Origin of the sequence: Sulfitobacter marinus (genome assembly GCF_900116285.1) — a bacterium.
GTDB lineage: Bacteria > Pseudomonadota > Alphaproteobacteria > Rhodobacterales > Rhodobacteraceae > Sulfitobacter > Sulfitobacter marinus.
This window is the reverse complement of record NZ_FPAJ01000003.1, coordinates 341,310-398,980: the sequence shown is the minus strand read 5'-3', so window position 1 is coordinate 398,980 and position 57,671 is coordinate 341,310. Positions and strand designations below refer to the sequence as shown.

Below are 57,671 nucleotides of genomic sequence, written 5' to 3'. Positions count from 1 at the left end.
ACGGGACACAAACGCATCGCGTCTTCCAAATGGCCTTAAATCCATAGTCCCTGTCGACCAAGAACAGCGCTAGTTGTCGATCGCACGTATCAGCTTGCGCTCGAGTACACGCAAAACCGCGCCTAGCTCCTGCCCGCGGCGCAATACCTGCCCGTTAGGCCCCAGCACGGAATACATTCCCTGCTTTAGCCGCAGCTTGGGCCGCTTTTCGATACGATACAGCGGCATTTCCGCCGTCCGGCGAAACACGGAAAATATTGCGACATCCTGCAGGCAGGAAATGCCGTAATCACGCCATTCACCCGCCGCAACCATACGGCCGTAGAGTGATAATATCGGGGATAGCTCGGTTCGGTGAAACGCAACTTGCTCGGGCGTGCGGTCATTTTTGATGTTTGAGTGGTGTAAGTGCAACGTCATACTTTGACAGTTGCGTCGATCACCGCTCAAATCAAGCATTATGTCAGATGAAATACCTTGAAAGCGTTACAGTATTTATGCAACGAATACTTTTATGAAACACGAAGGCGACAAAGCATGACACCCCAAGCCCGCGCCGAGAAATCAGCAGCCGCCATGTGGGCCACGGATAAGGCCAGCCAAGATCTTGGCATGCGGATCGATCGTATCGCGCCCGGCATCGCCCATCTGTCGATGGCAGTGACGGATAACATGTTGAATGGGCACGGTATTTGTCATGGAGGCTATATCTTTACACTTGCCGACAGCGCCTTTGCATTTGCCTGCAACAGCTACAACCAGCTTGTCGTCGCCCAGCAAAACCAAATCACATATCTTGCCCCGGCCAAGTCAGGCGAGCGTCTGACGGCCAAGGCAATCGAGCAATCAAAGACCGGGCGATCCGGTGTATATGACGTGACCGTTACGGGGGAGGATGGCCGCGTAATCGCGCTATTCCGTGGCTTGTCACGCAGTATAAAAGGCCAGCATTTCGAGGAGGAAATGACCAATGAAAGACCTCACCCCCGCCCGTGAGACCCTTGATCCCATCGAGATCGCCAGCCGGGATGAGATAAGCGCATTGCAGTTGGATCGTCTCAAATGGTCGCTGCGGCATGCCTATGACAACGTTCCGTTCTACCGCAAAAGCTTTGATGATGCGGGGGTGCATCCTGACGATTTGCATGACCTCAGCGATCTGGCGAAATTTCCCTTTACGGTCAAAACCGATCTGCGCGACAATTATCCCTTTGGCATGTTTGCCGTACCCCGTGAACAGCTGGCCCGCATCCACGCGTCCTCTGGCACCACAGGCCAGCCGACAGTCGTCGGATATACAAAAACCGATCTTGAAAACTGGGGCAGCGTGGTTGCACGATCCCTGCGCGCCGCCGGTTTGAAACCGGGTGACATGCTGCATAATGCCTATGGGTACGGGCTTTTCACCGGCGGTTTGGGCATTCATCTGGGCGCTGACAAGCTGGGTATCAGCACGGTGCCAATCTCGGGCGGGATGACCCCGCGCCAAGTGCGCCTGATCGAAGATTTCAAGCCCAATGGCATCACGGTCACGCCGTCCTATGCCCTATCGATTTTGGATGAATACGCCCGCCAAGGCATCAATCCGCGTCAATCTTCGCTCGACGTGGGTATATTTGGGGCCGAACCCTGGACCAACGCCATGCGCACCGAGATCGAGCAAGCCTTTGGTATGCATGCCGTTGATATCTATGGGCTCTCCGAGATTATGGGGCCAGGTGTTTCGAGCGAATGCGTCGAGACGAAAGACGGTCTGCATATCTGGGAGGACCATTTCTATCCCGAAGTTATCAACCCCGAGACTGGCCAACCTGTTGCCGATGGAGAAACAGGGGAGCTGGTTTTCACCTCTCTTACCAAAGAAGCGTTTCCGATTATCCGCTACCGCACCCGCGATCTGACCCGCCTTTTGGCCGGCTCCGCCCGCAGCATGCGCAGGATGGAAAAGGTAACAGGGCGCAGCGACGATATGATTATTCTGCGCGGGGTGAATGTATTTCCGACACAGATCGAAGAGGCGTTAATGACCATCCCCGATCTTGCCCCGCATTTCCAAATCGAGCTGTCCAAACCCGGCCGGATGGACAAGATGCGCGTGCTCTGTGAATGCGCCCACCTTGATATCAATGCAAACGCCCGCAGCGCCGCCGCCGCCGCTTTAGCCGGTCAGATCAAACAAACCATCGGCATCAGCGTCCAAATTGACGTAAGCGATGTGGGCGGCATCCCCCGCTCAGAAGGCAAAGCGGTACGCATTATTGACAAGCGCAACGACCCCTAGTCGACGATCCGTCTCTCGGGTGTTTTTGGCGTGGAAATCACGCTTGCCACAAAAGAGCGCGAAGTTTAGAATAATTCTAAACAAACTTATGGATAGGTCATGCTTTTCTCTCTTAACCGCAAAAGATTTAAGGACCTGTCCGAACAGGAAATCATCGCCCTTGCGATCTCGTCCGAGGAAGACGACGCGCGGATCTATCGCGGTTACGCCGAAAACCTGCGCGACGAATTCCCCGACAGTGCTGCAATTTTCGAAGGCATGGCCGCCGAGGAAGACGGCCACCGGCAACGCCTGATCAATCTGCACACCAAACGTTTTGGCCCCACGATCCCGCTGATCCGCCGCGAACATGTATCAGGATACTATGCGCGCACGCCCGTCTGGCTAATCCAGAACCTTGGCCTTGACCGTATCCGCGCCGAAGCGGCTGCAATGGAAAAATCGGCCGAGAATTTCTATCTGCAGGCCGCCGCCCGTACCACCGATGCCGCTACCCGCAAACTGCTGGGCGATCTGGCCGCCGCCGAGGCAGGCCACCAGCACACGGCGGATGACTTGGCCGCAACCCACCTAAACGAGGATACCATCAGCAAGGAAAACAGCGAAGCACACCGCCAGTTTGTGCTGACCTGGGTGCAACCTGGGTTGGCCGGTTTGATGGACGGCTCCGTCTCGACCCTCGCCCCGATCTTTGCCACGGCATTCGCGACACAAGACACATGGACGACTTTCCTCGTGGGTTTTGCCGCATCGCTGGGGGCAGGCATCTCGATGGGCTTCACCGAAGCGGCCTCAGACGATGGTCAGATTTCGGGCCGCGGCTCCCCGATCAAGCGAGGGCTGTCCGCTGGCATCATGACAACGCTTGGCGGGCTAGGGCACGCGCTACCCTATCTGATCACCGATTTCTGGACGGCAACCATCATCGCTTTCGTCGTTGTTTTTATCGAACTTTGGGCCATTGCTTGGATCCAGAACCGCTATATGAACACGCCGTTTTTCCGGGCGGCCTTTCAGGTCGTCTTGGGCGGGGCGCTGGTTTTCGCGGTCGGCGTCATCATCGGATCAGGTTAGGGCCAACATGCAGTTGCACCTGCTCCGCTAGGCCGCTACGACTTTCATATGCTGGCGATCTTCCTCAAAACACTGCCGTTTTTCGCGCTGATTGGTCTGGGTTACTGGGCAGGCCGCACACGTTTCTTCACGGCCGAAGCAACCGCCTACCTGACCAAATTCGTCTTCTACTTCGCCCTCTCGGCAATGCTCTTTCATTTCTCGGCAAACCTGTCCTTGGCCGAAGTCTGGGACAGCCGCCTTGTCGCGGCATATCTTTGGGGCACGGCTTTTGTCTATGGCATCGCTACCATCGTCGGATTCCTGCGCAATCTCGACGTCGCCAACACCGCGATGGAGGCGCAATGCGCCGTGATCGGCAACACCGGGTTCTTGGGCGTGCCCATGCTCACCCTTCTTTTGGGCCCCCAAGCAATCGGTCCCGTCGTACTGGCCCTGGCCGTCGACCTAATTGTCTTCTCCAGCCTGATCGTCATTCTCATCACAGGCAGCCGCGATGGCCAGATGAGCCTGCGCATTCTCCGCACCATCGGGATCGGCCTTGTGAAAAACCCGATGATCGTCGCGATGTCCATGGGCTTCATCTGGTCCGGCCTGCACATCCCGATCCCTGGCCCCATGAACGACTTCCTTGTTATATTGGGCGGTGCCGCGACCCCCGGTGCGCTCTTTGCGATCGGTGCATCGCTTGCCTCGAAATCAGCAGAAAAACTCCAAGTAGCCGGATGGCTGACCTTTTGTAAACTTGTGCTCCATCCGGCCTTTGTCGCAATGGCCGCATTGTGGTTCTTCAAGGTAGACCCCTACAAAGCCGGTGTGATTATCGCGGCAGCATCCCTGCCCGTTGCAGGCAATGTCTATATGCTGGCACAACACTACAACGTCGCCCCCGCCCGCGTCTCCGCAGCCATTTTGGTATCGACCGCGCTTAGTATCGCAACCGTAAGCGCCGTCATCGCTTGGGTGACCACGTTCTGATCTTCACCCTTTTTCAAATACTCACGGCGCGACGCCCGCCCCTTGCCGCAACAGGCAATGCAAGTTAGCCATAACCCAACAGCGCATCACAGGAGAAGCCCGATGAAAACGATTTCAGAGAACGCCAGCTTCCAAGGTAAACAGGGCGTCTATTCCCACGCCTCCACGTCCTGTCACTGCGATATGACCTTCGCACTATTCCTCCCGGAAGAAGCTGAACGAGGTCCCGTGCCGCTGCTTTGGTTTCTGTCGGGGCTGACCTGCACCCATGAAAACGCCATGACAAAGGCTGGCGCACAGGCTTGGGCCGCCGAACACGGCATCGCCGTTGTGTTCCCCGATACCTCGCCCAGAGGCGAAGATGTCGCAAATGACGAAGCCTACGATTTGGGCCAAGGTGCCGGGTTTTATGTGAACGCAACCCAAGATCCATGGCAGCCAAACTTCCAGATGTGGAGCTATATCGCCGATGAATTGCCCGCCTTGCTGGCCGAAAACTTCGCGCTCGATATGGACCGTCAAGCCATCTGCGGGCATTCCATGGGCGGACACGGCGCGCTTACCTTGGCGATGAACCTGGATGGGCGTTTTAAATCTGTGTCGGCTTTTGCGCCTATCGCCAACCCTTCTGACAGCGATTGGGGCCGCAAACAGCTTACCGCCTATCTTGGTGCAGATACGGCAACTTGGGCCAAACATGATGCAACGCTGCTGATGGCAGACAAAGGCTTTGACGGGCCGGTTTTGATTGACCAAGGCGCAGATGACCAGTTTCTTGACCTGCTCAAACCCGAAGCCTTGGCCGCCGCGATTGCCAAGCGCCGGCAAAATGCGATCTTCAGAATGCACCCGGGCTATGATCACAGCTATTTCTTCATCTCCACCTTTATGGAAGACCATATCGCCTTTCATGCTGATGCGCTCTACGCGGACTAAGGCCTTATATGACAGCCCTCTATATTGATGCAGACGCCTGCCCGGTAAAAGCCGAGGCCGAACGCGTGGCGACCCGCCACAAAATACGGATGTTCGTCGTCTCCAATGGTGGCTTGCGCCCCTCGCAAAACCCCTTGGTGGAAAACATCATTGTGCCCGATGGCCCCGACGTCGCTGATATCTGGATCGCTGATCGCTGCGGGGCGGGCGACGTGGTTGTCACAGGCGATATTCCCCTTGCCGCGCGCTGCGTCGAAGCAGGCGCGCGCGTGCTAAAACATAACGGCGAGGCGCTGACGGCAGCTAATATCGGGAACGTCCTTGCGACCCGCGATCTGATGGCCGATCTACGCGCCGCCGATCCGTTTCGCCAAGGTGGGGGTAAGGGCTTTACAAAATCCGACCGCTCCCGTTTTCTGGATGCATTGGAACGTGAAATTCGAGCGGTTCAGCGGTAGCTTGAGCCGTTTTCTATCAAAGAAAACGTACCGGAATTTTTGAAAAATTCCACCTTCAACTTCAAGGGAAAGCGCATGCAACCAACGGCCGTCGTGTTTGATATCGGGAATGTACTGATCGAATGGCAACCCGAACGGTTTTTCGATTCCGTCATTGGCGAAACCCGCCGCAAAGAGATGTTCGCCGCCGTTGACCTGCACGCGATGAACGACCTCGTCGACAGTGGTGAACACTTCACCGACACGATCTATTCCACCGCCGATGCGAACCCCGCCTGGCGCGACGAAATTCGGCTTTGGCACGACCGCTGGATTGAAATGGCGTCCCCCATCATCCCCCACTCCCTGCGGTTGATGAAAGCGCTCCAAGCCAATGGTATTCCGGTATTCTCGCTGACCAATTTCGGCATTCAATCCTATGATCTCGCGGCCAATCACTATCCATTTCTACGCGAATTCGACCGCGACTTTATCTCGGGTCATATGGGCATGATCAAACCCGATCCGAACATCTATGCCACACTTGAGGCGAAAAGCGGCGTGGCCCCAGAGAACCTGATCTTTGCCGACGACAGGCCAGATAACATCGCCGCAGCGGCGGCCCGTGGGTGGCACACACATCTGTTCACCGATCCTGCAGGCTGGGCCGCACGTCTGGTATCAGAAGGGTTGCTGAGCCAAGAAGAAGCTGCATGACACAGATCGACATCATCCCCTTTGCTGAAGGCGAGGCCGCGCTAGACTGGATCGGCCTGACCGACGCATTGGCGGCCGGTCACAAGCTGCCCATGGCTGAAATTGCCGACACCTTTCTGTATCGCGGCGATGACACGCTTCTGAACCGTGCCGCGTGGGTCGACGGGTTGGGCCTCGCCGTTAAATCGGCCACCATTTTTCCCAGCAACCCGGCAAAGGGTGATCCGATGGTGAACGGCGGTGTATCGCTCTACTCAGACAGCAACGGTATGCTCGAGGCGCTGATCGATTTCCATCTGGTGACTAAATGGAAAACCGCTGGCGATAGCCTGCTTGCAGCGCGCAGGTTGGCGCGCCCTGACAGCCGCAACATCCTGATCGTCGGCGCAGGCACTCAAGGGCGGGGCCTACATTCCGCCTACTCCGCAGCCTTTCCCAATGCTGAATTCACCGTCTGGAACCGTACCGGTGAAAACGCCAAAGCGATGGCCGCCGAGATACCGAACCTGAAAATTGCAGAAGACCTTGAGCAGGCGATACGCCACGCCGACATCATCACCTCTGCCACCATGTCCACCGACCCGTTTATCAAAGGGGAATGGCTACAACCCGGCCAGCATGTTGATTTGATTGGCGCATACCGCCCCGACATGCGCGAGGCAGATGATACCGCCCTGTCCCGCGCACGCATTTTTGTCGATAGCCTGGACACAACTGTCGATCATATCGGAGAGCTGAAAATCCCCCTCGCCGCGGGCGTCATTTCCCGTAGCACGATCATTGCTGACTATTACGATATGGAAAATTTCACCCGAAGTTCGGATGATGAAATCACCCTGTTCAAGAATGGCGGTGGCGCGCATCTGGATCTGATGACAAGCCGCTATATCTTGGATCGCTGGCGCGCGCGCTGTTGATCAAGAGGCCCTCACCCCGGGGGCCAGCTAAGCCGTCACCAACCCATCGAGCCGCTTTTCACGGATCGGCAAATGCACAAGCGCGCTGAAGGCACCCACTGCAACACCGATCCACCAAACCGCAGTGTACCCTCCATATGCATCATAGAGCCGCCCGCCGAGCCACACGCCCATAAAACTGCCTAGTTGGTGGCTGAAAAACACGATGCCATACAGCGTCCCCATATAGCGTAGCCCGTAAATATGGGCCACCAACCCGCTGGTCAGCGGCACGGTTGCCAGCCAAAGAGACCCCATCGCAATCGAGAATAAGATCACCGTCAAAGGCGTTATGGGCATAAGAATAAAGGCAGCCGAAACCACAGTGCGCGCCGTATAAATCCCAGCCAAAAGATACTTTTTCGAGAACCGCTTGCCCGCCCAACCGGCCAGCAACACGCCAATGATATTGGCCAAGCCTATCAATGAAATTGCGATGGCACCCAGGGCCGATGTGGTCGTGATGCCAACGTTATGCAAAATCCCTCCGACCATGATCGGGCCGCAAAGCTCGGTCACAAAGGCCGGGAAATGCGCCGTAATGAAAGCCAACTGATATCCACAAGAGAAAAAACCAACAAAGATCAACGTGAAAGACGGATCTTTAAATGCCTTCACCAAAATCTGACCCAAGCTTTCTTCAAGCTCGGCCTTGCTGGCCATCTCTGGTGCGCGCATAAGTGGTAGCGTCAGGATCATTGCCAAAATCGCGGCCGCAAACACCATAAACGTGGTTTGCCACGTCAAAAACCCAAGCATCCATTCGGCAACAGGGGCACCAAACACTTGCCCTGCACTGCCTGCAGCCGTTGCAATCGCCAGTGACATGGACCGGTTTTCAGCCGTGGATGCACGCCCGACAACCGCGAGGATCACACCAAACCCCGTGCCCGCGATGCCAAATCCGACCAGCCATGCGTAGGCCTGATGTTCGATAGGGGACACGGAATTTGCCGATAGAACCAGCCCGACGGCGTAAACGACAGAACCGATGACAATGGCGCGGCGATCGCCGATTTTTTCCGCCATCGCGCCAAAAATCGGCTGGCCGACACCCCAAGCGAGGTTCTGAATTGCAATCGCAAGTGAAAATTCGCTGCGAAGCCAGCCGAACTCGGCCGCAATCGGAATCTGGAACACGCCAAAGGATGCACGCACCGCAAAGCTGACCATGATGATCAAGCATCCGACAATCAAAACCGGGGTGAATATCGACGGGTTCTTTTCCAAGGGCTCAATCCTTTCGTACTTGAAAGCACCCTAGCTTTGCCGGGGCGGGCGTCAATTCCAATTGGGTGGTCGCCCGATTGCACCGGCGTTCTTTTCAAACGCTTGGACAGCATGTAAGCCTCTGCCATGACAGATTTACGTGCTCTTTATGATCAGCGTGTCGCAGACGGGACCCTGACGCCCGACCCCGCCCAAGAAGCGGTGTTGCCCGAGTTCGACCGCATCCGAAATGCGCTTCTTAACCCCGGAAAAAAGGCGTTCTTCAAGCGCGCGCCCGAACCGCCAAAGGGCCTGTATCTTTGGGGCGGCGTTGGGCGCGGGAAATCAATGCTCATGGACATGTTCGCGGAAAACATGGGCGGCATACCTGCCCGGCGCGTCCATTTTCATGCATTTATGCAGGAAATTCATAGCGCCATGCACGAGGCGCGCAAAACCGGTGTGGATGACGCGATTGCCCCTGTCGCGGCTGATGTTGCCGCTTCAGTCAAAGTGTTGGCTTTTGACGAAATGCAAATCACCGACATTACCGATGCCATGATCGTGGGGCGGCTGTTTCAGGCCCTATTTTCTGCAGGTGTTGTTGTCGTAACCACATCTAATCGCATACCAGACGATCTGTACAAAGATGGGCTGAACCGCCAAATCTTCCTGCCCTTCATTGAGCTTATTAAGGAAAAGATGGTTGTTTGGGAACTGACCAGCCCTCGCGATTATCGCCAAGACAGGCTTGCTGGATCGCAGTCCTATTTCACGCCGGTTAACGCCGAAAGCCGTGCGGCAATGGATGCTGTCTGGAATGACCTGACGGGAGGAGACGGCGAAGAGCTGACCCTGCGCGTCAAAGGCCGCGACGTCATTATTCCCCAGTTTCGAAATGGCATTGGCCGCGCGGGCTTTCATGCCTTATGCGGCCAACCGCTGGGTGCCGCTGACTATCTCAGTCTGGCCGAAGCGTGCCGTGTTTTGCTACTGGACAATATTCCGTCCTTGGGCCGCGCCAACTTTAACGAAGCCAAACGCTTCGTCACGTTGATCGACGCCCTGTACGAGGCCAAAGTACGTTTGATTTGCTCTGCTGCCGCCAGCCCTGAAATGTTGTACCTTGAAGGAGAGGGTACCTTTGAATTTGAACGGACCGCCTCGCGCCTCAGGGAAATGCAGGCAGAGGGCTGGGGAAGCTAAAGCCCCGGTATTTCAATGATCTGGCCGACCTGTGCTTCGGCAATTTGGTTGAATTTTTCGCCTGCTTCCTCGTGCCTTGCAGCAACCAGAACAGACCGAAGCAAGCTTGGCGTGTCCAGACGCCCCGATAAGGTGACGAGCGGTTTCGGAACTTCGAAATGCCCCTTGGACGCGGCGCTGTTTAGCAGGGCATCAATATATTTATCTGATTTTCCGGCCGTAACTGCCCAAACCAGATAGGATTCCAGCGCCTGCCCTGATCGCGTATCATCGAATGACTGCGCAACCGTGCTAATTAACCCGACCACATCCGTTTCTGTTTCGGCATGCATCTGATGCAAGACCGCTGCCGGGCGCGAAACCGCCAGTGGATGCCGCGTTTGCACCGGATCGGGCAACGCCGTTTCAATGACCGCTTCGGCAAATGGGATTGCCGCCAAGCTGAGAGAGGATCGATCGTGATCAGTCATCAACACACCGCCAGAAAGCACCAACATCAAGCAGAACAACGCAGAAAAAATCAGCCGTAGCGCATTATGTTTTTCTTGAAAAATCACCATCACATCGACCCCTAGGACAAACACACCGTCTGTGTTTCCTAAAGCTTCAAGCGCAATAAACTGTAAACAGCGCAAGTTTTAGTGATGAAAATTCTATCCGTTTTCGCGCAATACGCTGCCCGCGAGGTAGAGTGATCCGCAGATCAGAACCCGCGCAGAAGGGTCAGCGGCAAGAATATCAACAAGGGCCTGATGTACCGATGATGCCTCTGCGACATTCATCCCAACGGCGCGGGCAGCCTGTGCTGTTTCATGTGCGGGCAACGTTGCGGTCTCCCCCGGAATTGACACCGCCACCAGTTTTTCTGCCTGCGCGGCAAGGGGGCGTAGATAGCCTGCAATGTCCTTGGTATTAAGCATACCGCAGATCAGATAGGTCGGGCGTTTCAGCATTGATCCCAGCAGATTCGCAATCGCCGTACCAGCGGCAGGGTTGTGCCCACCATCCAGCCAAAGCTCAGCGTTTTCAGCGGCTTCAACCAATGGGCCGGTCTTGAGGCGCTGCATGCGTGCGGGCCATTGCGCGCCTGTCACAGCGGCCTCGCAATGCGCATCCGCGATACCCAGCTGCCGCAACGCTGCGAGAGCTGCGCCAGCATTATTTATCTGATGGCCCCCCAGCAAATTTGGCGTTGGCAGATCAAGCAGACCTTTTTCATCCTGATAGACCATACGTCCAGCTTCGGGTCCGACATGCCACTGCTGGCCATAGGCCAATAACGGCGCATGGTGGCGCGACGCCTCGGCTTCGATCACATCCATTGCTTCGTCTTGCTGAGGGCCAACAACGCAGGGCACGAGACGTTTGATAATACCCGCTTTTTCACCAGCGATCTGCCCCAGGGTATCCCCAAGGAACTGCTGATGGTCTATCGAAACCGGCGTAATGACGGTTAAGGCGGGCGTATCAACCACGTTGGTGGCATCCAGACGGCCGCCCAGCCCGACCTCAAGCAAGGTGTAATCCGCAGGGCTACGCGAAAACGCAAGCAAGGCCGCGCAGGTTGTGATCTCAAAATAGGTGATATTACCGCCGTCATTCGCCTCGTAGCATTCATCAAGCACAGCTGTAAGATCGGCCTCGGTAATCAAATCACCCGCGACCCTGATCCGTTCATGAAACCGCGCCAGATGCGGCGAGGTATAGGCATGCACCCGATGACCTGCCGATTCCAAGCCGGCGCGGATCATTGCTTGGGTCGATCCCTTGCCATTGGTGCCAGCGATGTGAATCACGGGCGGCAAGTTATTTTGCGGATTGCCCAAGGCATCCAGCAGTCGCCACATCCGATCAAGGGTCAGATCGATGATCTTGGGGTGCAGCGCCATCATTCGCGCCAGCACATCATCAGATGTCTGTTGCGTCATTTTTTGGACGTTTCTGCCTTGTCTTCCGATGTCAAAGCATGGGGCACATCGCCCCCCTCGGCGGGTGCGGGCAGATCACCGCGCACCGCAGGCGGCAGCCCCAGCAACATGCGGGTGATATTGATCAGCTCGTCCCGCATCTGCGGGCGCGGCGTCACGCGATCCAACATACCATGATCCAGCAAATATTCGGCGCGCTGGAACCCTTCGGGCAGCTTTTCACCAATGGTCTGTTCAATCACGCGCGCACCTGCAAAGCCGATCAAGGCATTGGGTTCAGCGATGTGAACGTCGCCCAGCATCGCATAGCTCGCCGTTACACCGCCCGTCGTCGGATGGGTCAGCACCACGATATAGGGCAGCCCCGCCTCTTTCAGCATCTGCACGGCAATGGTGGTGCGCGGCATCTGCATCAGACCCAGAATGCCCTCTTGCATGCGCGCGCCGCCAGCAGCTGAGAACAGGATCAGTGGGCGCTTGAGCTTAACCGCTTCTTCGGCAGCAGCGATGATCGCGTTGCCGACATACATGCCCATGGATCCCGCCATAAAGGAAAAATCCTGACCAGCCGCGACGATCGGCGTGCGGCCGATTTCGCCGGTTACAACCAGCATGGCTTCGGCTTCGCCGGTTTGCTTTTGCGCCGCTTTCAGCCGGTCCGGATATTTCTTTTGGTCGCGGAAATGCAGCGGGTCCGTGACCGGTGCGGGCACTTTAACCTCGGTGAAAATGCCACCGTCAAACAGCGCCACAAACCGTGCGCGCGGGGTAATCCCCATGTGGTGTCCGCAGTTGGTGCAAACGTTCAGATTGTTCGACACCTCGCGGTGGAACAACATGGTTCCGCATTCATCGCATTTCGTCCAAAGATTATCCGGCGTCTCGCGGCGCGAGAAAATCGAATTGATGCGTGGACGAACGTAGTTATTGATCCAGTTCATGGGGAACCTCTGCTCCAGTTTGATCCCTGAGATATGCTGCTCGGGCGTAAATTGCAATCAACGGCGGATCGCCAGCCTTGCCACCAGCCAAGTGATCAACACAAGCACAAAATCAACCGGCAACCATGCGCGCAAGGCCTCGGTATCTTCCATGCTGAAGGGGGTCAGATACAGCGCAAGCCCGGACAGGTCATGAGGCATTGATATGATCAAAATAGCAGACACGTTGTTGCAGAAATGGACAGCAATCGCAGGGCCAAGGCTGCCTGCGCGTGCGGTCAGGTCTGCCATCAACATCCCAAATACTCCCGCCCAAAGCGCTATTATCAACGCGTTTTCCCCTGCTTCGCTTGGCAAATAGTGACCAAGCGCAAAAAGAAATGAAGGCAGCACCATCCAGACAAGCGGTGATTTAAAGCGCGCGGCCAGTTGTTGCTGCACATACCCGCGAAACACGATTTCTTCGGCACTGGCTTGCACCAACACGGCCACAAGCGAAAACGGCAACAGCATCAGCCATTTTCCCAGCTCCAGATTAGGGATATAGGAATTGCCCATACTCCAAGGCGGAAGAAGAAAGATAACCGCGCCAACAATGACCAACATCCGCGCAACCGCAAAAAATTGCGACGTAGCAAGACCAAGCGGCCCGATCAGGCTGGCAAAAGACCGATGATGCAAAACCCGCGCCACAATCGTGACGCCCAATGTCATCAACCCAAAACTGCCCAAAAGCAAAAACATCGCGGCGGGCGTTTGGCCGGTCAGCAAATCATCAAAGAAGGCACTATTTTGCGGCCCAACCATCTTGAAAATCAACGTAAACAACATGTTGTTTAGCAACAGATATATGGCCGAGGCCGCTAAAAACCCAACGATCACACGCCACAGCGAGGCAGTAGGAACCGCCGGTGCAATGAACTTTTTGTGCAGCTCATAGGCGGGCATCAATGGCTTTCCCCTTTTATGGGTTGCTGGTCTCTTTGCTCTCGCGGGATATCAACAGCTGCCGCACGCAACAGATCAGCCGCATCCGACAAATGCGAAGAAACAGTCCGAAGCAAGCTAAGCAGGATCACTTTGTCATTCTCGACAACCGACTTGAACTGTTCGCCCCCGATCCGCAGGAACTTGCTATCCTCAAGGGCAATGAAATCAAACTGGCGCGGCTCGTCCATGATGACTGCAAGATCGCCAATCAGGCGGCCCTCTCCTACCGTTGATACATGGTGCCTGTCGCCGTTTTCGTCTGTCCAGAACAGCTCGCTCGTCCCGGCAAGGCATAGATATACCGCGTCGGGCCGCTCACCCTGACTGAATATTTTCTGCCCTTTGGCCACCGGAAACCATTGTGCGGCAAAGGCCAAAAGCCGTTGGTTTCTGGGGGTCAGAGTGCTGAACAGGTCATTATGCGAAACAATCTGCAACTTGCGGCGCAAATCCCCCGATATGCTATCGTCATGATGCGGCGCATCGCTTTTCGCCACACCGTCAATGCGGCCGCCCTTGATCTCGATGAACATATCAAAGTCATCTGGCCGAGAGAACGTCGCATCCAGGTAAATCTGCGTCGTGTCGGGCAGCAGACTGCTTAGCCTGTCACGCACGATCGACAGACGCTCACCATCTTGCTCGGCAAGCGATTGGTCCAGAACCAAGATGTCCGGCCGCTTCATTGCAGCCCGGCTGAACGCCGCGCGCTCTTGAAACTCGGTCGAGATATTCGATCCGGCAATCAGGGTCGGGATATCGAAGGCGTTGACGGTGACATCCTGTTTCAGACCATGTTCCTTGAAAACATCCGACACCACATCCATCACCAGATCGGCACGCAACCCCGCAACTTGTGATATCCGCCCATAAAGCGCGTTTTCCAAAATGGTCAAACGCGGCAGATAGGTTTCAGGCGCAATCGGAACAAACATGTCTTTTGTCCGCTCGCGCATTTTCCAGCCCTGTTGCTTGCGAATTTCCAGAATTTCACGCTTGAACGATTCGGGGAATGCGGGGCCGATCTGTTCTGCGGTAAACGCAAACGGCACAGTCAAAAGCAGCGCAAACTCCTCTTCGCTCAGCGCTTGATCCCCCTGATTGCGTCGGCGCAATGCGATATCGACCAATGTCTCGTACAGCTCTTCATCAATGCCAAGCGAGGTAAACAGCGGGTGATCTGTGCCATCACGCCCAAATGTGTGGTGTAATGCCTCGACCACCGTCTGAGAGATCGCGATGCCTTTTTCAGCAAGACCCAGATCAAAAATCATCGCCAGAAAACTGCGTTCCGAAGCAAGCGTTACCTGTGAAATACTCCGGATGGGGGCCGCGAACAGCAGGTTGCCGCCCAATGGCACCGACGGGTTGAATTCATCAGGGTCAAACCGGTGAACTGCCGTATCTAACCCCTGCTGTTTCAGCCGTTCGTAAACCTCGTCGCGCAAGCTAACGATTTTCTCGGCAAGCTCGGGGCGCTCGTTCGGGTCCATATAGTCTGTGACCATGCGCCTGAACATGATCTCTTCGGTACCGATGGCATTTACCAACTCATACCACCAGTGGTTAATATCCTCGCGGGAATTCAGTTCAGCCAGTCCGGGGTCCAGCCAATCTGCGCGGGTGCTGTCGGGACTGTTGCCCGCACGCAGGGCTTCGATCTTGTCCCAGTCTTTTCTCTTGGGGTCCCAAGGCACGGTTTTCGGGCTGGTGCGCAATGACATCAACAGATTGTCGCCGATCGTTCCTTGAAAAATATAGGGGTGTGCATGTGCATACCCGATACGTGCTGCCAAAACGGCCTGATGCAAGCCGCCCAAATCATGACCTGCAACTTGGATCGATCCGCGTGTTGGCGTGATTTCTCGGGTCAGAAGTTCCGCCAGTGCCCTGCGTTCGGATTGGTTGGGGATCTGGATTGCAACCCGCGCACCCATGGGGATGTCGAGGTTAATGTCGTCTAGCAGCAAAGTGCCGTCCGTGTTGCGTACGGACACGTGATTCAGATTAATAGGCCCCTTTAAATGGGGAATTTCATCAGGCTCGCCTTCGAAAAGATGCGCAGGGATCATATTATTCGGGGCAAAGCGTTCGGTGACAACTTCCCAGCGAATGGCCATATCCTGCGTCTGATTGTAATAGGTCAGCAGCTCTTTCCATGGGCTTGATAGGTCTTTGTAGGCAGCAAGCGCAGCCACAAGCGCACCAACGGTAATATTTCCGACAATGACCAGATACCCACCTACGGCATAAAAGAAAAACGGCGTCAGTTGAGTGATGAAGTTGTTCAAAAACTTCATGAAAAACTTTTTCTGATATATCTGGAAACGGATCTTGAACAGGCTCCCAAGTCGGTCCGTGAACTTGGCCAACCTAAACCGCCAACCGCCATTGGTCCGCAGGTCGGTGATGCCCGCCGCAGTTTCCCCAATCTCGGAGGACAGGGCCCGTACCTCTTTGATCCGCGCCTTGTTCAACAGGTTGATCTGCCGTTGCAGCATCGGGATCAGATAGGCCTGCAAAGGGATCAACGCCACGCCAGCCAGACCGAACCAAGGTGATTGTATGAACAAAAACAACAAGATGATCAGCATTTGACCGGCTTGAAACACCGGCTGGGCGACCGCATCGCCCATTAACCCGCCCATTGGTTCGGCCTCAGACGTGACCATCGATACCAGTTCGCCCTGGCTGGTATTGCTGTAGTAGCTGCGCGGAAACCGCATCATGCGCGAGATCAGTTGATAGCGGAACCGCCGCAAAAGCCGTTCGGACAAAACACCTTTCATCGTGTTCAGCCGCATTTTCATCAGACCGTGCACCAAAACCGACGCCAGATAGGCAAAGCACAGAGTAAACAGGAACTGTACCTGAGACAATTCCAGACCAAATACATTGATCGCATTCGTTTCCGACCCAATGGCATCGTTGATAATGCGCTTGGGTAACTCGAGCGTGACGTAGAGAATGGGGAAAGTGACGAGTGTCAGGATCAAGAGAAGGATCTGATCTCTGCTGGAATATTTCCAAATAAAGGAAAAAATCGATCGCTCCATGCGGGTCCACCTTCGCTGGGCAGGCGTCGCGCCTGAGGGTCCAAAACAACCTAAGGCCGCGTCGCCCTGTATTCAACCGACCGCTTGAGCCTTGCAGCGAAACGGATGGATGGCTATTCCGGGGTAAATACCCAATCAGGAAGGCGTGCAGATGTCCACCAACAACCGTTTTGATAAGTCCAAATTGCCCAGCCGGCACGTAACCGAAGGGCCAGAGCGCGCGCCGCACCGGTCCTATTACTATGCAATGGGTATGACGGAAGAAGAAATTCATCAGCCGCTTGTTGGCGTCGCCACCTGCTGGAACGAGGCCGCGCCTTGTAATATTTCGCTGAACCGTCAGGCGCAGGCCGTCAAAGTCGGGGTGCGTGCCCAACAAGGGACGCCGCGGGAATTCACCACAATCACGGTCACCGATGGTATCGCCATGGGTCACGAAGGCATGCGGTCCTCGCTGGCCTCGCGCGAGGCGATTGCCGACACGGTCGAACTGACGATGCGCGGCCACTGCTATGACGCGATCGTGGGTCTTGCGGGCTGTGACAAATCCCTGCCCGGCATGATGATGGCCATGATCCGGCTGAACGTGCCGTCGGTCTTTTTGTATGGCGGGTCAATCCTGCCCGGCAAAGCACCGCAAGGCGCGGACGTGCCTGCGGACTTTGCGAGCCGCGATTTGACTGTCCAAGACATGTTCGAAGCTGTCGGTAATTTCCAAAACGGCACCATGTCAGAAGCCGCGCTTGAGATTCTTGAACGTGTCGCCTGCCCTAGCGCCGGTGCCTGCGGCGGCCAGTTCACCGCCAACACAATGGCCTGTGTTTCTGAGGCCATCGGCCTCGCGTTGATGAACTCTTCGGGCATGCCAGCCCCCTATGTTTCCCGCGATGCTTATGCCGAAGCATCCGGCGAGGCGGTGATGAACCTGATCGAAAACAACATCCGCGCCCGCGACATCTGCACCCGCGAAGCGTTTGAAAATGCGGCACGTATCGTGGCCTGCACAGGCGGATCGACCAACGCTGGCCTTCACCTGCCTGCCATGGCGCACGAAGCGGGCATTGATTTCTTCTTGGATGACGTTTGCGAAATCTTCCGCGACACGCCTTACTTTGTCGATATGAAACCCGGCGGGGCCTATGTTGCGAAAGATCTGTATGATGCAGGCGGTGTGCCGGTCGTGATGAAAGAACTGCGCAAAGCCGGTTTGATCCATACGGATTGTATCACCGCGTCAGGTCGTTCCGTCGGCGAAGAGCTGGATCGGATCGACCGCGAGGCAGACGGCAAGGTTATCCACGCGATTGCCGATCCGATCAGCAAAACTGGCGGCGTTGTCGGCCTGAAGGGTAACCTTGCCCCCGAAGGTGCCATCGTGAAGATCGCCGGTATGTCCGAGGACGACATCGTTTTCACCGGTCCCGCGCTGATCTTTGAATGCGAACAAGACGCCTTTGAAGCGGTCCAGAACCGCGCCTACAAAGAAGGCGACGTATTCGTTATCCGCAACGAAGGCCCAGCAGGCGGCCCCGGCATGCGCGAAATGCTGGCCACGACGGCTGCCCTGTCTGGCCAAGGCATGGGCAAAAAGGTCGCCTTGATCACTGACGGCCGTTTCTCGGGTGCGACACGCGGCTTTTGTGTGGGCCACGTCGGCCCCGAAGCGGCACATGGCGGCCCCATTGCGCTGCTGAAAGAGGGCGACATGATCACCCTGAACGCCGTTGAGGGGTCCATCAGCGTTGACATCAGCGACGAGGAAATGGCAAAGCGCAAGGCGGCATGGCCGGGTGCGCGCAAAACCAACTACCAAAGCGGCGCATTGTGGAAATATGCACAGCTTGTCGGCCCAACATATCTGGGTGCCGTGACCCATCCCGGTGCAAAGGCGGAAACCCATGACTACATGGACCTTTAAGGGTTCGTTAGCCGCCATTGGATTTATGACCCTGACCGCTTGCGAAGCCGGTCAGGGCCCATTCAACCTAGATTTAGCGGGCAATTCCGCCGCCCCTGTCACCCGCGCTATGATGGCCAGCGGCGCGGTTTTGGTCGCGCCGCCTGGATTTTGTATTGATCAGGCCAGCATGACACCCGATTTTATGGTGATGATGCGCTGCGATCTCTTGGGCATGCGCGATGCCGCCGGATCGGCACCACGCGGATTGATCACCATCAGTCTGGCCAGCAGTGGCACCGCAACGCTCCCTTCTGCACAGCAAATTGCCGCCGCCAGCGGGCTAACCAACCTCAGCGCCATTCAAACGGCCGAAGGCATCGTGACCTTCCGGGCGCGCGGGAAAATACCTGTTGGGGGCCTTTCCCCGACCCACTGGCGCGGTGCGGCCCGTATTGGCAGCCAGCTTGCGGGGATTGCAGTTTACGGCCCTGAAAACGGGCTGATCACTACAAGTGTCGGCCGTGATCTCGTGATCACGCTGGTTCAGCAAAGCACCAAGGCCACCCCCGAACCTGCAACAAGCGTGCCCCTCAAGAACTGACCCGTGGACCACGCGGCAATTCATTTGAACCAATCTGCGCCAAACGATAGGGTTCCGTGATATAGACGACCAAAAACAGGGCAGCAGGCAGGTATGGCCAAATTTGGCACACAATTTTTGAACGCCGCAGTATCCAAGTGGATTTCGCAAAGATGGGCGCGCAATACCCAAAAAGCGAACGACGTTCCCATGGAAACCCTGCGGCGACAGTTTCACGAGGCTTGGGCCCTCAAGACCCGTTTGGATAGCTTCATTCAAGTCGCACAAGAACGCATGGCACTGCCCATCGTTGGCTCTACCACGTTCAGAAAGCCGCATAATGCAGACTGGTCCTGGCGCCCCACATTGTGGCGTATTCCGTTGCCTGTGCCCGGTTTGTCCTCTGCCAAGACCAAGGCACCATTGGGTACCGAGCTTACGCTTTTTCATGATTGCGCATTGTCAGAGCTGGGCGTCCGCCAGTTGCGCAACCTGCACGAGGCAGATCTGGCCCCCTATGGCTTGCGTCTGGATGTGTTCCGATTTGACGGGTCGTTTCTGTCCCTTGTTTTGGACCTGCCAGAGGACTTTGCAGTCGGGTTGAAACGTACACATCTTTTGCAAATGCGCACCATCGTCGAGATGGAAAAACCGATCGAGATTTTTGCGCGCTTGAACATCCGCCATGGGCCGAACACCGAACAAATCGTGCGCGAACTACCGCTCCATCAACCCAATGTCATGGTCGAATTCGATCTGGGCTATTCTAAAATGAACGAAAAACGGGTTGAAAAGGCATGGATCGATCTGATTTTTGAAGGCCCCGAAATGAACGAGATCATTTTGCGTGACATGACATTCTCGCGTCGCCCCCGCGCCCAGCTTTAGGAGTATTTGGATGAGCACTTTGAAACTGACCAAAACTCACATGCTGGAAGGGATATGGCAGGGCAACATTACCGGTTCGGGTGAGAGCAAGCCCGACATCGCCGTGACCCACGATAACGCGGACGTCCCCGATTTCAAACTGACCAAGGCCGACGCCGCAGATCGCTGGTCTTTGACCATCCCGGTCCCCGCCAGCGCAATTGCGGACGGCATTCAGGTGATTGTGGTCACTGATAACGAGACCGGTCAGAAAATTGGTGACGTGGTTATTATTGGCGACGAAGTGACAAATATCGATCAACGGGCAGAGCTGGAATTGCTGCGTGCCGAACTTGAGATGCTCAAACGCGCGTTCAGGCGGCATTGCATCGAAACGGCGTAATGATCCCTACTTCGCAGGGTCTGCTTGAAACCGCCCTGCCGCCTTTCATAGTCCCATTTCATATAGCCGTTTAGCCGCGCGCGAGACTTCACCACCCCTCAAAATGCTGCGCAGCATTTTTTCTGTGCTGCGCAGCGAAAAGGCCGCCCCATCACAGGGCGGCCTTTCAATTTCAGTCAACGATCTAAGCTTTTTAGATCAGTCTTTAGGACCCAAGGCGGACAGCCCCTTGAGAATATCAATCGCATAGGCCAACTGATAATCCTCCTCGCGAAGCGCCGCTGCTTCTTCGGCTTTTTCACGGTCTGCCTTGATCTGTTCGATCTCGTCTTCGGTCAGGCTGTCGTTGTTCAGGCTGCCGCGCAGGTCAGCCTCGGACCGCAAGGGACGGCTGTTTGCAGCATCATCGTCCTCACCGGCAGGCTTTAGCGGCGGCTGTGCAACCACGATATCAGGGGATACGCCAACCGCCTGAATAGACCGCCCCGACGGCGTATAATACCGTGCCGTGGTCAGGCGCATCGCGCTATCGCCGCGCAGTGGCATGATGGTCTGGACCGACCCCTTGCCAAAGCTTTTGGTGCCCACGACAATCGCGCGCCGGTGATCTTGCAATGCACCGGCAACAATCTCGGAGGCCGATGCGGACCCGCCGTTGATCAACACAACGATGGGTTTGCCTTGCGCCAGATCGCCCGGTGTGGCGTTGGTGCGGTCACTATCCGCTGCATCGCGGCCGCGTGTGCTGACGATCTCGCCTTCTTCCAGGAACGCATCCGAAACCGCGATGGCCTGGTTCAGCAACCCGCCCGGATTGTTGCGCAGGTCGATGACAATACCGCTGACTTTGTCGATACCGCCCGCAGCCTCGATCTGTTCTTCAAGACCTTCCTTAAGCTTGGGATAGGTTTGTTCATTAAACGTCGTTACGCGCATCACCACAGCATCGCCGACAGAGCGGCTGCGTACCGCCGTGAGCTGGATCGTGTCGCGTACAAGGGATACATCGAACGGCTCGCTCTCGCCTTCGCGCACGACGGTGATGATGATTTCGGAACCTACGGGCCCGCGCATCAGTTCGACCGCATCATCCAGCGTCAGACCCAGCAGGCTTTCGCCATTAACATGGGTGATGAAATCCCCCGCTTCTATCCCCGCCTCTGAGGCAGGTGTCTCGTCTATTGGCGAGACGACTTTGACAAAGCCTTCTTCTTGCGTGACTTCGATGCCCAATCCGCCAAATTCACCACGGGTTTGGTCGCGCATCTTTAGCGCGTCTTTGGGGGACAGATAACTGGAATGCGGGTCAAGAGACGTGAGCATTCCGTTGATCGCCGCCTCGATCAGTTCTTCTGTATCGACTTCCTCGACATACTGGGCGCGGATGCGTTCGAAAATGTCACCGAACAAATCCAGCTGCTCATAGACATTGCCCGTTTTGGCCGCTTCTTGGGCCAGCAGGGGGCCCGCGATTTGCGTCGTTGCGATCACGCCTGCCAGCGTGCCACCAACGGCGGCCATCACAAATTTCTTCATATGCTCATCCATCCTTGTCGGTTAGGAACCATTCTGCCGGGTCCTGTGGGATATTATTCTCTCTTACTTCTATGTAGAGCGTTTCTGAACGCTCGACACCAGCCCCATCACTAATAGGTGACAAGGCATTATCAGTGCTTAACGACGGTGCCCCCATCAAACCAATCGGCGTGCCCGCGGCGATCACCTGACCCGCAGTGCCGTAAACCGTATCCAACCCCGCCAAGACAAATAGGGTATCCGCGCGCGGCTCAAGGATGATCACATTGCCAAGGTCCAAAAGTTCGCCGGTATAGCGGATTGTCGCCGCTGCCGGGGTTGTCACAATCGCGCGGGGCCGCGTGGCCAGGATCATACCGGGTCTAACCACCCCAGCTGCGTCCGCCTCGTTGGCACCGCGCAAAACAAGGCCCTGCACCGGCAAGGGAAGCTCGCCCACTTGACCCTCGATATCCAATGGGGCGGGTTCAATCCGCTCGGTCGTCATTTCCGACAGACCGCTGGCAAAACCTGACAGCGTTTCCGACGTCGAGATCAAGATTGCCGTGCGCACCGGATCTTCGGTGAACCGTTTGGGCAAATCGGTCCGGTTGGCCATGGCTTTGTTCAATTCGGTGCGGGCGCGCTGTATTTCCGTAAGCCCTTCCTGAAGCTGCTGCGCGGCATCCGTTTGCAGCACCCGCAGGGTTTGCACGTCTTTCAAATCCTGTCGCAGCTTGTCTGCACGGGCATTCAATGTAGGCGTCAGTTCGGCCAGCAACATGCCAGCACGGGCAGTACCGATCGGTCCGGCGGGATGCAAGAATACCGTGGGCGACGGGTTGCCACCGACGCTTTGCAAGACGCCCAGCAACTGCGCCACCTCACCATCGCGCGCCTCAAGCCGTTTGCTAAGCTGCGCCTCGTTTATCGCCGCTTGCCGCAGCCCCTCGCGCATCGCCCCCAATCCAACCTCAAAGGCTTGGATCGTTTGGGTCAACGCCTGAACCCGGTCGCGTGCCCCTTCTGCAGCGTCTAATTTTGCCGATGCCCGTTCAAGATCGCCCATCGCGCGGCGTGCCTGATCCGCCGCCTCGGTCTGCGCAAAGGCAGCCAAAGGCCAGATCAGCAGAAAAAGGGCGACGATCCGGATCATTCCAACAAGGACTTTCCAGTCATCTCTGCGGGCTGCTTTAGCCCCATCAGTTGCAAAACTGTCGGGGCCAGATCGGCAAGCCGCCCTTTGCGCAAATGCGCACCGTCAGGGCCACCCACAACAGCCACCGGCACAGGGTTCAATGTATGTGCCGTATGCGGGCCACCGGTTTCAGGATCAATCATCGTCTCGCAATTGCCATGGTCTGCGGTGATAATCATCGCGCCGCCCACGGCATCAAGCGCCTTTAACACACGCCCCAGCCCTTGATCGACGGCCTCGCAGGCGGTGATGGCAGCGGCCAGATCGCCGGTATGCCCAACCATGTCAGGGTTCGCGTAATTGACCACGATCAGATCATAGCCCTCGTGGATCGCCCCAACAAAACTGTCGGTCACCTGCGCCGATGACATCTCGGGTTGCAGATCATAGGTCGCGACATCCGGCGACTTGGGCATAAAGCGATCCTCACCCGCGTCCGGGGTTTCCTCGCCTCCATTCAAAAAGAACGTCACATGGGGATATTTTTCCGTCTCGGCCAGCCGGAACTGACGCAATCCATGCTGCGCCACCCAAGACCCCAGCGTGTTCACAATCTGCGGCTTGGGATACATCGTTGAGGTGTAAATACTGTGTGCGGCAGAATATTCGGCCATCCCCATCAATGCGGCCCACTCCGGCCTGATGCCTGTGTCAAAAGCCTCAAAATCAGGGGCACCGATGGCCGCCATAATCTCGCGGGCGCGGTCGGCACGGAAATTCAGGCAGAACAACCCGTCGCCATCCTTGGCACCTTCATAGCCCGCGATGACTGTTGGGTGGATGAATTCATCGTTTTCGCCGCGCTCATAAGCGGCATTCACGGCCTCAAGGGCTGTTTCCGCGCGCACCTCGCCTTGCCCCTGAACGATTGCACGATACGCTTTGGCGACACGGTCCCAGCGATTATCGCGGTCCATCGCGAAATAACGACCCGTGACTGTCGCAATTTGCACGCCACTGGGCAGATTGTCATTCAATGTCTCTAAGAACCCGAGCGCAGATTTCGGGGCTACGTCGCGGCCATCAGTCAAGGCGTGAATGACCACTGGAATGCCTTGATCGTGCAGCGCCTGTACAGCGGCGATCATATGGGAAAGATGGCCATGGACCCCGCCATCCGACACCAGCCCCATCAAATGCGCCGTGCCGCCGGTCCTTTTTAGCTTGGCGATAAATTCCAGCAAAGGCGGGTTCTTGGCAAAGCTACCCTGTTCAATCGCAAGGTCGATCTGACCCAAATCCATCGCAACAACGCGCCCGGCACCAATGTTGGTATGCCCGACCTCGGAATTGCCCATTTGCCCCTTGGGCAGGCCCACGTCAGGCCCGAATGTCGTCAATGTGGCATGTGGGCAATGTTGCATAATCCAATCAAAATTCGGCGTTTTCGCAAGCAAAGGCGCATTGCCTTCGGCCTCGGCGCGCTGCCCCCATCCATCCAAGATGCACAATACAACGGGTTTGGGGGGTGCCATGGGGTGATTGCTCCGAAAATTTAGATGTTTTGCACCTTTTAACTGTAGATTGCCCTATGGTGAACCCAATTCATTCTAGATTACAAACTTGTAGAGTTCCGCCAGCCAAAACATGACCCACCCCTTGCCCTGACGGCTGGGTTTGGTCATAACGATATCGCATCCAAGCCAAGGACGACCACATGACATTGCAAGCCCCAGAAACCCGCATCGTGAACACATGGCGCGTCGCGTGCGACGGCGGCGAAGGCGCTTTGGGCCACCCCCGCGTGTGGCTGCAAATCCCGCACGACAAAGGCTGGGTTGAATGCGGCTATTGCGACTGCAAATTCATCCATTCAGATTTTGAGGGTAAGCTCTGAGGAAACCCGCACGATGGCTGGGTGTGTTGGCACTGGTGCCCGCCCTCTATCTGATGGGTGCCATTTACGGCGCGATTATCCCCGGCAGCGCGACACCTGACACCGCTGAAAAGACGCGCAGCATTTTGCTGGTCAGCGGCCCGATCCATTACGATCTGGTGCTGCCGCTTGACGACATGACACAGAAACATTTTGCCCCGCTGGCTGCCAAAGGTATCCGGCTGGATCATCCTGCGGCGCAGTGGCTGGTGATCGGTTGGGGCGCGCAGCATTTTTATACGCAAACCCGAAACGCGACCGATCTGGGCCTGTATGCGCTATGGCGCGGGATTGTCGGCGACAGCTCTGTTTTGCGCTTTGATATCGCCGGTGCGCTGCCTGACGATCTAGATGCAAGACGCCTTACCCTCACCGACCGCGAATACGCGGCACTTTTGGACGGTGTTTGGGACAGTTTGTCGACCGATGCCGATAGCCAGCCCATCACTGCCGACGTCGATGGTTTCAATCAAACTGACGGATTTTTTGCCGCCAAGGGGCGTTTCAACATTTGGCGCACCTGCAACGTCTGGATCGGTGACAGACTGCGCGCCGCGGGTTTGCGGTTCGGCCTCTGGACGCCGATGCCCCTGTCGGTCAGCCTGTCCTTTGATCTCTACCAAGCGGAGTGAAGCACGGACGGGACGCTCCGCGGGGAGTTTATTTGGCAAAGTGAAATAGGGGTATGAGCAGAATGGCCGCTGGCAGGCACGGATGCTTCGTGGCAAAAGGGGGCAATCACCAAGGGGGAGCACTGATATGTCCGGCACATTTGGCAAGGGTCACCATCTGCATCTGATCGACGGATCGGCGTTTATTTTTCGCGCATACCACGCCTTGCCCCCGTTGACGCGCAAGTCAGACGGGTTGCCCATCGGTGCGGTTGCCGGTTTTTGCAATATGCTTCACCGCTATGTGGAAGGGAACACCGGCCCGGACGCACCGACCCATGCGGCGGTGATTTTCGACAAGGGCAGCCACACGTTTCGCAACGAGATGTATGATCTGTACAAAGCCAACCGCGAGGCCATGCCCGAGGATCTACGCCCCCAAATCCCGTTGACCCGCACCGCGACAGAGGCTTTCAACATCGCCTGCAAGGAGAAGGAAGGCTATGAGGCCGATGATATCATCGCGACCCTCGCCGTTCAGGCCCGCGCAGCCGGGGGGCGTTGTACCATTATCAGTTCTGACAAGGATCTGATGCAATTGGTCGGCGACGGCGTTGAAATGCTGGACGCCATGAAAAACAGAACCATCGACCGCGAGGGCGTCTTTGAGAAATTCGGCGTCTACCCTGAACGGGTCGTGGATGTGCAGGCGTTGGCAGGTGATTCAGTCGATAACGTGCCCGGTGCACCCGGTATTGGTATCAAAACAGCCGCATTGCTGATTAACGAATATGGCGATCTGGATGCTTTGCTCAAGCGCGCCGAAGAGATCAAACAGCCCAAGCGGCGCCAAACCTTGATTGACCACGCCGATCAGATCCGCCTGTCACGCAAGTTGGTTTTGCTGGACGAAAACACCCCACTGGACTTTACGCTGGATGATCTTGAGGTGCGCGAACCTGACGCAGACAAGCTGTTGGGCTTTTTGGCCGACATGGAGTTCCGCACCCTGTCCAAGCGTGTGGCAGAAGTGTTGGGCAAAGAAGCCCCGGTAATTGAGGAACCGAAGGTCGTTGAAAACGGGGGCGAAGTGGCGGAAATCCCCTTTGATCAAGCAGGTTATGAGCAGATCAGCGACGCCAAGACATTGCAGGCTTGGATCGACCGGATTTACGAATTCGGCTACGTGGCAGTAGATACCGAGACGACGGGCCTTGATGAAATGGTCGCCGACTTGGTGGGCATTTCGCTGTGCGTTGAGCCGGGCAAAGCCTGTTATATCCCGTTGCTGCACAAATCCCATTCAGCGGATGATTTGTTTGGCTCGGATGATCTGGCTGAGGGGCAGATACAGACCGAGGAAGCCCTGCGCATGCTAACGCCGATGCTGACCGATCCGTCGATCATCAAAATCGGCCAAAACATGAAATACGACAGCAAGATTTTTGCCCAAGTCGGCATAGCTGTCGCCCCGATTGATGACACGATGTTGATGTCCTATGCGATGCATGCGGGGCTTCATGGTCACGGGATGGATACGCTATCGGAACGCTATTTGGGTCACACGCCGATCCCGATCAAACCGCTCTTGGGGTCCGGTAAATCGGCGATCACCTTTGACAAAGTGCCGCTTGCAGATGCAGTACCCTATGCCGCCGAAGATGCCGATATCACGCTGCGTCTGTGGCAGCTGTTCAAGCCGCAATTGCACCGCGTGCAGGTCACCAAGGTCTATGAAACGCTTGAGCGCCCGCTGGTGCCGGTTCTGGCCGCGATGGAACGTTCGGGCATCAAGGTGGATCGCGATACCCTGAGCCGGATGTCCAATGCCTTTGCTCAGAAAATGGCGGGCTTGGAAGACGAGATTTACGAGATGGTCGGCCGCAAGTTTAATGTCGGGTCGCCTGCGCAGGTTGGTGAGGTGCTGTTCGAAGACATGGGCCTTGAGGGCGGCAAAAAAGGTGCGAACGGGAAATATTCGACCGGGGCGACCATATTGGAAGACCTCGCGACCGAGCATGATTTCCCAAAGCGCATTCTGGATTGGCGCCAGCTGTCCAAGCTGAAGTCGACCTATACGGACGCTTTGCAAGAGCATATCAACAAGGACACAGGCCGGGTGCACACGTCCTATTCGATTGCTGGCGCATCAACAGGGCGATTGGCGTCAACCGATCCGAACCTGCAAAACATCCCGATCCGGTCCGAAGAAGGTCGCCGCATCCGCGAGGCATTCGTCGCCGAAGAGGACAAGGTTTTAGTGGCACTGGATTACTCGCAGATTGAACTGCGCATTCTGGCCCATATCGCCAACATCCCTGCCCTGAAACAGGCGTTCAAAGACGGGCTTGATATCCATGCCATGACGGCGTCCGAGATGTTTGATGTGCCATTGGATGAAATGACGCCAGATGTGCGCCGTCAGGCCAAGGCGATCAACTTTGGTGTGATTTACGGCATTTCCGGCTTTGGTCTGGCGCGCAACCTGCGCATTCCCCGTGCCGAAGCGCAGGGTTTCATTGACCGCTATTTCGAACGCTTCCCCGGCATTCGGACCTATATGGACGACACCAAGGCATTCGCCAAAGAGCACGGGTATGTTCAGACGCTGTTTGGCCGCAAGATCAATACGCCCGAGATTGCTGCCAAAGGCCCCCGCGCCGGTTTTGCCCAGCGCGCTGCGATAAACGCCCCGATCCAAGGCACGGCGGCCGATGTTATTCGCCGCGCCATGATCCGTATGCCCGACGCGATCAAGGATATCCCCGCAACGATGTTGCTGCAGGTCCACGATGAACTTCTCTTCGAGGTGGAGAAAGGGGCCGAAGACGATTTGATCAAGGCCGCCCGCGATGTGATGGAGAACGCAGCCGATCCGGTGGTCAAGCTGGATGTAAAGCTGACCGTTGATGCGGGCATCGGTTCAAACTGGGCCGAGGCGCATTAAATTTCGCCCGGTTAGACCGAAAAACTAAAGGTAGCGCGTGAAAAACGCGGGAGCCCCTGCGACCTTTAGGCAGGAGCCCCTTTAACCAGTTTGGCCACGATACGACGCGTTATGGGGGCCACAACCAGCACGGTTGGAAACGCCACAAGCCAGCTCGTGATCCACGCTCCCATCCACAAAGAAAGCAACCCCTCCGCAAAACCCGCCGTGCGCAGGATCGCAATCCCCGAGACGATAAAGGACATAAGCCCGGACAGAATAAATCCGAAAACAATCGGTGCAAATCTTGCGGGTATCATAGCATCTTCATCCAGTTCAGGCTGTCTTCGGTCTTGGGACCGGGGTTGTACTCTCCACTGATCCAGCCATCGTAACCCGCAGCTGTCATTGCCGTAAACAGCCCCGCAAAATCGATATCACCGCTGCCGGGTGTGCTACGGTCAGGGCTGTCGCCGATCTGCGCATGCACGATATCCCCGCGATAGGTTTCAAAAATTTCGACCGCATTACCGTGGATCATCTGCGCATGATAACTATCATATTGCAGGCCCACGTTCTTCATCGAAACCTCATCAAGCACATGTTTGGCCAGTGCATAATCGTTCAAAAAATACCCCGGCATCGCCGACGGATTCAGCGGCTCGATCGTCAAGGTCAGACCCTCTGGCGCGGATTTCGCGGCCCAGATCAGATTTCGGCAAAAGGTTTCAAACGCTGCGTCCCCTTCGGCATTGCCAGCCATAACATGCACAAACCGCGCGTTCAGTGCCTCGGCATAGCGAAAGGCACGGATGATATCCCTGCGAAAGGTATCAACCTGATCAGGCACCGCAGCAAAGCCGCGCGGCTGATCGGCACGAGCGAGCGGCGGCGCGTTGATCAAGATAAGGTCCAACCCATTCGCGGCACAGGCGGCCTTGGTCTCTGTCAGCGGCTCATCATAGGGGAACAGCACTTCGACCGCTGTAAAACCCGCACGTGCGGCAGCCTTGAATCGATCGAGGTAGGGCAGTTCCTGCCACAAAAGGCTTAGATTTGCAGCTGGTTTCATGCGCTGAGGGCTCGCTTTATGTTGCATTTGCCTCTGCTAGCAAAGATCCACGCAAAAAGCCAACGCGCCGACGATCTATTGGGGTAATTCGCTTGAGGGGATCAGCCCGAAAAATTGCCCGCTCGACCAGATGCCGAACCAACCGTCGTGATGTTCGCCCAAGTCCACAAGCCGATAAAAGCTTTTGCGGTCTATCAGCGCCTCTAGGTTACGACGCACACGGACATAGGGCGATGGCTCTCCGGTCTCGGGATCACGTACAACGCGGATAGGCAAAGCCTCGCCAGCGGTCGCGATGTCATCAAGGTTTGTCTGAAAGGTAATATTCTGCTCGCGCCCTTGCCCTTCGACCTCGAAATCAATCGCAACGAATGGCGCATCTTCGACCCGAATCCCGACCTTTTCCACTGGTGTGACCAGAAAGTATTTGTCGCCCTCGCGTATCAGAATTGACGCAAAAAGCTTGACCAGCCCCCGCCGTCCGATGGGCGTGCCCTCATGAAACCATGTCCCGTCGCGCATGATCTCCATGTCGATGTACCCACAAAACGGCGGGTTCCAGCTTTCTACCGGCGGCAATCCGCGTGTTTTTGCGGCAGAAACAGACGCAGCAAGGTCTGTTGCCGTCGGGGTCACGGTTTTTTGTCCACTCATTGCTTTTGCCATTTCCAGTTCACAAGATACACTTACATGTAACCTATATAAATCGAAGGACGCAAAAGTCATGACCGAAGCCAACGATATGGTAGCAGATATTGAAGCCCTCGGCGACAAGCTGGCGCAGGCCAAAGCGTCGATCACCAATCGGTTTATCGGGCAAGAGCGCGTTGTCGATCTGACGCTCGCCGCGCTGCTGTGTGGCGGCCACGGGTTGTTGATCGGGCTGCCCGGACTTGGCAAAACGCGTCTGGTTGAAACCCTAAGCACCGTGATGGGGCTGGATGGCAACCGCGTGCAGTTCACACCCGATCTGATGCCAGCCGATATTCTGGGGTCCGAGGTGTTGGATACCGCCGCCGATGGCAGCCGCGCGTTTCGTTTCATCGAGGGGCCGATATTCTGCCAATTGTTAATGGCCGACGAAATCAACCGTGCCTCGCCACGCACGCAGTCGGCTTTGCTGCAAGCGATGCAGGAAAAAACCGTGACGGTCGCAAGCCAAGACCGCCCGCTTGGCGCGCCTTTTCATGTTTTGGCCACACAAAACCCGATTGAGCAAGAAGGCACATATCCCCTGCCCGAAGCCCAGCTTGACCGTTTCCTTGTTCAGATCGACGTGGCCTATCCCGACCGCAAAACCGAGCGCGAGATTTTGCTGGCCACAACCGGTGAAGGTGATGCACAGGCGACTCAAGTGTTTACCGCAGAGGAGCTTTTGACCGCGCAAACCTTGTTGCGCCGCATGCCTGTCGGTGACAGCGTGGTGGAATTGATCCTTGATCTGGTCCGCGCCTTCCGCCCGGAGGAGGCCGACGCAAGCCCCCGTGTGCGCGAAACCGTCGCCTGGGGTCCCGGTCCCCGCGCTGCGCAGGCCTTGATGTTGACAGTGCGCGCCCGCGCCCTGTTGCAGGGTCGCTTGGCCCCCTCCGCCGAAGACGTGATTGATATGGCGCGTCCGGTTCTGAGCCACCGGATGGCGTTGAACTTTGCCGCGCGTGCACGTGGCGACAGCCTGACTGATCTGATTGACAGCACTGCGGCAAGCCTAACCGGGAAAAAGGCCGCGGCGTGACCACCCCCGTATCCCTTCGCGCAAAGGCCGAAGAACAGGCAGCGCGGTTTCCTGACCTCTTGGCCCGGGCAGAACACTTGGCCGGTGCTGTGCTATTGGGGTCGCACGGACGGCGGCGTGCGGGGGGTGGCGATGATTTCTGGCAGTACCGCCCGGCCCAGACCGGTGACAGTCGCCGCCGCATTGATCACCGCCGCTCAGCACGGGGCGATCAGGAATTCGTACGTGAACACGAATGGCAAATCGCACAATCCGTCATGCTGTGGATCGATCAAGGGGCGTCGATGCGCTTTTCATCGGGCCCGAACCTGCCCCAAAAGGCAGATCGCGCGCGGGTGCTGGGCCTTGCTGTGGCGATCCTGTTGCAGCGCGGCGGTGAACGCGTGGGCCTGACGGGCACCGCCTTGCCCCCGCGTTCCGGCAGACCGCAGCTGTTGCGGTTGGCCGAGATGCTGTCGCAAGACGATGCCAACGATTATGCCCCGCCCGAACACCGCGCAATGATCCCCCATGCGCGGGCCGTGTTTATATCGGATTTCATGGGCGATCTCGACGGGATCACCCTTGCGCTAACCAAGGCCGCTGACCGGGGTGTTCGCGGGGTGTTATGCCATCTGCTGGACCCGTCCGAGGAAGCATTCCCGTTTTCCGGAAGAACCATATTTGAAAGCGTGGGCGGCACGCTGCGCCACGAGACATTAAAGGCCAGCGATCTGAAATCCCGCTATCTTGAACGCCTTGCCGAACGCAAAGCCGAGCTTCAGCGCCTGTGCGCGTTGACGGGTTGGCACTATGGTCTGCATCACACCAATACCTCTGCTCAATCCGCACTGCTGTGGCTCTATTCGGCGCTGGACACACGCGCGGGGGCAGCAGCATGACGATTTTGGGCGGCATCGGGTTTTCGGCACCTTGGCTTTTGCTGGGGCTTATCGCGCTGCCTATTCTTTGGCTGATCCTGCGCGCAGTTCCCCCCGCACCGATCCGCCAACGGTTTCCCGGTGTTGCATTGCTGTTGGGCCTGACCGACGACGAAAGCGTTTCTGACCGGACCCCGTGGTGGTTGCTGCTGTTACGCATGCTGGCCGTTGCCGCGATTATCATCGGGCTGGCTGGCCCCGTTTTGAACCCACAAGACCAACAGGCAGACGGCTCTGGCCCATTGCTGATTGTGCTGGATGGGTCGTGGGCCGGTGCAACACGCTGGCAGCAACAGTCGCAAGTCATCGACGCCCAGCTCACCCGAGCTGCTCGCGCCAACCGGACCGTAGGTTTTCTGACCCTCACCCGCCCCGAAGAACCCGCGTTCCAATCCGCAGATGTGTGGCGCACGCGGTTGGCTGGGTTGCAGCCCGCACCATGGCAACCGTCAGACGCTGACGTGATCCGCGCGATTGAGATTACCGAGGCACTAGACGGCTTCGACACGGTTTGGTTCAGTGACGGGCTCGAATACGCAAACCGGCGGGCCATGCTGGATGCGCTGCAAGGCCAAGGATCGGTCGACGTCTACCAAACTGGCACCAACGTACTGGCAATGGCTCCTGCCAGCTACAAGGATGGCGCCATTACCCTGACCGTCAAACGTGCCATCGCGGGTCCGGCCCGCGAGGTTACACTGAACGCCCAAGGCCGCGATCCGGCGGGGAACGCCCGCATCCTTGCCACTGTGCCCGCCCAGTTCGACGACGGCGCAACCCAAGCCACCGCCGCGTTATCCTTACCAGCCGAACTACGCGCCCGGATCACGCGGTTTGACATCGCAGGGCAGCGGTCAGCGGGGGCGACTACGCTGGTGGACGATGGATTGCGCCGCCGCGAGGTTGCCCTGATTGCAGGCCGCGAAAACCGTGAGGGGCTCGAGCTGCTATCGCCGCTACACTACATCGAACGCGCCTTGGCCCCGACCGCCGATATTATCGACGGGTCCCTTGCCGATGTTCTGCCTGCAAATCCTGATGTGATCGTGCTAGCCGACATCGCGACCCTGTCCGAGGCGGAACAAGCGCCCCTGCAAGAATGGATCGAGGCCGGGGGCATGTTGGTGCGTTTTGCGGGGCCGCGCATTGCCGCCAGTGATATTTCCCGCGATACCGAAGACCCGCTGATGCCCGTGCGCCTGCGCGCCGGAGGCCGCAGTGTCGGTGGCGCGATGAGCTGGGGAGAGCCGAAATCGCTGGATAGTTTCCGCGAAACCTCGCCGTTTTACGGGCTGAATGTTCCTGACGATGTGGTCGTGTCTGCTCAGGTCGTCGCCCAACCGGACCCGACCCTCGCCGACCGTGTTATTGCTTCGCTCAGCGATGGCACACCGCTGGTGACGCGCAAGGCACTTGGTCAGGGTCAAGTCGTCCTATTCCACGTAACTGCCACCGCCGAATGGTCCACCTTGCCCCTTTCCGGCGTCTTTGTTCAGATGATGGAAAGGTTGGCGATCTCCTCCTCTGCCGCGTCGGTCGAGGCGCAGGATTTGCAAGGTACAACATGGACGCCCTTGCGCATAATGGACGGGTTTGGCCAGTTAGAAGACGCAGGCAATCTGCCCGGTGTTGATGGGGCTGATCTGGCATCAGCCGCCGCCGGTCCCGCGTTGCAGCCGGGCATCTACGCCTCAGGCGATCGCCGGATCGCGCGCAATGTGGTCACTGACGATACGCAGCTGACAGCGACCACGTGGCCCGCCGATGTACCCGTGCATGGCCTGTACGTCGCGCCCGAAATGCCGCTGGCTGGTTGGCTGCTCAGCCTGTCAATTTTGCTGCTGCTGGCCGATGTGATCGCATCATTGGCGCTGTCAGGACGTCTGTTGGAACGCAGCAATCTGGCGGCGATCTTGTTGGTTCCCTTGATGCAAATCCCGGCCCCAGCGGACGCACAATCGGCAGACGACTTCGCCCTGAACGCGACCGCAGAAATGACGCTGGCCTATGTCATTACCGGAAATCCATCCATAGACGGGCTGTCAGAGGCAGGGTTGCGCGGGCTTTCTGACACGTTGTTTTTCCGCACGTCAGTTGAACCTGCCAACCCGATCGGCGTGAACCTTGAGACGGACGAGCTGGCATTTTTCCCGATGCTGTATTGGCCGATCACGCCCGACCAACCCCGCCCGTCAGGTGACGCATATGCCAAGCTGAACACCTATCTGCGGTCTGGGGGGCTGATCCTGTTTGATACCCGTGACGCGGATATTGCTGGATACGGCGGTGCCAGCGCGAATGGGCGCAAGCTGCAAGACCTTGCTGCACCGCTGGATATTCCCCCGCTTGAACCGCTGCCTACGGACCATGTGCTGACCCGCACGTTTTATTTGCTACAGGATTTTCCGGGACGCTATGCAGGGCGCGATATCTGGGTCGAAGCATCCCCCCCGGGTGCCGAACAGATTGAAGGCATGCCGTTTCGCAACCTCAATGACGGTGTCACACCCGTTGTGATCGGCGGCAATGATTGGGCCGCGGCCTGGGCGGTGTCGTCTACCGGCGCGCAAATGGTACCTGTCGGCCGCGGATTTGGCGGCGAACGGCAGCGTGAACTGGCCTATCGCTTTGGCGTCAATCTGGTCATGCATGTGCTAACCGGCAACTATAAATCGGATCAGGTCCACGTGCCTGCACTGTTGGATCGGTTGGGCCAATGACCTCGACCATCGTTTTTCATCCAATGATCCCGATGGCGTTGCTAGCCGTTGTTTCCGCGATTGCCCTTGCTGCGGTGATCCTCGCCGTGATGCGCGGGCTGCAGGGCTGGGCCTTGCGCGGGCTTGCTATGTTGGTCGTACTGGCCGCATTGCTGGGGCCGTCGTTCCAGCAAGAAGACCGCGCGCCGCTGAGCGACATCGTAATCATGCTCGAAGACAACAGCGCGAGCCAAAAACTGGGCGGGCGCGAGGCGCAAAGCACGCAGGCCGCCGATGCCTTGGCCGCGACGATCTCCGCGCGCGATAACACCGAATTGCGCCGCATCCAGATACCAGATGGCCCCGGCGATACCGGCACACAGTTGATGACCGTGGTTTTGGACGCATTGGCCGAAGAACCCCGCGCCCGCATTGCAGGTATTCTGGCCGTCAGTGATGGTCGCATCCACGACGCAGATCTGCCCGTCGATCTACCTGCCCCCTTGCATCTGCTGATGACCGGCAAGGGAACCGACTGGGATCGCCGACTGACCGTGCGCAATGCCCCCGCGTTTGCAATCATCGGTGAACCGGTCACCCTGACCTTGCGGATCGATGATCTGGGCGCGGCCCCCGACTTGGGCGGCGTCGCGCAGCTGGACATATCCGTTGACGCACAAGAGCCTCAGTCGTTTCGGGTGCCGATTGGTCAGGACCTCGACCTGCCTGTCACGCTGCCCCATGGCGGGCGGAACGTGATCCGGTTTTCCCTGCCAGAAGCGGACGGCGAATTGACCGACCGCAACAATGCCGCATTGATCCAGATGAACGGGGTCCGTGACCGCTTGCGTGTGTTGCTTGTCAGTGGTGAACCCCACCCCGGCGGGCGCACGTGGCGCAACCTGTTGAAATCCGACAGCTCTGTCGATCTGGTGCATTTCACCATCCTGCGCCCCCCCGAAAAACAAGACGGCGTTCCGGTTGATGAATTGTCTCTGATCGCCTTCCCTACCCGCGAATTGTTCATGGAAAAGATCGATGATTTCGATCTGATTATCTTTGACCGCTACAAGCGGCGCGGCATCTTGCCCGGGCTGTATCTGGAAAACGTCGCCAATTATGTGCGTCAGGGCGGTGCCGTTCTGGTGGCCGCAGGACGCGATTTCGCAAGCGCCGACAGCCTGTTCCGGTCGCCGCTTGGCGCTGTTCTGCCCGCAACCCCATCGGCCCGCGTGATCGAAGAACCGTTTCAGCCCCTTGTGTCCGAACTGGGCGACCGTCACCCCGTGACAGCTGATTTGCCCCGAAACGGGGATTGGGGCCGGTGGTTGCGCCAGATTGATGTGACCAACCCCAAAGGATCGGTCGTGATGACGGGGCAGGGCGACCGCCCCTTGCTGATCCTGGACCGGGTCGACGAGGGCCGCGTCGCGCTGCTGGCTTCGGATCATGCATGGCTTTGGAACCGCGGCTACGAGGGTGGCGGACCGCAGCTTGAATTGCTGCGCCGCCTTGCCCATTGGATGATGAAAGAACCCGAGCTTGAGGAAGAGGCGCTGACCGCCACCGCCGAGGGGCAAACCATGCGCATTATCCGCCGGACACTGGGCGATACGGTACCCACCGTCACCATCACTGCCCCCGATGGGTCCACCGCTGAAACGCCGTTAACTGAAACATCACCCGGTGTGTTCGAGGGAACGTTTGAGGGGCCGGAGATCGGGCTCTACCGCCTTGAGAACGGTGATCAGATAAGCGTGATCGGCCTTGGCCCTGCAGCACCGCGTGAATTCATCGATACCATTGCAAGCGATGAAATAATGGCCCCAATTCTGGCAAGAATGCGCGGCGGCGCGGTCCGCATCGAGGACGGCTTGCCCCGTATTCGCGAGGTAAGGGCCGGACGACCCGCCGCAGGGCGCGGGTGGATCGGCCTGACCCCGCGCAATGCGTACGAGACCCGCGATGTGCGTCAAACTCCGATCCTGCCCGGATGGCTGGTTTTGCTGATCGGCGCAGGGCTGATCATCGCCGCGTGGCTGCGCGAAGGGCGACGGAGCTAAGCCAAAACGGCAAGCGTCCATGCCCGTCTTAAACAGTTGTTCACCTCGTTCCCTGAATGTCTGTTACCAAACAGAACATCACGGATTCGGAGCAGGGCATGAACCTGGCAGACAAGCTGACGCAGGAACGGCGCGGACGTCTTGCGGCGGAGCGGATGCTTGAGCTGAAACAGGCCGAGCTATTTGCCGCCAATCGCAAGTTGGGTCTGCACGCGCAGAAACTAAGCGATGAAATCGTGGAAACCCGCGCCGAGGTAGAAAACATTCGCGGCGAAAACCAACGGGTGAAATCCGACCTGAATGCCGCGCGCGAAAAGATCGAGTTGACGGAACGCCGGCTTTGGCAGTCGATTGAAACAATCAAGGACGGCTTTGCATTATTCAGCGTGAACAACGAACTTATCATGGCCAACCGCTCTTATCTTGCGGTCTTTGACGGGCTGGAATTGATCAGTCCCGGGATCAATTACGTGACAATCCTGCAAGTATTGACCGAGGAAGGCATCGTAAATACCGGCGATCTATCCACTAAAAACTGGCGTCGAATGATGACAGAGCGGCTGCAAGACACCGATCCTGAACCCACCGTGATTCAATTATGGAATGGCCGACATATCAAACTGGTTGACCAACGCGGACCAAGTGGCGACTTGGTTTCGCTGGGGCTCGATATTACGGCGACGGTCGAATACGAACGCCAACTGCAAGAGGCACGCGCCATTGCGGAAAGCGCCAGCCGCGCGAAATCAGCATTCTTAGCGAATATGAGCCACGAAATCAGAACCCCGATGAACGGCGTTGTGGGGATGGCAGATGTGTTGCGCGATACCGAGCTGACCGAAGACCAGCAACTTTACGTCGATACGATCAAGAACTCGGGCGAGGCGCTGCTGGTCATTATCAATGATGTTCTCGATTATTCGAAAATTGAGGCTAAAAAGCTGGACCTGCATGTTGAACCCTTCGACCTGGAGCGTGCAATCCAAGAAGTGATCATGCTTTTGCAACCGCTTGCCCGTGAAAAAGGGCTTGGTCTTGCGCTGGAATACGATCTGTTCATGCCCACGCATCTGATTGGCGATCCTGGCCGGATCCGGCAGGTACTAACGAACCTCATGGGCAACGCGGTAAAATTCACCAGCGAAGGCCACGTTTTGGTGCGGGTCACAGGTGTGCCGGACGCTAACACTGGCAAGGTGATGGTCAAAATCGCGATCGAGGACACGGGCATTGGCATCGCCCCCGCCATGATCGACCATATATTTGGCGAATTTAATCAGGTCGAAAATGAACGCAATCGCAACTTTGACGGAACCGGTCTGGGCCTTGCGATCTGCCAGCGACTGATCCAGATGATGGACGGCAACATATGGGTCACCTCTCAAGAACTCGTTGGATCCTGTTTTGGGTTTGAACTGCCGCTAGAGGCCGACGGGCAGATCGACACGTCGCACCCGCCACTGCCAAAACACTTGCGCCATATTATGGTGGTCGAAGCTGAAACGATAAACCGTTCAATATTGCTCAAACAGCTTGAACAGCTTGGCCTCAAGGTCACCTGTTGCGACACCGCCCAAGTGGCGTTGGAGCAAGCTGGGGACGACGTGGATCTTATCCTCGCCGATCACATCATGGCCGATATGGATGGTTTCGAGCTTGCCAGCCAACTGCGTGACCGGGGCCAGCAATGCTACATCGTTATCGTCAGCTCAAACACCGCGCTGGCCGACAATGATCCCGCACGCGCACTGGTTACATCTGTTCTGAAAAAACCCATTCCGCGCAGTGACTTGCTGGCGCAATTGGCGGCGTTCGGTAAACCGGTCGCTGGCACCGGTCAAATCGAACCAAGAAAAATGCGCATCTTGGCAGCAGAGGATAACAAAACCAACCAGCTTGTTTTCTGCAAAATGATCCAACATCTGGATGTGGAGCTACAGCTCGCCAATAACGGCGAAGAAGCAGTCGCATTGTTTCAAAGCTTTGAGCCAGATATGATTTTTATGGATATCTCAATGCCGAAAATGGATGGCAAGGAGGCGACAGCCGCCATTCGCTTGCTAGAAGAACAGACGGACCGCCGCTGTCCTATTGTCGCGCTGACAGCACATGCCATGACTGGCGACGATACAGGCATCCTGGCCGCAGGGCTGGATCACTACCTAACAAAGCCGTTGCGCAAACCAGACATTACCGCACAAATCCAGGCGCATCAGCCCCTAGACACCCTGCCGTTGCTGCTAGAAAGCGACCATCAAGAGGCAGGGTAAGCCCGCAAGAATACCGGCTTTTCCGGCGTCGATAGGTCTTTTTGCCATGCATATCCGCCACTATCGAAATCACGCAGCGCTTCTGGATCTTTCAAACGGTTCTGAATGACGAACCGCGCCATCGCTCCACGCGCTTTCTTGGCATAAAAGCTCACGATCTTGGGGCCTTTTCCGTCGCCTTTATCCTCCATGAACTGGGGCGTGATGACGTTCAGCTTTAGCGCTTTCAAATCAACTGCCCCAAAATATTCCTGACTGGCACAATTGATCAATGCGCTGCTGCCCGTCGTTTCAGCCTGTTCATTCAACGCCTTCGACAGCGTGTCCCCCCAATAGGCATAAAGATTCTTCCCCCGCGGGGTTTTCAATCTGCTGCCCATCTCTAGGCGGTAGGGTTGAATCCCATCCAAGGGGCGCAGAACGCCGTAAAGCCCTGAAAGAATGCGTAAATGCTCCTGAGCATAGGTCAGCTCGTCCGCTTCAAGGCTCGCCGTCTCGAGGCCTTGATAGGTGTCGCCCGCAAATGCAAATGCTGCCGGGCGCAGGTCATCCGCATCGGGGGCATCTTGATAGTTCGCGAAACGGTCCCGGTTCAACTTGGCCAGGCTATCACTCAGATGCATCAGCGATTTCAGATCATCCACACTTAGATCACGCGCGGATCGCACCAAATTCGCCGCCTCATCCAGCATATCTGGCGTTGTCATCTGAACGTCGCGCGCGTCCCAGTTCATCTTTTTAGCGGGCGAAATAACAATGAGCATGGTGATCCTCTTTTTAGCTATCCAAAGACTTAGCCCGCCTCCCTCAGAACGTCCAGAAATGCGGGGCCAAACCTTTCGGCTCGCTTGTCCCCTAACAGACGTTCAAGGGCGGTGTCGTCGGCATTTCGCAGCTGCGCAACCTTGGCCAATAACGAGGCGGAACAACTAAGCGGTTTGTCTGTCCCCGCCGTGCCGCGCGCCAATTCCGCCTGTACTTCAAGCAAGCGGTCATAAACGCTGCCCGCAGCCCGCCCGGCCAGCTTGCGGCGCGTCGGGTGCATTTCTTCGGAAGTTCCGTTGATAACGTCCAGAAATGCGCGCCCGTAGCTTTCCAATTTCTTTGCGCCGACCCCGCCAATTCGGGCCATGGCGTCCAAACTGTCCGGCCGTTTTTCAGCCATCTTGATCAAGGTGCGGTCGTTAAAGATAATATAGGCAGGTACTTTGGCAGCCTCAGCCAAACCGCGCCTTTTGGCTTTTAGCGCAGAAAGCAGCGGCGCATCTTCTTCGCTGACCAGCATTTTAACAGCCGGGCGGCGCGTGGCACCAGCCGCACGTATGCTGTCACGGCGCAAGGAAATCTGCGCCTCGCCGCGCAAGATAGGCAAAGCTGCATCCGTCATACGCAAGGCACCGTGACGTTCGGCATCAGGGCGCACCAGATCATGCCCCATCATTTGCCGGAACACGGCCTGCCATTCCCGCTTGTCATATTCTGTGCCCACGCCATAGGTCGGCAGGCTGGTATGGCCCCGTTCGCGGATTTTATCAGTCTCGTTGCCCAGCAGAATATCGATCAGATGACCGGACCCAAACCATTCATCCGTGCGCAGCATCGCCGATAGCGCCTTGCGCACCGCAGTGGTTCCATCGAAAACATCCGCAGGCGTATCGCATAGATCGCATCGCCCGCAGGTGATCTCGGTCTCGTCAAAATACCCGAGCAAGGTTTTGCGCCGACATTCCAACGCCTCTGCCAGCCCCAAAAGCGCGTTCAAACGACCATGATCTGCCGCCCGTCGTTCCGGCGGCGCGATCCCCTCATCAATCTGACTGCGACGCAACCGAATGTCATCTGGCCCGAACAGCGTCAGTGTCTCGGCCGGCGATCCATCCCGGCCCGCGCGGCCAATTTCCTGGTAATACGCCTCGATCGATTTTGGCAGATCCGCATGCGCGACCCATCTGATGTCCGGCTTGTCGATCCCCATCCCAAACGCAACCGTGGCAACGACAATCAAACCGTCTTCTTGCTGAAAACGCCGCTCGGCAATGCGGCGGTCTTCTGCCTCCATCCCCCCATGATAATGCACGGCAACATGCCCCTCGTCGCGCAAGGCCTTGGCCAGCCCTTCGGTTTTTGCGCGGGTTCCGCAATACACAATCCCAGACTGCCCCTTACGCCCTGCCGCAAAATTCAGAATTTGTGCACGCGGAGAATTCTTAGCTGCAAAGGCTAGATGGATATTAGGCCTGTCAAAGCCCCGCAAAAATGCACGCGGCGCAGCACCGTCGAACAGCTTTTGCACGATCTCAAGCTGAGTTTCGGCATCCGCGGTGGCCGTAAACGCAGCTAACGGCACGTTCAGGGTTCTGCGCAATTCGCCGATCCGTAAATAGTCCGGGCGGAAATCATGCCCCCATTGGCTGACACAATGCGCCTCGTCCACCGCGACCAGCGATACACCGACCCGCTTGAGCATGCCAATCACAGATCCCGCCGCCAGCCGTTCAGGTGCCATATAAAGCAGCTTCAGCGTGCCCGCCTCCAGCCCTTCCCAAACCGCATCGGTTTCCTCTGGTGTGTTCCCCGAGGTAAGCGCCCCTGCCCCGACGCCCAGTTCCTGCAAGGCCCTGACTTGGTCGCGCATCAATGCAATCAGCGGCGAGATCACAACCGTCACCCCCTCGCGAAGCAAGGCAGGCATTTGAAAGCAAAGAGATTTCCCTCCGCCTGTGGGCATGATGGCCAGCACGTTTTCGCCCGCAGTCACCGCCTCGACGATCTCTTGCTGGCCGGGGCGGAACCCGTCGAAACCAAATACGTCACGTAAAAGCGTGGCAGCGCCTGACATGGAAAACCTAACTATAATCTGCTCGTTAGGGGCAGACTCCCACACTCAGAAACAAGGGACAATACCCATGCTTCTCTGGCTTTCCAAATATCCTCCCCGAAGGGCCGTTTAGTAAAACGATGCGGCGTTGTTTATCAAAAGGATACGCAAAATCGCCACCGAGATCAGAACAACCAACGGCGCAAGGTCAAGCCCGCCCATGGGCGGCAAAAAGCTACGGACCCGGCTGTAAACAGGCTCTAGCAGACGGTTTAGCCCGTCCCAAATCTGCGCGACCAGAGGCTGGCGCAGGTTCAATACCTGAAAGTTAATCAGCCAGCTCATGATGACGTGGGCGATGATGACAAACCACACGATATTCAAAAGCAGCATCAGGATTTGGAACAACGATGTCATGGCTTGACCCTCTTATTGACTGAAACGCAGTTAAGCAGCCCCCCGTGAAAGAGCAAGGGCCGCAACGGTTCTATCATTACATCGAATTGATCACGACTGAAAAATCCAGCTCGCTCACCAGCTCCATTGTCCAGTCCGGGAAATGACGCTCGGTAATGTGCTTTTCATCCAGGATTTTAAAGCCGCTATGACGCTCATCAGCGCGAATTTCGTCGATAAGGCCGCGCACTTCGGCCTCTCCGCCCTCAAGAGCCTGACAAAAATTGCGCCCGTTATAGGCCAACGCACCCGTGATCCCCAGTTCATGGTTTTTCACTTTGGCTTGTTCTGTAATCTGCTTGACTGTGTCTTTTGAAACGGTGGGGCGGGCGGTGCTAAAGTATAGGATACGGATCATATGATGCTCGAAATGTTAACGGTACCCTAACTGGACTATAGCCCCGCCCCTGAAAAGAAAACCGCTTTTGGCGGGGCTTCGCTGTCCCCGGAGACTTTCTGCCACCTGGCGTTTTCCGCTTCATATAAAACGCGCCTTGCGCGGTACTACCCCACTGCACTACCGTCCCAACAAAACCGGAGAACACGTATGGCAACGATTTCATCGCGCAAGAAAATCTGGGGCTGGTATTTCTTTGATTGGGCAAGCCAGCCTTATAACACGTTGCTTTTGACCTTCATTTTCGGCCCCTATTTTGCACAGACGGCCACCGCTTCGCTGGTTGAAGGCGGGATGCCTGTGGCGTTGGCAAAGGCGGAAGCGCAAGCATATTGGGGCTATGGGCTGGCCATTGCAGGGGTTTCCATTGCCATCCTTGCGCCCATTCTGGGGGCCGTGGCGGATTCAACGGGCAAGCGCATGCCGTGGATTTGGCTGTTCTCTGCCCTCTACGTGATCGGGTCCGCGGCTCTTTGGTGGACCGCGCCACAGGATTTCTCGGTCACTTGGGCCCTACTCTTCTTTGGGATCGGCTTGATCGGGATGGAATTCGCTACGATCTTCACGAATTCCTATTTGCCAGAACTGTCCCCCGATCCAGCCGAGAGAGGGCGCGTTTCAGGATCAGGCTGGGGGTTTGGCTATGTCGGCGGCGTTGTCGCGTTAATCATAATGATTTTCTTGTTTCAGGCCGGCGACACCGGAAAAACAATGCTGGGTCTCGACCCCGCATTTGGGCTTGACCCCGCAACCAACGCCGACACAAGGATCGTTGGGCCGCTTACCGCGATCTGGTATGCGGTTTTCATGATCCCCTTCTTTTTGTACGTCCGGGATATGCCAAAGCCGACTGCCGAGAAATACTTTGTCGGCAAGGCCTTGTCTGACTTGAACCGCACCCTGAAAAAGCTGCCGCAGCATCCGTCGCTACTCGCCTATCTTGGATCGTCGATGTTTTACCGCGACGCCTTGAACGGCATGTACACATTTGGCGGCATCTATGCGCTTGGCGTGTTGAATTGGTCGATCATTGATATCGGTATTTTTGGCATCCTCGCAGCCATTTCAGGGGCCATCTTTTGCTGGGTCGGTGGGCGCGTTGATCGTGCCATTGGGCCTATGCCGGTTATCGTGGCCTGCTGTAGCGTTTTAATCGCGACCGCTTGTTTGATCATCTCGCTTACGCCGACCTCGGTTATGGGCATTGCATTGGCCGACGGATCCGCGCTGCCCGATATTTTGTTCTATATTGCGGGCGCATTGATCGGTGCCGCAGGTGGCGCATTGCAGGCATCGTCCCGCAATATGCTGACCCGCCAAGGCAATCCTGACCGCATGACCGAGGCGTTTGGTCTCTATGCTTTGTCTGGCAAGGCAACCGCCTTTCTGGCCCCGGCGCTGATTGCGATTGCAAGCGATTTAACCGGAAGTCAAAGGTTGGGCATTACTCCCGTCGTTGGGCTCTTCATCCTTGGGCTGGTTCTGCTAGTATGGGTTAAACCGAATGGAGATTTCGCAAAATGATCTTTTCGCGCCTTTTGACCGGTATAACCCTCGCACTGGCAATGACCGCATGTGGCGGGACACCTTCCGAGCCGAACCCGCAAGCGTCGCAGATTCTGCCGACCATCGGGTCCTCCGGCGGGGCGCTCAGCAATGTTCAGGCAAAGAAACTGTTCGGGGCGAAAAGCGGTGGATCACGACAAAGCCCAGCTGCCTTTGGCAGCTACGCCAAAGGTTGCGTAGCGGGGGCGCAACAACTCCCGGAAACGGGGCCGACATGGCAGGCCATGCGTCTGTCGCGCAATCGGAACTGGGCCCATCCGGAGATGATCGATTTTGTCAAAAACCTAAGCGTTAAAGCAGCACGGCAACCCGGATGGAACGGGATTTACGTCGGCGACATGAGCCAACCCCGCGGGGGACCGATGCTATCCGGTCATGCCAGTCACCAGATGGGTCTGGACGCCGACATTTGGATGCTGCCCGCGCAATCGCTAACCCTAAGCCGTGCCGAGCGCGAAAAAATCTCATCTATCTCCATGCGCCGGGCAAAAGGGGCTTACGTCAACAGCAGCTGGACACGTCAACATCATGAAGTGTTGAAAGCTGCGGCATCCGACCCCCGCGTCGCCCGGATTTTCGTCTTTCCCGGTGCCAAGGTACAAATGTGTGCGGATGAAAAAGGCGACCGCAGCTGGTTGCGTAAAATCCGCCCGTGGTTTGGACACCATTATCATTTTCACGTCCGTCTAAGCTGCCCCAAAAACGCACGTGGCTGTGTCGATCAAGCAGCGCCCCCAGCAGGCGATGGATGCGCTGATGCGCGGCAATGGCAGGCAAATATCCTGAACCCGCCCCCGCCAAATCCGAACCCGCCAAAACGCAAACCGAAACGTGCGTTGATCCTGGCCGATCTGCCTGCGCAATGCCAATCGGTACTGGAAGCGAACTGAACCTCATCAGCTTCATATTTGCGGTCTTTTTTGCTTCGACCCTGACAGCGGCCGAGAATAAACCCGTGCTGCACTTTGAAACGGAATTTATCTGGCACGAAAGCGCGTCTTGGTTCGGCGGCCTATCAGGGCTGGAGCTTTCGCCCGACGGCCAGCGCATGACCATCATCACAGATCGGGGCCACGTTCTTCAGGCGAGCATACAGCGGGAAGCAGGGCAAATCACAGCCGCCAAAATCACCCATTCTGTCGCCATGCGGGACGCGACAGGCAGCATATTACGTAGGCCTTTCACCGATGCAGAAGGGTTGGCGATCGCGCCCGATGGCACGCATTCCGTCAGCTTTGAAGGGCAGCACCGCATTGCCACGTTGAACATAAAAGATGGCGTTACCACGCCTATCGCTCGCTTGTCTGCGTCAGAATTTCAGGCAGAGAACAGCGGGTTTGAGGCATTGGCCATCGACAAGAATGGTACGATTTTCGCGATAGCCGAACAGACGAAAGGCGATCACTTTCCGCTCTTCGCCTTCAAAGACGGCACTCAAACCATTGCAGCGCAGATACCCAGAAACGGCCCCTTCCTGCCCGTTGGTGCGGACTTTGGCGCAAATGGCCGATTGTATGTGTTGGAGCGGGCTGTGACCCCACTGGGGTTTAGAACGCGGATCAGGCGGATCGATCTTGATACCGCGACGCCCCACAGCGTTACGCTTATCCAGACCCTGCCAGCGCGGTTTGACAACCTCGAAGCTATCTCTGTTTGGGAGGATGCATCGGGCCGAACCCGCCTGACGCTTGTGTCTGACGACAATTTCATGCCCTTCCAAAACACCCAAATCATCGAATTTTCAGTTATCGATTAGCTTGCAAGACGCAGATCAACCCCTTAAGGCGGCTTTGTCTGCGATTCCCGCAGGCCAAGTCGCCGCACCCTTGCAAAAAACGGTTAACACATGACACGCACATATCTTCCCGGCATTATTGCCATGGCCGCCATTGTCGTGGCCTCCAACATTCTCGTTCAATTCCTCTATGGGCAATGGCTCACTTGGGGCGCATTCACCTATCCCCTTGCCTTTCTGGTGACCGACATCATGAACCGCGTTTACGGCCAGACCGCCGCACGACGCGTGGTTCTGGTAGGTTTCGTCGTTGGTTTGATCTGCTCTTTGATCGGCACACAGATCATGGGCGAATTTGGTCCATTGGTGACAATCCGCATCGCGATCGGGTCCGGAACCGCCTTCTTGGTGGCCCAACTTCTTGATGTTGCGATTTTTTCGGCCCTTCGGGACGGTAAATGGTGGCGCGCGCCGCTGGCCAGCACCTTAATCGGCAGCACCGTTGATACGGTATTGTTCTTCTCTATCGCGTTCTCTGGCGCGCTGTCGTTTATCAGCCCCCTCACAGACGTATCTTGGGCAGCCGAAGCGTTGCCGTTGCTTGGAAACGGGCCTGTTGCCCCACTTTGGGTATCGCTTGCCGTGGCTGATTGGGCTGTAAAGCTTAGCCTTGCCTTGATCGCACTCATCCCCTTCCGCTTGATCACTGCACGGCTGCTGCCCGCAGGTTAAGCGACACAAAAATCACCACTGCGGGCGTAAATCTTTTGCCACGATTGGCAGCAGCTTTGCGCCCGCAATCCTTTGTGACGGGCAAAAAAACGTTTTGCGCTTTGGCGATCCTGTGCAAAGCTTTGGGTGAGTTCAACAAATGTAAAGGAGGTGATCCAGTGTCAAGAACGGTATTGGAGCGAGGTGTCGGAACAGCTTGGGAGGACAACCGCTAGGGCAGCCCTTAGTGGTCAGAACCTTGGGTGGATCGCTGATCTAACCGATCCCACCTCCGTAAACCATTCGATTGGGCCGCTCTTTTCAGGGCGGCCCTTTTCGCATTTTCGGGGGCCTTTTACTTGGGCAGTTGCGATGCGATACTGCCCCCAAGGAGACCACCCGTGCTGCACATCACCGACGAAATTGCCATTCAAGACTGGGAACTTACCGAAAGTTTTATGCGGGCGTCCGGCCCCGGTGGGCAAAACGTCAACAAGGTCTCAAGCGCGGTTGAATTGCGGTTCGAAGCCGCGACTTCGCCATCACTAACCACCCCCGTGAAAAACCGTCTGCGCAGGCTGGCAGGTCGCCGGTGGACCAATGAGGGGGCGTTGGTAATCCAATGCGACGAAACGCGCAGCCAAGCCCGCAACCGCGAAATCGCGCGTGACCGGTTGAAAGAACTGATCAAATCAGCGCTGACCCCACCCAAACGCCGCATCCCGACGCGACCAACGCTCGGGTCAAAAAAGCGACGCCTGAAGGAAAAGAAAGTCCGCGGAGAGGTTAAAGCCCTACGTGGCAAAGTTGATCCGGCCAAGTGATCCGATATCCCAAGCAATTTGCGATGGTGATATAGCGGCTGTCTGCTAGGGTCTCTCCGACCCCTCTTTAGGATCGACATCATGCCGAGGAACCGCACTACCCTCGCGATCACCTTCTCGCTGATCGCTTTGGTCTTGTTTGATCTGATGGGTTTGATCATCAAACACCTGTCACCACATTACGGCGCTGCGGAGCTATCCGCCTATCGGAATATCGCGGGCTTGATCCCAGCAGGCATTGCACTTTGGCTTTCGCCGGATTGGCATCAAAACGGGCGCATCCTAAAGATCCGTCAGTGGCGATTTGCGCTTCTGCGCGGCATCATCCTGACGTTTGCACAGTATTTCTTTTATCTGTCGCTGGGGCTGCTCAGCTTTGCGACCGCATCAACGATCACATACGCGAATGCGCCGATCATGGTGGCGCTGGCGGTTGTTCTGCTTGGCGAAAAGGTGGGCGCGCTCAGATGGGGTGCCGTGCTTTTGGGCTTTGCTGGGGTAATTATGGTCGTCGGACCTGGCAGCGATAGCTTTCGGCCCGCGGCCCTATTACCGCTTGCGGCGGCGGCCTGCTATGCGTTGGTGGCCGTGACGACCCGCATGATGGATGAAGATGTTCCCAGTGCGCTGATCAATCTTTATTCTTCAGGTCTTGCCGCGATCGGGTCGCTGGCGCTTGCGTTTTTCACCGCTGGCTTTACCCCGCTTGCGTCGGGTACCGACCTGCTGTGGATTGTCGGCATGGGCGCATTTGGCGGAACAGCCGTGTTATTCCTGATCATGTCCTACCGACTGACCGAGCAAAGCAATCTGGCACCGTTCAGCTATTTCGGTATACCGCTGGCGTTTGCGCTTGGCTGGGTTTTCTATGGCGAAGCACCGTGGTCCGATCTATTCCCCGGTGCACTGTTCATCGTCGTCGGCGGATTGCTCATCGTGTGGCGCGAACGCAAAATCAGCCAAACAAGGCAAGGATCATCGTCTAAACGATGACCTTCTGCGTGTCTTGCTCACCAACCTGAAACACACGTTTGTAGCGGTCGATCTCGCTTTGTGGGCCCATCGCCTTGTTGGGGTTGTCTGACAGTTTGACCGTCGGTTTGCCGTTCGCCGAAACCGCTTTGCAAACGAGGCTAAAAGGGGCCAGCGCATCGTCTGGCACCAGATTGCGGAAATCATTGGTCAACAAGGTGCCCCAACCGAACGATACCGTCGCCTTATCCGCGAATTGCGTGTGCAGCTCTTTGATCTTTGCAACGTCCAAGCCATCACTGAATATGATCCGTTTGCTGCTTGGGTCCTCGCCGCGCGATTTCCACCAATCTATGGCGATTTGTGCCGCCGTGGCGGGGTCGCCGCTGTCGATGCGAATGCCCGTCCAACCCGCTAACCAATCAGGCGCGTTGTCCAAGAACCCTTTGGTCCCGTAAGTGTCGGGCAGGATAATCCGCAGATTACCTTCATGTTCTTCGTGCCAGTCTTGCAAAACATCATAAGGGGCCTGCGCGAGCGCAGCATCATCTTTGGCCAAAGCCGCGTAAACCATGGGCAGCTCATGAGCATTGGTGCCAATCGCCTCGACTTCGCGCGACATTGCAATCTTGCAGTTCGATGTCCCGGTAAAGGCATTTCCCAGCCCTTCTTGCATGGCCTGAACGCACCAGTCCTGCCACAAGAAGGAATGACGGCGACGTGTGCCGAAATCCGCGATGGACAGGCCAGGAATTTTGCGAAGTTCCTCGATCTTTTCCCAAACACGGGTCATGCCGCGCGCATACAGGATTTGCAGCTCGAACTTGCCCATTTTGCCCAGAACCGCACGGCCGCGCAGCTCCATCAGAACCGCAAGCGCAGGGATTTCCCACAGCATAACCTCGGGCCAAGTGCCCTCGAACGTCAGCTCGTATTGGTCGCCTTTGCGTTCCAGATAATAGGACGGCAGGCGCAGCCCCTCGAACCACTCCATAAAGTCAGGGCGAAACATTTGGCGTTTGCCATAAAATGTGTTGCCCCGTAGCCAAGTGCTTTCTCCGCGGCTGAGAGATAGGGACCGGATATGGTCCAACTGCTCGCGCAGTTCGCCTTCGTCGATCAGATCGGCAAGGGGGATATGCTTTGACCGGTTGATCAGGCTAAATGTCACCTGGGTTTCAGGCTTGTTCCGAAACACCGATTGGCACATCAGCAATTTGTAGAAATCCGTATCGATCAGCGACCGAACAATCGGGTCGATCTTCCATTTGTGATTCCAGACGCGGCTGGCGATATCGACCATGATCTTAGGCTCCGTTAGGCGATGTGTTTGTGACGCATCCCGATTGACGGGGCAAGGGAATAGCCGCTGACATGGCCATAAACCTATGGTATCGCAGGAAGCATCCCCCAAATAGGTCCGCTTTATGTTGGAATGGCCCAATCTTCTAAGAGAACTGATCACCTTGTTCGTTGTGATCGATCCCATCGGCAGTTTGCCGGTTTTTCTATACGCGACGGCCAATGTGCCCAAAAAACTGCACCGCAGTTTTGCGCTACGTGCTGTGTTGGTGGCCGGGGTGGTCTTGCTGGCCTTCCTCATCGGGGGACAGTTCTTGTTGGAATCTCTGGGCTTGCGGCTTGGATCGTTTCAAGTGGCCGGTGGCATCGTCCTGTTTCTATTCGCGCTGAGTATGATCTTTGGCGAGCCCAAACCGACACAAGAGATAGAAGCTGCCGAGCGCGATCACTTGGCAGGCGCTGTTTTTCCATTGGCAATGCCGTCTATCGCGTCGCCGGGTGCGATGCTGGCCATTGTCATTTTGACGGATAATCACAGCAACCCTGTATCAGATCAGGTCATCACGGCGGCGCTTTTACTGCTGATACTGGCTGTTACCTTGGCGTTGCTGCTGATGGCTGGCAAAATTGGGCGGCTCATGGGCACAACAGGGGCCAGCGTGATCAGCCGCGTCATGGGCATCATTCTGGCAACCGTTGCGGTCGACGCCACGTTGGGCGGCCTCGACGCGCTTGGCATTTTGAACCTATCGCCGGTTCAGCAACCTACGCTTGGGTCAGGGTAACACCGGCTGCAACCATCCCATCAATGGCCGCAGCAAGGGACCCGTCCAGATCAATTGCACGGCACAGGTCTTGTCTGACCTCAACGTTAAAGCCCAATTTTGCAGCATCTACTGCCGAATAGTTTACACAGAAGTCCAAGGCCAACCCGACCATGACCAAATCCGTAATGCCACGGCTGCGCAAATAGCCATCAAGCCCCGTTGGCGTGGTGTGATCGTTTTCAAAGAACGCTGAATAGCTGTCGATATCAGGGTTGTACCCTTTGCGAATGATCAGATCGGCGGCTGTACCATTCAAATCAGCGTGAAACTGCCCCCCCTTGGTGCCCTGAACGCAATGATCCGGCCAAAGAACCTGCGTGCCGTAGGGCATCTCGATCATCTCATATGGCCCTCTGCCCGCATGCGAAGACGCAAAAGAAGAATGGCCCGCCGGATGCCAGTCTTGGGTGAGAACGACGGCATCCACATCTGACATAAGGTCATTGATCCGCGCGATAATTTCATCCCCTTGGGGTACTTCCAGCGCCCCGCCGGGGCAAAAGTCGTTTTGGACGTCGATCACGATCAATGCTTTGGTCATCTTGTTTTCTCCTTATCACACCTCACGATACCATATCTTCACGCTCAGGTCAGGGCGGAAAGCACCCTCTTGCCTGACGCGCGCAGGGGGCGTATCTGAGCGCCCATGTATATCATTGCCGCCCTTTATCACTTTACCCGTTTCAGCGATCCTGATGGCCTGCGCGCGCCGCTTAAGGCGCTGTGCGATACGCAGGATGTCAAAGGCACCTTGCTGGTTGCTGGCGAAGGGATCAACGGCACCATCGCGGGGCCACGTGCCGGTATTGATGCCGTGATTACCCATATTAAATCCCTACCTGGCTGCGACGGATTGGAGTGGAAGGAAAGCACCGCGAAAACCCCGCCTTTCGGCAAAATGAAGGTCCGCCTGAAGCGTGAAATCGTCACGATGGGGCAGCCTGATGTAGATCCGACCGACCGCGTTGGCCACTATGTCGAAGCCGCAGATTGGAACGATCTGATCAGCCGCGATGACGTCGCCGTAATCGATACCCGCAACGACTACGAAGTTTCGATCGGGACGTTTGATGGTGCAATCGACCCGCAAACCAAAAGCTTTGGTGAATTTCCAGCTTGGTGGCAGGAAAACAAACACCGTTTCCACAACAAGAAAGTCGCGATGTTTTGCACGGGCGGTATTCGCTGTGAGAAATCAACGAATTACCTAGTTGGTCAGGGTGTCGAAGATGTCTTTCACCTCAAAGGCGGCATTTTGAAGTATCTCGAAAATGTGCCTCAGGAAGACAGCAGCTGGCAGGGTGAGTGTTTCGTTTTTGACAACCGGGTCAGTGTTGGCCACGGGTTGAAAGAGGGGCCTCATATGCTGTGCCACGGCTGCCGCCGGCCGATCCTGCCCCAAGATACCGCCCGCGACGGCTACGAGGCCGGGGTAAGCTGCCATCAATGCGTCAATGAAACCTCTGATACCGACAAGGCCCGGTTTCGCGAACGCCAGCACCAGATCATGCTGGCCCGCGACCGCGGAGAGGACCACATGAGTGCGGCACCATCCGGTCAGAATACTGACAATTAAGGATGTTAAGCTGCCCGTAACACCTGCTTGTTACACCTTACCTTGGGTGAAAAAAGGGTAGTGAGAATGGCGGCGCAGGCAAATGCGGCACCAGTCATCATTAAACGCAAAAAAGTAGTCAAAGGCGGCGGGCACCATGGCGGTGCCTGGAAAGTCGCTTACGCGGACTTCGTGACCGCAATGATGGCCTTTTTTATGTTGATGTGGCTGCTGAACGCGACAACAGAACAACAACGTCAGGGGCTTGCTGATTATTTTTCCCCTTCAATTCCTATCATGCGGGTTTCGGGTGGTGGCGACGGCGCGCTGTCGGGCGACAGCATTTTCTCGGAAATGACATTGCCCAAAAGCGGCACCGGTGCGTCAGCGCCAGATCAAGCCGGCGAAGGCCAGGATGCCAGCAGTGGGCCGGACGTCGACGGCGAGAACGAACGCTTCAAAGTCGTGGATGAAACGCTCATGGGGCGCGGCGGCGAATCCATGGTCATGGACGAGCTGAAACGCCACGTCGTCACGAAAGTCACCGACGAAGGGATGGTTATTGAACTTTTCGATGTCGAGGACACAACCCTCTTCAAACCGGAAACCGACAAGCCGTCGCCGCTGCTTGAACAGCTGCTTTATGTAATCGCAGACGCCACGAAAGTTGTCGTGAATGACATTTCAGTGGCTAGCCATGTCCGTTCAAATCCAATTGTAGCGATCGAGAACCCCGTCTGGGATCTATCATCGCAGCGCGCGACTGTGGCCCGTCTGATACTGGAAAAATATCTGGATAACCCGAAAAGAATCCAAAAAGTAATAGGTTACGCGGACCGAAAGCCGGAAACAGAGAACCCGATGGAAGTACGCAACAACAGACTACAGGTGATTTTACTCAGACAATAACGGCCGAGAACTATGGCGTATTTTATCTGTTAGTCAGGCGTTAAGTGAGAAGCGCCTATGTGTTGAACCAACGTCGATTGGAACAATAGAAAGGCTAGCGCATGACAATTTCATCTTCGCTCAACGCAGGGGTTGCGGGACTTCAGGCCAACGCAACGCGTTTGGCCTCCGTTTCAGACAATATCGCGAACTCATCCACTTATGGATACAAACGCGTCGTCACGGATTTTAACTCACTGGTGCTCAGCGACGGCATCAGCGGCTATACTGCAGGCGGTGTACGTGCCTCTTCCAACCGGTTGGTAAGCGAAAGCGGAGCTGTGATCAGCACGTCGAACTCAACCGATCTTGCCGTGCGTGGACGTGGTTTTTTGCCGGTCACCACAAAAAATGCATTCGAGGCTGATCCAAGCGGCGACAGCAGCAGTGAAATGATGCTTGCAACGACGGGGTCCTTTAGACTGGATTCAGATGGATTGCTAACAACAGAAACCGGCCTGCTATTGCTCGGGTGGCCCGCAAATCAAGACGGCAGTGTTTCGAACTACCCGCGCGATACGAACGACGGGCTCAGCCCGGTGCAGTTTGCACTCAGCCTCAGTGGGGACCCCACAACCAAAGTTAATATGAGTTTGAACTTGCCAGCAACCTCGACCGAGGCAACCGGGTCGGGTGAGTCGCAAGTGCTGTCGATCGAGTATTTCGATAACCTTGGGACCTCGAAAAGTATCTCGATGGAGTTCACCCCGACGGTCCCCGCTACGGGCGCTTCAAATGAATGGACTGCCATTTTGACGGATTCGGCCCAAGCTGGCGCAGTGGTCGGCGAATACGTAATCACATTTGATGACAGCCGCACGTCTGGGGGCACGATCGCCAACGTCACGACAGTATCAGGCGGCGGCTATGACCCGGTAACAGGCGCTATGGTTATCAATGCCGCCAGCGGCCCGATCGAATTTAACATCGGGGCCATCAATAGCGGAACCGGTCTTTCGCAATTGTCAGACAGCTTTGCACCTATTGCGCTCACCAAAGACGGTTCTCCGGTTGGTAATATGGCGTCAGTAGAAGTCGACGCAAATGGTTTTGTAAATGTGCTCTATGACAATGGGTTGCGCAAAACAATTTATCAAATCCCGCTGGTTGATCTGCCAAACGCCGAGGGGCTCGTATCCCTGGATGCGCAGACCTACATGATCTCTCCTGAAAGCGGTGCCTATTTTCTTTGGGATGCAGGTGACGGGCCGACAGGCGACATCAAGAGCTATGCCCGCGAAGAATCCACAACCGATGTGGCGACTGAATTGACGACAATGATCCGCACACAACGCGCCTATTCATCAAATGCGAAAGTTATCCAAACGGTTGATGAGATGCTTCAGGAAACCACGAATATCAAACGCTGATCATAGGTAATCAGCATCCCAACACAGTGAACGCGAGGTTAATATGAGTATTACCGGGGCACTATCAAACGCGATGCTAGGTCTTCAAGCGGCTGGCCGTGGGTCCGAAGTTATAGCGGCCAACATTTCCAATGCGCTGACGCCGGGCTACGGTATGCGAATACTGGAACTTTCCTCGAATGCGTCCTCTACTTATGGCGGCGTCAGGATCAGTGGCGTCAGCCGTCAAATGAATGACAGCTTGGCCCAGGACAAGCGCCTGGCTGATGCCGCGAATGCGAACGCCTCGACGCTCCACGGCATCTATACGACCGTCGAAAACATATTTGGCTCGCCTGACGAACCAACCGCGCTGACTGCGCAGATGGCTGCGCTAGAAACAGACCTGCTCACTGCCGCAAGCCGGCCCGACGCACCGGAGCGATTGTCGATGGCTGTGGCGTCGGCTCGCAATCTGTCAGACAGCTTTGTTAAAGCTTCGAAAACGCTGCAAAAATCCCGAACCAACGCCGACCGAACGATCGGCATTCAGGTTGACCGGCTGAACTCAGCACTGTCAGAAGTTCATACATTGAACAGAATGATCACAAAATCGCAGGTTCAGGGCGGGCAGAATAACGCGCTTTTGGATCAGCGCCAAATGCTGATCGACGAGATCAGCGTTCTTATCCCGGTCCGCACCGTACCGCGCGACAATGGGCAAGTTGCTTTGTATTCATCGGGTGGCGTTATTCTGCTTGATAGTACAGCTGCTGAAGTCAGCTTTGACAGAACCAACACCGTCACACCTTATCATGACGTAAATGCCGGGACATTGTCGGGGATCACCGTGAATGGCTATGCGATCAGCACTGCGTCAGACAATGGCGGGCTTTCCGGTGGATCCATTGCGGCACAATTTAAAATCCGGGACGATATCGCAGTCGAGGCGCAAGGCCAGCTTGATGCAATGGCCCGTGATCTCATCGAACGTTTTCAAGATCCTGCAGTAGATTTGACCCTTACCGCAACCAGTCCTGGCCTCTTCACCGACAACGGTAGTGCCTTTGACGCTGCTGATGAAATCGGAATTGCCCGGCGCATGACAATCAACGCAGCCGTCGATCCGAAGCAAGGTGGCGAAGCCTGGCGACTGAGGGATGGATTACTCGCTGCCACAACAGGCGATGCCGGAGATGGGGCCCAACTGAACCGATTGATTGATGCGCTGACAGTAGCGCGACCCTCGTCAAGCGGGCTTTTCGCCGGGGGAACATACGCCGCAATTGATTTGGCTTCGACGGTAACGTCTCATTATGCGGTCAAAAGGGACAGCGCTGAAAACACGCTGAGCTTTAACGCCGCACAAGTTTCTGAACTGACCGAACGATTGCTCGGTCAAGGCGTGGACAGCGATCAGGAGCTGCAAAAACTTATGCTGGTAGAGCAAGCCTTTGCCGCAAATGCACGCATGCTCCAAACCGTCGATGAACTAATGCAAACACTACTGGGGCTATAAATATGAGTAATATGTCTATCGGAGATCTCGCTCAGTCCTTCGTACTGCGGCAGCGCAGTACCGACCTTAAGCAACAGATGGCACGCCTAACGCAGGAGCTTACCACTGGGCAAGTTGCTGACGTACGCCAGGCCATAAAAGGAAACTATAGCTATTTGACAGAAGTAGAGAGGAACCTCGAGGTTCTGAATGGGTACAAAGCAATCACTACCGAGGCGGGCATATTTGCCGGCAACATCCAAACAACGCTCGGCCGGTTTCAAGAAGTGGGTGCGCAACTTGCCAACAGCTTGGTCGTAAGCGCCATCGGCGCAACCTCGGGCGGTACCACTGAAGAGTCCAAAGCCGCCGTCGATGCGCTCGTCGGCGTACTCAACACCACGTCGGCCGGGCGTAGCATGTTTGGCGGTGCCGCAGCCGACAGGTCCCCGACAGAGACCTCTGATGTGCTGCTTTCTGAGTTAAAGACTGCGATGTCTGGGGCAGCGAACCCTGATGATATGTTTATCGCAGCTGAAGCCTGGTTCGACAGTCCAACCGGCTATGATCTCGCGTTTTACCGGGGCGGATCCACTGCTCTTTCGGACGTGCGGCTTTCTAATACAGACCAGGTTACATTTGATATCCGCGCAACAGACCCGAAACTTAAAAAATCACTCCTTTTTGCAAGTGTGGCTGCCCTCGCCAACGATCCAGCCTTTGACCTTGATGAAACACAGATTTCCGAGGTCTTTAATCGCGCTGGCACTTCCCTGCTTGGCGCAAGTGATTCACTTACATCACTAAGGGCAGAGGTCGGGGTTCTCGAAGCACGGTTAGATAGCGCCGCAACACGAAATGCTACCGAGATGAGCGCAATTGAACTCGAGAAATCAGCCCTCTTACAGGCCGACCCTTATGAGGCCGCAACAAAACTGGAAGAAGTCCAATTTCAGCTGCAAAGCATCTATTCAGTCACCGTGAGAATGTCGAAACTGTCACTGGCGAACTTCCTATGATGCGTCAGTGCATAGCGTTTCTTTGCCTGCTTCTATTGAGTATTCCTGCCTATGCTGGGCCAGTCCGGATCAAGGATCTCGTTAACTTCGATGGCGTTCGCGAGAATGACTTGGTCGGATATGGCCTTGTCGTCGGGCTTGATGGGTCCGGTGACGGGCTGCGTAACGCGCCATTCACCGAAGATATAATGACAAATATCTTGGAGCGTCTGGGCGTAAACGTAACAGGTGAACAATTTAGACCTAAAAATGTCGCGGCTGTATTTGTGACTGCGACATTGCCGGCATTTGCAAGGACGGGCAACCAGATCGACATCACTGTTTCGGCGATCGGCGATGCCAAAAGTCTGATG

General features: G+C 56.4%; 54 protein-coding genes (2 of these 54 cut by a window edge). 35 read left to right on the top strand and 19 right to left on the bottom strand.

Going from position 1 to position 57,671, the window contains the following annotated elements; genetic code table 11:
- A protein-coding gene (locus tag BM347_RS10790) for a C40 family peptidase (RefSeq protein WP_093916470.1) crosses the window boundary here: on the top strand, positions 1–39 show its 3' portion. Its footprint begins 759 nt before the window's first position; the window shows 39 of its 798 coding nt (coding positions 760–798); the start codon falls outside the window, past its left edge; it ends in the stop codon at positions 37–39.
- A 30-nt stretch (positions 40–69) separates the two neighbouring features.
- On the opposite strand, the gene BM347_RS10785 is transcribed toward BM347_RS10790, so the two are convergent.
- The gene (locus BM347_RS10785) at positions 70–420 is read right to left on the bottom strand and encodes a DUF2794 domain-containing protein (protein ID WP_093916469.1); all 351 of its coding nucleotides are present in this window, start codon (positions 418–420) and stop codon (positions 70–72) included.
- Between the two features lie 117 nt (positions 421–537).
- On the opposite strand from BM347_RS10785, the gene paaI reads away from it, so the two are divergent.
- From paaI to BM347_RS10745, 8 genes are all read left to right on the top strand, one after another.
- Entirely contained in the window at positions 538–996 is a 459-nt protein-coding gene (gene paaI / locus BM347_RS10780; protein ID WP_093916468.1) for a hydroxyphenylacetyl-CoA thioesterase PaaI, read from the top strand.
- On the top strand, positions 971–2,281 hold the full coding sequence (gene paaK / locus BM347_RS10775) for a phenylacetate--CoA ligase PaaK (protein WP_093916467.1): 1,311 nt from the start codon (positions 971–973) through the stop codon (positions 2,279–2,281). The genes paaI and paaK overlap by 26 nt, the downstream gene beginning before the upstream one ends.
- 99 nt (positions 2,282–2,380) lie before the next feature.
- Positions 2,381–3,355 (top strand): iron exporter MbfA, encoded by a 975-nt coding sequence (gene mbfA, locus BM347_RS10770; RefSeq protein ID WP_093916466.1) that lies wholly within the window; start codon positions 2,381–2,383, stop codon positions 3,353–3,355.
- Between the two features lie 48 nt (positions 3,356–3,403).
- Complete coding sequence (locus BM347_RS10765) at positions 3,404–4,333, top strand: AEC family transporter (protein ID WP_093916465.1); 930 nt, start codon at positions 3,404–3,406, stop codon at positions 4,331–4,333.
- A 102-nt stretch (positions 4,334–4,435) separates the two neighbouring features.
- Positions 4,436–5,269 (top strand): S-formylglutathione hydrolase, encoded by an 834-nt coding sequence (gene fghA / locus BM347_RS10760; protein WP_093916464.1) that lies wholly within the window; start codon positions 4,436–4,438, stop codon positions 5,267–5,269.
- 8 nt (positions 5,270–5,277) lie between these two features.
- Positions 5,278–5,727 (top strand): YaiI/YqxD family protein, encoded by a 450-nt coding sequence (locus tag BM347_RS10755; protein WP_093916463.1) that lies wholly within the window; start codon positions 5,278–5,280, stop codon positions 5,725–5,727.
- Between the two features lie 75 nt (positions 5,728–5,802).
- Positions 5,803–6,423: an HAD family hydrolase gene (locus tag BM347_RS10750; RefSeq protein ID WP_093916462.1), complete on the top strand. Its 621-nt coding sequence runs from the start codon at positions 5,803–5,805 to the stop codon at positions 6,421–6,423.
- Positions 6,420–7,340 carry an ornithine cyclodeaminase family protein gene (locus tag BM347_RS10745; RefSeq protein WP_093916461.1) on the top strand — a complete coding sequence of 307 codons (921 nt, stop codon included), beginning with the start codon at positions 6,420–6,422 and terminating at the stop codon, positions 7,338–7,340. Before BM347_RS10750 ends, BM347_RS10745 begins: the two co-directional genes overlap by 4 nt.
- A gap of 27 nt (positions 7,341–7,367) precedes the next feature.
- On the opposite strand, the gene BM347_RS10740 is transcribed toward BM347_RS10745, so the two are convergent.
- Positions 7,368–8,552: an MFS transporter gene (locus BM347_RS10740; RefSeq protein WP_425442462.1), complete on the bottom strand. Its 1,185-nt coding sequence runs from the start codon at positions 8,550–8,552 to the stop codon at positions 7,368–7,370.
- 183 nt (positions 8,553–8,735) lie between these two features.
- Between BM347_RS10740 and zapE the strand changes: the two genes are divergently transcribed.
- Complete coding sequence (zapE, locus tag BM347_RS10735) at positions 8,736–9,794, top strand: cell division protein ZapE (RefSeq protein WP_093916459.1); 1,059 nt, start codon at positions 8,736–8,738, stop codon at positions 9,792–9,794.
- On the opposite strand, the gene BM347_RS10730 is transcribed toward zapE, so the two are convergent.
- The 5 genes from BM347_RS10730 to BM347_RS10710 all read right to left on the bottom strand — a co-directional run bounded on the left by BM347_RS10730 (position 9,791) and on the right by BM347_RS10710 (position 16,709).
- Positions 9,791–10,354 carry a hypothetical protein gene (locus BM347_RS10730; RefSeq protein WP_093916458.1) on the bottom strand — a complete coding sequence of 188 codons (564 nt, stop codon included), beginning with the start codon at positions 10,352–10,354 and terminating at the stop codon, positions 9,791–9,793. The two genes, zapE and BM347_RS10730, sit on opposite strands and share 4 nt — an antisense overlap.
- 93 nt (positions 10,355–10,447) lie before the next feature.
- Complete coding sequence (locus BM347_RS10725) at positions 10,448–11,722, bottom strand: bifunctional folylpolyglutamate synthase/dihydrofolate synthase (RefSeq protein WP_093916457.1); 1,275 nt, start codon at positions 11,720–11,722, stop codon at positions 10,448–10,450.
- Positions 11,719–12,663, bottom strand: a complete 945-nt coding sequence (accD, locus tag BM347_RS10720) for an acetyl-CoA carboxylase, carboxyltransferase subunit beta (RefSeq protein ID WP_093916456.1) — start codon at positions 12,661–12,663, stop codon at positions 11,719–11,721. Before accD ends, BM347_RS10725 begins: the two co-directional genes overlap by 4 nt.
- A 57-nt stretch (positions 12,664–12,720) precedes the next feature.
- Entirely contained in the window at positions 12,721–13,611 is an 891-nt protein-coding gene (locus BM347_RS10715) for a CPBP family intramembrane glutamic endopeptidase (protein ID WP_093916455.1), read from the bottom strand.
- Positions 13,611–16,709 (bottom strand): ABC transporter transmembrane domain-containing protein, encoded by a 3,099-nt coding sequence (locus tag BM347_RS10710; RefSeq protein WP_093916454.1) that lies wholly within the window; start codon positions 16,707–16,709, stop codon positions 13,611–13,613. The genes BM347_RS10715 and BM347_RS10710 overlap by 1 nt, the downstream gene beginning before the upstream one ends.
- 151 nt (positions 16,710–16,860) lie before the next feature.
- Between BM347_RS10710 and ilvD the strand changes: the two genes are divergently transcribed.
- The 4 genes from ilvD (at position 16,861) to BM347_RS10690 (ending at position 20,459) form a co-directional block, all read left to right on the top strand.
- Entirely contained in the window at positions 16,861–18,627 is a 1,767-nt protein-coding gene (gene ilvD, locus BM347_RS10705) for a dihydroxy-acid dehydratase (RefSeq protein WP_093916453.1), read from the top strand.
- Positions 18,608–19,210 carry a hypothetical protein gene (locus BM347_RS10700; RefSeq protein WP_093916452.1) on the top strand — a complete coding sequence of 201 codons (603 nt, stop codon included), beginning with the start codon at positions 18,608–18,610 and terminating at the stop codon, positions 19,208–19,210. The genes ilvD and BM347_RS10700 overlap by 20 nt, the downstream gene beginning before the upstream one ends.
- Positions 19,211–19,303: 93 nt before the next feature.
- Positions 19,304–20,077 (top strand): DUF6478 family protein, encoded by a 774-nt coding sequence (locus BM347_RS10695; protein ID WP_093916451.1) that lies wholly within the window; start codon positions 19,304–19,306, stop codon positions 20,075–20,077.
- A 10-nt stretch (positions 20,078–20,087) separates the two neighbouring features.
- The gene (locus tag BM347_RS10690) at positions 20,088–20,459 is read left to right on the top strand and encodes a hypothetical protein (protein WP_093916450.1); all 372 of its coding nucleotides are present in this window, start codon (positions 20,088–20,090) and stop codon (positions 20,457–20,459) included.
- Between the two features lie 198 nt (positions 20,460–20,657).
- Here BM347_RS10690 and BM347_RS10685 read toward each other — a convergent pair whose 3' ends face one another.
- Genes BM347_RS10685 through gpmI form a run of 3 tightly spaced genes read right to left on the bottom strand, consistent with a single transcriptional unit; the run spans position 20,658 to position 24,647 of the window.
- Positions 20,658–21,995: a S41 family peptidase gene (locus BM347_RS10685; RefSeq protein ID WP_093916624.1), complete on the bottom strand. Its 1,338-nt coding sequence runs from the start codon at positions 21,993–21,995 to the stop codon at positions 20,658–20,660.
- A 4-nt stretch (positions 21,996–21,999) separates the two neighbouring features.
- Positions 22,000–23,130 (bottom strand): murein hydrolase activator EnvC family protein, encoded by a 1,131-nt coding sequence (locus tag BM347_RS10680; RefSeq protein ID WP_093916449.1) that lies wholly within the window; start codon positions 23,128–23,130, stop codon positions 22,000–22,002.
- Complete coding sequence (gene gpmI, locus BM347_RS10675; RefSeq protein ID WP_093916448.1) at positions 23,127–24,647, bottom strand: 2,3-bisphosphoglycerate-independent phosphoglycerate mutase; 1,521 nt, start codon at positions 24,645–24,647, stop codon at positions 23,127–23,129. The genes BM347_RS10680 and gpmI overlap by 4 nt, the downstream gene beginning before the upstream one ends.
- A gap of 182 nt (positions 24,648–24,829) precedes the next feature.
- Here gpmI and BM347_RS10670 point away from each other — a divergent pair, with 182 nt between their 5' ends.
- The 3 genes from BM347_RS10670 to polA all read left to right on the top strand — a co-directional run bounded on the left by BM347_RS10670 (position 24,830) and on the right by polA (position 28,606).
- On the top strand, positions 24,830–25,009 hold the full coding sequence (locus tag BM347_RS10670) for a zinc-finger domain-containing protein (protein WP_093916447.1): 180 nt from the start codon (positions 24,830–24,832) through the stop codon (positions 25,007–25,009).
- Between the two features lie 23 nt (positions 25,010–25,032).
- Positions 25,033–25,680: a TIGR02117 family protein gene (locus tag BM347_RS10665; RefSeq protein ID WP_245764246.1), complete on the top strand. Its 648-nt coding sequence runs from the start codon at positions 25,033–25,035 to the stop codon at positions 25,678–25,680.
- 127 nt (positions 25,681–25,807) lie between these two features.
- Positions 25,808–28,606, top strand: coding sequence for a DNA polymerase I (gene polA / locus BM347_RS10660; RefSeq protein WP_093916445.1), 2,799 nt, complete (start codon positions 25,808–25,810; stop codon positions 28,604–28,606).
- 65 nt (positions 28,607–28,671) lie between these two features.
- Here polA and BM347_RS10655 read toward each other — a convergent pair whose 3' ends face one another.
- From BM347_RS10655 to BM347_RS10645, 3 genes are all read right to left on the bottom strand, one after another.
- Positions 28,672–28,905, bottom strand: coding sequence for a DUF2798 domain-containing protein (locus BM347_RS10655; RefSeq protein ID WP_093916444.1), 234 nt, complete (start codon positions 28,903–28,905; stop codon positions 28,672–28,674).
- Entirely contained in the window at positions 28,902–29,657 is a 756-nt protein-coding gene (locus BM347_RS10650) for a hydroxypyruvate isomerase family protein (RefSeq protein ID WP_093916443.1), read from the bottom strand. The genes BM347_RS10655 and BM347_RS10650 overlap by 4 nt, the downstream gene beginning before the upstream one ends.
- A gap of 75 nt (positions 29,658–29,732) precedes the next feature.
- Complete coding sequence (locus BM347_RS10645) at positions 29,733–30,311, bottom strand: DUF1285 domain-containing protein (protein ID WP_175498545.1); 579 nt, start codon at positions 30,309–30,311, stop codon at positions 29,733–29,735.
- Positions 30,312–30,381: 70 nt separating this feature from the next.
- Here BM347_RS10645 and BM347_RS10640 point away from each other — a divergent pair, with 70 nt between their 5' ends.
- The 5 genes from BM347_RS10640 (at position 30,382) to BM347_RS10620 (ending at position 39,341) form a co-directional block, all read left to right on the top strand.
- Positions 30,382–31,389, top strand: a complete 1,008-nt coding sequence (locus BM347_RS10640) for an AAA family ATPase (protein WP_093916441.1) — start codon at positions 30,382–30,384, stop codon at positions 31,387–31,389.
- The gene (locus BM347_RS10635) at positions 31,386–32,270 is read left to right on the top strand and encodes a DUF58 domain-containing protein (RefSeq protein ID WP_093916440.1); all 885 of its coding nucleotides are present in this window, start codon (positions 31,386–31,388) and stop codon (positions 32,268–32,270) included. The genes BM347_RS10640 and BM347_RS10635 overlap by 4 nt, the downstream gene beginning before the upstream one ends.
- The gene (locus BM347_RS10630) at positions 32,267–35,029 is read left to right on the top strand and encodes a DUF4159 domain-containing protein (RefSeq protein WP_093916439.1); all 2,763 of its coding nucleotides are present in this window, start codon (positions 32,267–32,269) and stop codon (positions 35,027–35,029) included. Before BM347_RS10635 ends, BM347_RS10630 begins: the two co-directional genes overlap by 4 nt.
- The gene (locus BM347_RS10625) at positions 35,026–37,071 is read left to right on the top strand and encodes a hypothetical protein (protein ID WP_093916438.1); all 2,046 of its coding nucleotides are present in this window, start codon (positions 35,026–35,028) and stop codon (positions 37,069–37,071) included. The genes BM347_RS10630 and BM347_RS10625 overlap by 4 nt, the downstream gene beginning before the upstream one ends.
- A 98-nt stretch (positions 37,072–37,169) precedes the next feature.
- On the top strand, positions 37,170–39,341 hold the full coding sequence (locus tag BM347_RS10620; RefSeq protein ID WP_093916623.1) for a response regulator: 2,172 nt from the start codon (positions 37,170–37,172) through the stop codon (positions 39,339–39,341).
- Here BM347_RS10620 and yaaA read toward each other — a convergent pair.
- From yaaA to BM347_RS10600, 4 genes are all read right to left on the bottom strand, one after another.
- Positions 39,326–40,105 carry a peroxide stress protein YaaA gene (gene yaaA, locus BM347_RS10615; RefSeq protein WP_093916437.1) on the bottom strand — a complete coding sequence of 260 codons (780 nt, stop codon included), beginning with the start codon at positions 40,103–40,105 and terminating at the stop codon, positions 39,326–39,328. The genes BM347_RS10620 and yaaA overlap by 16 nt on opposite strands.
- 29 nt (positions 40,106–40,134) lie before the next feature.
- Positions 40,135–42,180, bottom strand: coding sequence for a DNA helicase RecQ (gene recQ, locus BM347_RS10610; RefSeq protein WP_093916436.1), 2,046 nt, complete (start codon positions 42,178–42,180; stop codon positions 40,135–40,137).
- A 108-nt stretch (positions 42,181–42,288) separates the two neighbouring features.
- Positions 42,289–42,576 carry a YggT family protein gene (locus tag BM347_RS10605; protein WP_093916435.1) on the bottom strand — a complete coding sequence of 96 codons (288 nt, stop codon included), beginning with the start codon at positions 42,574–42,576 and terminating at the stop codon, positions 42,289–42,291.
- Positions 42,577–42,652: 76 nt separating this feature from the next.
- Complete coding sequence (locus BM347_RS10600) at positions 42,653–42,973, bottom strand: BLUF domain-containing protein (protein ID WP_093916434.1); 321 nt, start codon at positions 42,971–42,973, stop codon at positions 42,653–42,655.
- A gap of 189 nt (positions 42,974–43,162) precedes the next feature.
- On the opposite strand from BM347_RS10600, the gene BM347_RS10595 reads away from it, so the two are divergent.
- From BM347_RS10595 to BM347_RS10570, 6 genes are all read left to right on the top strand, one after another.
- Positions 43,163–44,536, top strand: a complete 1,374-nt coding sequence (locus tag BM347_RS10595) for an MFS transporter (RefSeq protein WP_093916433.1) — start codon at positions 43,163–43,165, stop codon at positions 44,534–44,536.
- Entirely contained in the window at positions 44,533–45,468 is a 936-nt protein-coding gene (gene mepA / locus BM347_RS10590) for a penicillin-insensitive murein endopeptidase (protein ID WP_093916432.1), read from the top strand. Before BM347_RS10595 ends, mepA begins: the two co-directional genes overlap by 4 nt.
- Positions 45,441–46,334, top strand: a complete 894-nt coding sequence (locus BM347_RS10585) for an esterase-like activity of phytase family protein (protein WP_093916431.1) — start codon at positions 45,441–45,443, stop codon at positions 46,332–46,334. Before mepA ends, BM347_RS10585 begins: the two co-directional genes overlap by 28 nt.
- Before the next feature lie 90 nt (positions 46,335–46,424).
- Positions 46,425–47,045 carry a queuosine precursor transporter gene (locus tag BM347_RS10580; RefSeq protein ID WP_093916430.1) on the top strand — a complete coding sequence of 207 codons (621 nt, stop codon included), beginning with the start codon at positions 46,425–46,427 and terminating at the stop codon, positions 47,043–47,045.
- Between the two features lie 380 nt (positions 47,046–47,425).
- A complete protein-coding gene (gene arfB, locus BM347_RS10575; RefSeq protein ID WP_093916429.1) occupies positions 47,426–47,848 on the top strand; it encodes an alternative ribosome rescue aminoacyl-tRNA hydrolase ArfB in 423 nt (140 codons plus the stop codon).
- 81 nt (positions 47,849–47,929) lie between these two features.
- Entirely contained in the window at positions 47,930–48,841 is a 912-nt protein-coding gene (locus BM347_RS10570) for a DMT family transporter (RefSeq protein ID WP_093916428.1), read from the top strand.
- Here BM347_RS10570 and BM347_RS10565 read toward each other — a convergent pair.
- Positions 48,831–50,123 carry a nicotinate phosphoribosyltransferase gene (locus BM347_RS10565; RefSeq protein WP_093916427.1) on the bottom strand — a complete coding sequence of 431 codons (1,293 nt, stop codon included), beginning with the start codon at positions 50,121–50,123 and terminating at the stop codon, positions 48,831–48,833. The two genes, BM347_RS10570 and BM347_RS10565, sit on opposite strands and share 11 nt — an antisense overlap.
- Positions 50,124–50,247: 124 nt before the next feature.
- On the opposite strand from BM347_RS10565, the gene BM347_RS10560 reads away from it, so the two are divergent.
- On the top strand, positions 50,248–50,907 hold the full coding sequence (locus BM347_RS10560) for a MarC family protein (protein ID WP_093916426.1): 660 nt from the start codon (positions 50,248–50,250) through the stop codon (positions 50,905–50,907).
- On the opposite strand, the gene pncA is transcribed toward BM347_RS10560, so the two are convergent.
- Positions 50,888–51,490 carry a bifunctional nicotinamidase/pyrazinamidase gene (gene pncA / locus BM347_RS10555; protein WP_093916425.1) on the bottom strand — a complete coding sequence of 201 codons (603 nt, stop codon included), beginning with the start codon at positions 51,488–51,490 and terminating at the stop codon, positions 50,888–50,890. The genes BM347_RS10560 and pncA overlap by 20 nt on opposite strands.
- Positions 51,491–51,595: 105 nt before the next feature.
- Here pncA and trhO point away from each other — a divergent pair, with 105 nt between their 5' ends.
- From trhO to BM347_RS10525, 6 genes are all read left to right on the top strand, one after another.
- Positions 51,596–52,525: an oxygen-dependent tRNA uridine(34) hydroxylase TrhO gene (gene trhO, locus BM347_RS10550; protein WP_093916424.1), complete on the top strand. Its 930-nt coding sequence runs from the start codon at positions 51,596–51,598 to the stop codon at positions 52,523–52,525.
- 66 nt (positions 52,526–52,591) lie between these two features.
- Complete coding sequence (locus BM347_RS10545) at positions 52,592–53,413, top strand: flagellar motor protein MotB (protein WP_093916423.1); 822 nt, start codon at positions 52,592–52,594, stop codon at positions 53,411–53,413.
- A gap of 101 nt (positions 53,414–53,514) precedes the next feature.
- A complete protein-coding gene (locus BM347_RS10540; protein WP_093916422.1) occupies positions 53,515–54,822 on the top strand; it encodes a flagellar hook protein FlgE in 1,308 nt (435 codons plus the stop codon).
- A gap of 43 nt (positions 54,823–54,865) precedes the next feature.
- On the top strand, positions 54,866–56,320 hold the full coding sequence (flgK, locus tag BM347_RS10535) for a flagellar hook-associated protein FlgK (RefSeq protein ID WP_093916421.1): 1,455 nt from the start codon (positions 54,866–54,868) through the stop codon (positions 56,318–56,320).
- A gap of 11 nt (positions 56,321–56,331) precedes the next feature.
- Positions 56,332–57,318, top strand: a complete 987-nt coding sequence (locus tag BM347_RS10530) for a flagellin (RefSeq protein ID WP_245764245.1) — start codon at positions 56,332–56,334, stop codon at positions 57,316–57,318.
- Positions 57,318–57,671 carry the 5' portion of a flagellar basal body P-ring protein FlgI gene (locus BM347_RS10525; RefSeq protein WP_425442460.1) on the top strand. Its footprint extends 747 nt past the window's final position, so only the first 354 of its 1,101 coding nucleotides appear in the window; its start codon is at positions 57,318–57,320; the stop codon falls past the right edge of the window. The genes BM347_RS10530 and BM347_RS10525 overlap by 1 nt, the downstream gene beginning before the upstream one ends.

Excerpts from the sequence above, each read along its gene's own strand:
- BM347_RS10785 (WP_093916469.1), bottom strand. The coding sequence starts at position 420 with ATGACGTTGCACTTACACCACTCAAACATCAAAAATGACCGCACGCCC.
- paaI (WP_093916468.1), top strand. The coding sequence starts at position 538 with ATGACACCCCAAGCCCGCGCCGAGAAATCAGCAGCCGCCATGTGGGCC.
- paaK (WP_093916467.1), top strand. The coding sequence starts at position 971 with ATGAAAGACCTCACCCCCGCCCGTGAGACCCTTGATCCCATCGAGATC.
- mbfA (WP_093916466.1), top strand. The coding sequence starts at position 2,381 with ATGCTTTTCTCTCTTAACCGCAAAAGATTTAAGGACCTGTCCGAACAG.
- BM347_RS10765 (WP_093916465.1), top strand. The coding sequence starts at position 3,404 with ATGCTGGCGATCTTCCTCAAAACACTGCCGTTTTTCGCGCTGATTGGT.
- fghA (WP_093916464.1), top strand. The coding sequence starts at position 4,436 with ATGAAAACGATTTCAGAGAACGCCAGCTTCCAAGGTAAACAGGGCGTC.
- BM347_RS10755 (WP_093916463.1), top strand. The coding sequence starts at position 5,278 with ATGACAGCCCTCTATATTGATGCAGACGCCTGCCCGGTAAAAGCCGAG.
- BM347_RS10750 (WP_093916462.1), top strand. The coding sequence starts at position 5,803 with ATGCAACCAACGGCCGTCGTGTTTGATATCGGGAATGTACTGATCGAA.
- BM347_RS10745 (WP_093916461.1), top strand. The coding sequence starts at position 6,420 with ATGACACAGATCGACATCATCCCCTTTGCTGAAGGCGAGGCCGCGCTA.
- BM347_RS10740 (WP_425442462.1), bottom strand. The coding sequence starts at position 8,552 with ATGGTCAGCTTTGCGGTGCGTGCATCCTTTGGCGTGTTCCAGATTCCG.
- zapE (WP_093916459.1), top strand. The coding sequence starts at position 8,736 with ATGACAGATTTACGTGCTCTTTATGATCAGCGTGTCGCAGACGGGACC.
- BM347_RS10730 (WP_093916458.1), bottom strand. The coding sequence starts at position 10,354 with ATGGTGATTTTTCAAGAAAAACATAATGCGCTACGGCTGATTTTTTCT.
- BM347_RS10725 (WP_093916457.1), bottom strand. The coding sequence starts at position 11,722 with ATGACGCAACAGACATCTGATGATGTGCTGGCGCGAATGATGGCGCTG.
- accD (WP_093916456.1), bottom strand. The coding sequence starts at position 12,663 with ATGAACTGGATCAATAACTACGTTCGTCCACGCATCAATTCGATTTTC.
- BM347_RS10715 (WP_093916455.1), bottom strand. The coding sequence starts at position 13,611 with ATGCCCGCCTATGAGCTGCACAAAAAGTTCATTGCACCGGCGGTTCCT.
- BM347_RS10710 (WP_093916454.1), bottom strand. The coding sequence starts at position 16,709 with ATGGAGCGATCGATTTTTTCCTTTATTTGGAAATATTCCAGCAGAGAT.
- ilvD (WP_093916453.1), top strand. The coding sequence starts at position 16,861 with ATGTCCACCAACAACCGTTTTGATAAGTCCAAATTGCCCAGCCGGCAC.
- BM347_RS10700 (WP_093916452.1), top strand. The coding sequence starts at position 18,608 with ATGACTACATGGACCTTTAAGGGTTCGTTAGCCGCCATTGGATTTATG.
- BM347_RS10695 (WP_093916451.1), top strand. The coding sequence starts at position 19,304 with ATGGCCAAATTTGGCACACAATTTTTGAACGCCGCAGTATCCAAGTGG.
- BM347_RS10690 (WP_093916450.1), top strand. The coding sequence starts at position 20,088 with ATGAGCACTTTGAAACTGACCAAAACTCACATGCTGGAAGGGATATGG.
- BM347_RS10685 (WP_093916624.1), bottom strand. The coding sequence starts at position 21,995 with ATGAAGAAATTTGTGATGGCCGCCGTTGGTGGCACGCTGGCAGGCGTG.
- BM347_RS10680 (WP_093916449.1), bottom strand. The coding sequence starts at position 23,130 with ATGATCCGGATCGTCGCCCTTTTTCTGCTGATCTGGCCTTTGGCTGCC.
- gpmI (WP_093916448.1), bottom strand. The coding sequence starts at position 24,647 with ATGGCACCCCCCAAACCCGTTGTATTGTGCATCTTGGATGGATGGGGG.
- BM347_RS10670 (WP_093916447.1), top strand. The coding sequence starts at position 24,830 with ATGACATTGCAAGCCCCAGAAACCCGCATCGTGAACACATGGCGCGTC.
- polA (WP_093916445.1), top strand. The coding sequence starts at position 25,808 with ATGTCCGGCACATTTGGCAAGGGTCACCATCTGCATCTGATCGACGGA.
- BM347_RS10655 (WP_093916444.1), bottom strand. The coding sequence starts at position 28,905 with ATGATACCCGCAAGATTTGCACCGATTGTTTTCGGATTTATTCTGTCC.
- BM347_RS10650 (WP_093916443.1), bottom strand. The coding sequence starts at position 29,657 with ATGAAACCAGCTGCAAATCTAAGCCTTTTGTGGCAGGAACTGCCCTAC.
- BM347_RS10645 (WP_175498545.1), bottom strand. The coding sequence starts at position 30,311 with ATGAGTGGACAAAAAACCGTGACCCCGACGGCAACAGACCTTGCTGCG.
- BM347_RS10640 (WP_093916441.1), top strand. The coding sequence starts at position 30,382 with ATGACCGAAGCCAACGATATGGTAGCAGATATTGAAGCCCTCGGCGAC.
- BM347_RS10630 (WP_093916439.1), top strand. The coding sequence starts at position 32,267 with ATGACGATTTTGGGCGGCATCGGGTTTTCGGCACCTTGGCTTTTGCTG.
- BM347_RS10625 (WP_093916438.1), top strand. The coding sequence starts at position 35,026 with ATGACCTCGACCATCGTTTTTCATCCAATGATCCCGATGGCGTTGCTA.
- BM347_RS10620 (WP_093916623.1), top strand. The coding sequence starts at position 37,170 with ATGAACCTGGCAGACAAGCTGACGCAGGAACGGCGCGGACGTCTTGCG.
- yaaA (WP_093916437.1), bottom strand. The coding sequence starts at position 40,105 with ATGCTCATTGTTATTTCGCCCGCTAAAAAGATGAACTGGGACGCGCGC.
- recQ (WP_093916436.1), bottom strand. The coding sequence starts at position 42,180 with ATGTCAGGCGCTGCCACGCTTTTACGTGACGTATTTGGTTTCGACGGG.
- BM347_RS10605 (WP_093916435.1), bottom strand. The coding sequence starts at position 42,576 with ATGACATCGTTGTTCCAAATCCTGATGCTGCTTTTGAATATCGTGTGG.
- BM347_RS10600 (WP_093916434.1), bottom strand. The coding sequence starts at position 42,973 with ATGATCCGTATCCTATACTTTAGCACCGCCCGCCCCACCGTTTCAAAA.
- BM347_RS10595 (WP_093916433.1), top strand. The coding sequence starts at position 43,163 with ATGGCAACGATTTCATCGCGCAAGAAAATCTGGGGCTGGTATTTCTTT.
- mepA (WP_093916432.1), top strand. The coding sequence starts at position 44,533 with ATGATCTTTTCGCGCCTTTTGACCGGTATAACCCTCGCACTGGCAATG.
- BM347_RS10585 (WP_093916431.1), top strand. The coding sequence starts at position 45,441 with ATGCCAATCGGTACTGGAAGCGAACTGAACCTCATCAGCTTCATATTT.
- BM347_RS10580 (WP_093916430.1), top strand. The coding sequence starts at position 46,425 with ATGACACGCACATATCTTCCCGGCATTATTGCCATGGCCGCCATTGTC.
- BM347_RS10570 (WP_093916428.1), top strand. The coding sequence starts at position 47,930 with ATGCCGAGGAACCGCACTACCCTCGCGATCACCTTCTCGCTGATCGCT.
- BM347_RS10565 (WP_093916427.1), bottom strand. The coding sequence starts at position 50,123 with ATGGTCGATATCGCCAGCCGCGTCTGGAATCACAAATGGAAGATCGAC.
- BM347_RS10560 (WP_093916426.1), top strand. The coding sequence starts at position 50,248 with ATGTTGGAATGGCCCAATCTTCTAAGAGAACTGATCACCTTGTTCGTT.
- pncA (WP_093916425.1), bottom strand. The coding sequence starts at position 51,490 with ATGACCAAAGCATTGATCGTGATCGACGTCCAAAACGACTTTTGCCCC.
- trhO (WP_093916424.1), top strand. The coding sequence starts at position 51,596 with ATGTATATCATTGCCGCCCTTTATCACTTTACCCGTTTCAGCGATCCT.
- BM347_RS10545 (WP_093916423.1), top strand. The coding sequence starts at position 52,592 with ATGGCGGCGCAGGCAAATGCGGCACCAGTCATCATTAAACGCAAAAAA.
- BM347_RS10540 (WP_093916422.1), top strand. The coding sequence starts at position 53,515 with ATGACAATTTCATCTTCGCTCAACGCAGGGGTTGCGGGACTTCAGGCC.
- flgK (WP_093916421.1), top strand. The coding sequence starts at position 54,866 with ATGAGTATTACCGGGGCACTATCAAACGCGATGCTAGGTCTTCAAGCG.
- BM347_RS10530 (WP_245764245.1), top strand. The coding sequence starts at position 56,332 with ATGTCTATCGGAGATCTCGCTCAGTCCTTCGTACTGCGGCAGCGCAGT.